General features: G+C 28.6%; 40 protein-coding genes, 1 pseudogene and 2 riboswitches. Of the genes and pseudogenes, 22 read left to right on the top strand and 19 right to left on the bottom strand.

Annotated elements, in window-relative coordinates:
* Positions 1-520: 520 nt before the first annotated feature.
* Entirely contained in the window at positions 521-1114 is a 594-nt protein-coding gene (locus tag L988_RS06620; protein WP_047382747.1) for a LysE family translocator, read from the bottom strand.
* 181 nt (positions 1115-1295) lie between these two features.
* On the opposite strand from L988_RS06620, the gene L988_RS06615 reads away from it, so the two are divergent.
* The 8 genes from L988_RS06615 to L988_RS06580 all read left to right on the top strand — a co-directional run bounded on the left by L988_RS06615 (position 1296) and on the right by L988_RS06580 (position 9241).
* Positions 1296-1832: a helix-turn-helix domain-containing protein gene (locus L988_RS06615; RefSeq protein WP_047382746.1), complete on the top strand. Its 537-nt coding sequence runs from the start codon at positions 1296-1298 to the stop codon at positions 1830-1832.
* Positions 1833-1997: 165 nt separating this feature from the next.
* On the top strand, positions 1998-3596 hold the full coding sequence (gene nikA / locus L988_RS06610; RefSeq protein WP_047382744.1) for a nickel ABC transporter substrate-binding protein: 1599 nt from the start codon (positions 1998-2000) through the stop codon (positions 3594-3596).
* Positions 3597-3610: 14 nt separating this feature from the next.
* Positions 3611-4552 carry a nickel/cobalt ABC transporter permease gene (gene opp1B, locus L988_RS06605; protein ID WP_047382742.1) on the top strand — a complete coding sequence of 314 codons (942 nt, stop codon included), beginning with the start codon at positions 3611-3613 and terminating at the stop codon, positions 4550-4552.
* The gene (gene opp1C / locus L988_RS06600; protein WP_047382741.1) at positions 4553-5371 is read left to right on the top strand and encodes a nickel/cobalt ABC transporter permease; all 819 of its coding nucleotides are present in this window, start codon (positions 4553-4555) and stop codon (positions 5369-5371) included.
* A gap of 1 nt (position 5372) precedes the next feature.
* Entirely contained in the window at positions 5373-6206 is an 834-nt protein-coding gene (locus L988_RS06595) for an ABC transporter ATP-binding protein (protein ID WP_047382739.1), read from the top strand.
* Positions 6181-6987 (top strand): ABC transporter ATP-binding protein, encoded by an 807-nt coding sequence (locus L988_RS06590; RefSeq protein WP_047382738.1) that lies wholly within the window; start codon positions 6181-6183, stop codon positions 6985-6987. Before L988_RS06595 ends, L988_RS06590 begins: the two co-directional genes overlap by 26 nt.
* Positions 6974-8275, top strand: coding sequence for an MATE family efflux transporter (locus L988_RS06585; protein WP_047382736.1), 1302 nt, complete (start codon positions 6974-6976; stop codon positions 8273-8275). The genes L988_RS06590 and L988_RS06585 overlap by 14 nt, the downstream gene beginning before the upstream one ends.
* Positions 8276-8287: 12 nt before the next feature.
* Positions 8288-9241 (top strand): M14 family metallopeptidase, encoded by a 954-nt coding sequence (locus L988_RS06580; protein WP_047382735.1) that lies wholly within the window; start codon positions 8288-8290, stop codon positions 9239-9241.
* 382 nt (positions 9242-9623) lie between these two features.
* Here L988_RS06580 and L988_RS06575 read toward each other — a convergent pair whose 3' ends face one another.
* Entirely contained in the window at positions 9624-10133 is a 510-nt protein-coding gene (locus tag L988_RS06575; protein WP_047382733.1) for a lactoylglutathione lyase family protein, read from the bottom strand.
* Positions 10134-10268: 135 nt separating this feature from the next.
* Between L988_RS06575 and L988_RS06570 the strand changes: the two genes are divergently transcribed.
* Positions 10269-10589 carry a helix-turn-helix domain-containing protein gene (locus tag L988_RS06570; RefSeq protein ID WP_047382732.1) on the top strand — a complete coding sequence of 107 codons (321 nt, stop codon included), beginning with the start codon at positions 10269-10271 and terminating at the stop codon, positions 10587-10589.
* A 14-nt stretch (positions 10590-10603) separates the two neighbouring features.
* Here L988_RS06570 and L988_RS06565 read toward each other — a convergent pair whose 3' ends face one another.
* Both L988_RS06565 and L988_RS06560 read right to left on the bottom strand, forming a co-directional pair.
* The gene (locus L988_RS06565) at positions 10604-10786 is read right to left on the bottom strand and encodes a 4Fe-4S binding protein (RefSeq protein ID WP_047382730.1); all 183 of its coding nucleotides are present in this window, start codon (positions 10784-10786) and stop codon (positions 10604-10606) included.
* 9 nt (positions 10787-10795) lie between these two features.
* Entirely contained in the window at positions 10796-11167 is a 372-nt protein-coding gene (locus L988_RS06560; RefSeq protein ID WP_047382729.1) for a pyridoxamine 5'-phosphate oxidase family protein, read from the bottom strand.
* A gap of 128 nt (positions 11168-11295) precedes the next feature.
* On the opposite strand from L988_RS06560, the gene L988_RS06555 reads away from it, so the two are divergent.
* Entirely contained in the window at positions 11296-11796 is a 501-nt protein-coding gene (locus L988_RS06555) for an Rrf2 family transcriptional regulator (protein ID WP_231549829.1), read from the top strand.
* A gap of 46 nt (positions 11797-11842) precedes the next feature.
* Here the strand turns inward: L988_RS06555 and L988_RS13645 are convergent, their stop codons facing one another.
* The 3 genes from L988_RS13645 to L988_RS06545 all read right to left on the bottom strand — a co-directional run bounded on the left by L988_RS13645 (position 11843) and on the right by L988_RS06545 (position 14078).
* Positions 11843-11935 carry a MetS family NSS transporter small subunit gene (locus L988_RS13645; protein WP_156110656.1) on the bottom strand — a complete coding sequence of 31 codons (93 nt, stop codon included), beginning with the start codon at positions 11933-11935 and terminating at the stop codon, positions 11843-11845.
* 10 nt (positions 11936-11945) lie between these two features.
* Positions 11946-13421 carry a sodium-dependent transporter gene (locus L988_RS06550; protein ID WP_047382726.1) on the bottom strand — a complete coding sequence of 492 codons (1476 nt, stop codon included), beginning with the start codon at positions 13419-13421 and terminating at the stop codon, positions 11946-11948.
* A 414-nt stretch (positions 13422-13835) separates the two neighbouring features.
* Entirely contained in the window at positions 13836-14078 is a 243-nt protein-coding gene (locus L988_RS06545) for a hypothetical protein (protein ID WP_047382724.1), read from the bottom strand.
* A gap of 213 nt (positions 14079-14291) precedes the next feature.
* Between L988_RS06545 and L988_RS06540 the strand changes: the two genes are divergently transcribed.
* From L988_RS06540 to L988_RS06515, 6 genes are read left to right on the top strand one after another with little or no spacing between them, the layout of a single operon-like run.
* Positions 14292-14951 carry a response regulator transcription factor gene (locus L988_RS06540; RefSeq protein WP_047382722.1) on the top strand — a complete coding sequence of 220 codons (660 nt, stop codon included), beginning with the start codon at positions 14292-14294 and terminating at the stop codon, positions 14949-14951.
* Complete coding sequence (locus L988_RS13265) at positions 14948-16195, top strand: sensor histidine kinase KdpD (RefSeq protein ID WP_052191734.1); 1248 nt, start codon at positions 14948-14950, stop codon at positions 16193-16195. Before L988_RS06540 ends, L988_RS13265 begins: the two co-directional genes overlap by 4 nt.
* Before the next feature lie 14 nt (positions 16196-16209).
* Positions 16210-17454 carry a TolC family protein gene (locus L988_RS06530; RefSeq protein WP_047382720.1) on the top strand — a complete coding sequence of 415 codons (1245 nt, stop codon included), beginning with the start codon at positions 16210-16212 and terminating at the stop codon, positions 17452-17454.
* Positions 17454-18557 carry an efflux RND transporter periplasmic adaptor subunit gene (locus tag L988_RS06525; RefSeq protein ID WP_081982741.1) on the top strand — a complete coding sequence of 368 codons (1104 nt, stop codon included), beginning with the start codon at positions 17454-17456 and terminating at the stop codon, positions 18555-18557. The genes L988_RS06530 and L988_RS06525 overlap by 1 nt, the downstream gene beginning before the upstream one ends.
* Positions 18554-19231, top strand: coding sequence for an ABC transporter ATP-binding protein (locus L988_RS06520; RefSeq protein ID WP_047382719.1), 678 nt, complete (start codon positions 18554-18556; stop codon positions 19229-19231). Before L988_RS06525 ends, L988_RS06520 begins: the two co-directional genes overlap by 4 nt.
* Positions 19228-20451: an ABC transporter permease gene (locus tag L988_RS06515; protein ID WP_047382717.1), complete on the top strand. Its 1224-nt coding sequence runs from the start codon at positions 19228-19230 to the stop codon at positions 20449-20451. The genes L988_RS06520 and L988_RS06515 overlap by 4 nt, the downstream gene beginning before the upstream one ends.
* Positions 20452-20514: 63 nt before the next feature.
* On the opposite strand, the pseudogene msrA reads toward L988_RS06515, so the two are convergent.
* From msrA to L988_RS06500, 3 genes and pseudogenes are all read right to left on the bottom strand, one after another.
* Positions 20515-21018, bottom strand: a pseudogene (gene msrA, locus L988_RS06510) (peptide-methionine (S)-S-oxide reductase MsrA); the annotation flags it as partial.
* A 76-nt stretch (positions 21019-21094) separates the two neighbouring features.
* A complete protein-coding gene (locus L988_RS06505) occupies positions 21095-22012 on the bottom strand; it encodes a sirohydrochlorin cobaltochelatase (RefSeq protein WP_047382715.1) in 918 nt (305 codons plus the stop codon).
* A 57-nt stretch (positions 22013-22069) separates the two neighbouring features.
* Positions 22070-22252, bottom strand: a riboswitch (cobalamin riboswitch).
* An 83-nt stretch (positions 22253-22335) separates the two neighbouring features.
* On the bottom strand, positions 22336-22593 hold the full coding sequence (locus L988_RS06500; RefSeq protein WP_047382713.1) for an ATP synthase subunit I: 258 nt from the start codon (positions 22591-22593) through the stop codon (positions 22336-22338).
* A 159-nt stretch (positions 22594-22752) separates the two neighbouring features.
* A riboswitch (cyclic di-GMP riboswitch) is annotated at positions 22753-22828 on the top strand.
* A 42-nt stretch (positions 22829-22870) separates the two neighbouring features.
* On the opposite strand from L988_RS06500, the gene L988_RS06495 reads away from it, so the two are divergent.
* Positions 22871-23356, top strand: a complete 486-nt coding sequence (locus L988_RS06495) for a DUF4402 domain-containing protein (RefSeq protein ID WP_047382711.1) — start codon at positions 22871-22873, stop codon at positions 23354-23356.
* Between the two features lie 74 nt (positions 23357-23430).
* Here L988_RS06495 and L988_RS06490 read toward each other — a convergent pair whose 3' ends face one another.
* From L988_RS06490 to L988_RS06470, 5 genes are all read right to left on the bottom strand, one after another.
* The gene (locus L988_RS06490) at positions 23431-23895 is read right to left on the bottom strand and encodes a hypothetical protein (RefSeq protein WP_047382710.1); all 465 of its coding nucleotides are present in this window, start codon (positions 23893-23895) and stop codon (positions 23431-23433) included.
* Positions 23896-23964: 69 nt separating this feature from the next.
* Positions 23965-28980, bottom strand: coding sequence for a DUF11 domain-containing protein (locus tag L988_RS06485; RefSeq protein WP_047382708.1), 5016 nt, complete (start codon positions 28978-28980; stop codon positions 23965-23967).
* 44 nt (positions 28981-29024) lie between these two features.
* Positions 29025-31745, bottom strand: coding sequence for a DUF11 domain-containing protein (locus L988_RS06480; RefSeq protein ID WP_047382706.1), 2721 nt, complete (start codon positions 31743-31745; stop codon positions 29025-29027).
* Between the two features lie 48 nt (positions 31746-31793).
* Positions 31794-32228 (bottom strand): hypothetical protein, encoded by a 435-nt coding sequence (locus L988_RS06475; RefSeq protein WP_047382704.1) that lies wholly within the window; start codon positions 32226-32228, stop codon positions 31794-31796.
* 36 nt (positions 32229-32264) lie between these two features.
* Positions 32265-32996 (bottom strand): hypothetical protein, encoded by a 732-nt coding sequence (locus L988_RS06470; RefSeq protein WP_047382702.1) that lies wholly within the window; start codon positions 32994-32996, stop codon positions 32265-32267.
* A 366-nt stretch (positions 32997-33362) separates the two neighbouring features.
* On the opposite strand from L988_RS06470, the gene L988_RS06465 reads away from it, so the two are divergent.
* A complete protein-coding gene (locus L988_RS06465; RefSeq protein WP_047382700.1) occupies positions 33363-34436 on the top strand; it encodes a phosphatidylglycerol lysyltransferase domain-containing protein in 1074 nt (357 codons plus the stop codon).
* 17 nt (positions 34437-34453) lie between these two features.
* Complete coding sequence (mgtA, locus tag L988_RS06460) at positions 34454-37078, top strand: magnesium-translocating P-type ATPase (protein WP_047382699.1); 2625 nt, start codon at positions 34454-34456, stop codon at positions 37076-37078.
* 55 nt (positions 37079-37133) lie between these two features.
* Here the strand turns inward: mgtA and L988_RS06455 are convergent, their stop codons facing one another.
* The 4 genes from L988_RS06455 to L988_RS06440 all read right to left on the bottom strand — a co-directional run bounded on the left by L988_RS06455 (position 37134) and on the right by L988_RS06440 (position 41538).
* Positions 37134-37814 (bottom strand): polysaccharide deacetylase family protein, encoded by a 681-nt coding sequence (locus tag L988_RS06455; RefSeq protein ID WP_052191732.1) that lies wholly within the window; start codon positions 37812-37814, stop codon positions 37134-37136.
* Positions 37815-37920: 106 nt separating this feature from the next.
* Positions 37921-39480: a glycosyltransferase family 39 protein gene (locus tag L988_RS06450; RefSeq protein ID WP_047382697.1), complete on the bottom strand. Its 1560-nt coding sequence runs from the start codon at positions 39478-39480 to the stop codon at positions 37921-37923.
* Positions 39481-39515: 35 nt separating this feature from the next.
* A complete protein-coding gene (locus tag L988_RS13260) occupies positions 39516-40862 on the bottom strand; it encodes a cell wall metabolism sensor histidine kinase WalK (RefSeq protein WP_052191731.1) in 1347 nt (448 codons plus the stop codon).
* Between the two features lies 1 nt (position 40863).
* On the bottom strand, positions 40864-41538 hold the full coding sequence (locus tag L988_RS06440; protein ID WP_047382696.1) for a response regulator transcription factor: 675 nt from the start codon (positions 41536-41538) through the stop codon (positions 40864-40866).
* A 188-nt stretch (positions 41539-41726) separates the two neighbouring features.
* Here L988_RS06440 and L988_RS06435 point away from each other — a divergent pair, with 188 nt between their 5' ends.
* The 3 genes from L988_RS06435 to L988_RS13640 form a co-directional block, all read left to right on the top strand.
* Complete coding sequence (locus L988_RS06435; RefSeq protein ID WP_047382694.1) at positions 41727-42428, top strand: glycosyltransferase family 2 protein; 702 nt, start codon at positions 41727-41729, stop codon at positions 42426-42428.
* 1 nt (position 42429) lies between these two features.
* On the top strand, positions 42430-42702 hold the full coding sequence (locus tag L988_RS06430; RefSeq protein ID WP_047382692.1) for a lipid-A-disaccharide synthase N-terminal domain-containing protein: 273 nt from the start codon (positions 42430-42432) through the stop codon (positions 42700-42702).
* A gap of 3 nt (positions 42703-42705) precedes the next feature.
* Positions 42706-42956: NAD-dependent epimerase/dehydratase family protein (locus tag L988_RS13640; RefSeq protein ID WP_047382691.1), on the top strand; the 251-nt coding region annotated here is incomplete at its 3' end.

Genomic DNA, 42956 nt, shown 5'->3' with positions numbered 1-42956 from the left:
ATATTACACAATATATATTTAAATAATAAGTATATAGGTCAATTAGATTAAAGGTTAGGATTTTATTGACTAAAAAGGCTAATTGGTGCAAAAGGACAAAAAAAACGACGCGAGGCCTGTATAAGTTATTTTATAAAAATAAATCTTTAATTAAGAATAACATAAACTTTATATTAAAATAATTATAAAAAACTTTAATATTATTAAAGGTCGTATTTTATGTATAATACGAGATATATATTATTGAATTTATTGATATTTAATTAATAATTATATTTATAATTAATTTTAACGAGAAAAAAAATTCTATAATACGAGATTATTTAATAAAAAATTGAAAGATTTTAAGAATTATTCATTAAAATCTTTCAATCTATAGAAAAATTATTATTAAAAAAAATTATTTTTAAAGACTTGTAATTTGTATATTTAAAGAGTTATAAATGTTTCATTCAATTTAGTACAAGTCTAAAAAATATTGTAAAATTTTAATTTTCTTTATTTATATATATAGGTCTATTTATAAATTGATAATAAGTAATAGCCCCATAGCTAAGTAAACACCTGCAGAAATATATTTCATATATTTTTTAAAAGAACCATTTGTTGTTTTCGCAAAAATAGATATAAATGTAGCTAAACAAACAAACCAAATTATTTCAACTAAAAGATATATGCTTCCGAGCATTATAAATTCAAAACCATAGTTATTTGTATTTTTTACAAATTGTGGAATAAATGTTACAAAGAATAATAAAATTTTAGGATTAGCTAAATTTGTAATAATCCCTCTTAAGTAGCAATTATTTTTTACAGAATTTATTTTGTCGGTATTTTCTTTATCTTTTGCAATTAATGCCGTTACTCCTACGTATATTAAATAAAGACCTCCAACTATTTTTATTGCACTAAGCAAATTTGGAAAAAGATATATTAATGATGATAGACCAACAGCAGCAATAACATTGTAAATCATTCCTCCAGTCATGATTCCCAAAGCAGAAATAATCCCTTCTCTTCTTCCAAAAGAAGCAGAGTTGTTTAAAACATATATCGTTGCTATACCAGGTGTAGCTGCAACTGCTAGTGATGAAAATAGAAAACTTAGTGTCATAAAAATCCTTCCTTTTTTTAATTTTGTTTGTAATATTAATATTATAGAAAGATATTATCATATTTTTTTGTTTTAATCAACAAAATAATGAATATTTTCTTCAGAATTTTGAATTTTGTACTGAAACAGATTTTATGATATAATAAGGATAAATAAACTGAAAATGATAGGAGTAAAACTAATGGAAATATCTGAAAAAATAAAGATGCTAAGAAAAGATCGTGGATTATCAATAAAAGAACTTTCTGAAAAAACAGGACTTTCTGTTGGATTTATCAGTAATTTAGAAAGAGATATAAATAGTCCTTCAATTGCAAATCTTCAACTTATATGTCAAGTTTTAGATATAAGTCTTATAGATTTATTGAAAGAAGAAAAAGAAGTGATTTCAATTTTAAGAGCTAATAATAGAGAATTACTTTTCAAATCTAATAAAGAAGGAACAAAATATTATAACTTAATACCAGAAAATCCTGATTTTAATGGAAGTTATGTGGTTATCGATCCTGAGTGTACTTCAGAAAATATAAGATGGAGTCACTCTCATGATGAGATTGGATTAGTTATAAAAGGTGAGTTAGAAATAAATCTTTCAGATAGAAAAATTTATAAATTGAAAGAAGGGGATTCTATATATATAAAAAAAAATACTCCTCATAAATATAGAAATCCCGGAAATATTCCATCTATAACTCATTGGTTTTCAATTAAAAAATAAGAATTTTAAGATGTAATTTAATTTAAATTACATCTTTTTTTATATATATCAAATTTCAAAAATTTAATCTATTTATATATTTTGTATATCAAAATATTTTATGTTGCAAACAAAATGAAAAAGTGTTATTATATCTTAAAAATACGTAACTAAAAAGGGGGCAATATGAAAAAATATTTTAAATTTATTATTGGAGGTACTATTCTACTGTCATTAATTAGATGTGGGAATGACTCTAAAAAATCAGAATCTATAAATACTAAACTCAATGAAATACCAAAAGATACTTTAACATATGTTAATTTTAGAGATATTAGAGATTTAAATCCACATCTATATGCGGGTGAGATGTATGCTCAAGAGATGCTTTTTGAAACTTTAGTAAATATCGGAAAAAATGGGTATGAACCATCTTTAGCTGAAAGCTGGAATATTTCTCCAGATGGAAGAATATATACTTTTAATATAAGAAAGGGAGTTTCTTTTTCAGATGGAACGATTTGTGATGCTAATGCTATAAAACAAAATTTTGATGCTATTTTAGATAATAAAAGTAGACATACATGGTTAGAAATGATGAAACTTTTAGATGGAATTGAGATTTTAGATGATTATACTCTTCAAATAAAATTAAAAGAAGCATATTACCCTATGCTTACAGAGTTAGCTGTAACAAGACCATTTGCTATGATTTCGCCAAAAGCGATGAAAGATGGAACTACTAAAAATGGAGTTTCTGGATATATTGGAACGGGGCCTTATATATTAAAAAATGTAGTTACAGATGAATATGCTATTTTTGAAGCTAATGAAAATTATTGGGGAGATATTCCAAAAATAAAAAAAATTATAGTCAAAGTAATTCCAGATAATCAAACGCGTATTTTGGCTTTGGAAAAAGGTGAAATTGATTTGATTTTTGGAAAAAATATGCTCGATGCAGATGCAATCAATAAATATAAAGATAGCAAAAAATTCAATGTTCTATTATCTGAACCGACGTCCACTAGACAAATTGTGATTAATACAAATAGTGAAATATTAAAAGATATAGATGTGAGATATGCACTTCAACATGCTACTAATAGAGAAGCGATTTCAAAAGGAATTTTTTATGGATTAGAAACTCCAGCAGATACTCTTTATGCTAAAACAGTGCCATATGCAAATATCGATTTGAAACCTTTTGAATTTAATACTGAAAAGTCAGAATCTATTTTAAACAAAGCCGGTTGGATAAAATCAACTTCTGGTATTCGTGAGAAAAATGGAAAGAAACTAGAAATTGGATTACTTTATAATAGTGATAGTGTTACAGAAAAGATTATCTCTGAATATCTGCAATCTGAATATAAGAAAATTGGAATAGCTATAAATATAAATGGAGAAGAGGAACAATCGTATAGAGATAAGATTAAATCTGGTAATTTTGATATGGTATTTAATATTTCATGGGGACTTCCTTACGATCCCCAATCGTCACTATCGGCAATGCGTCAGCCTGTTTATGGTGATTACGTTGCTCAATTAGGATTGCATAATAAAAAAGATATAGATGAAGCTATAACAAAAATTTTAATTTCTACAGATGAAATAGAAAGACAAAATTTATATAAGTTTGTTTTTGAGAGCCTGCATCAAGATGCTGTTTATATTCCTATCACTTATGAATGTAATAAAGCTATCTTTATAAATACTTTAAAAAATGTAACCTTTACTCAAACTCAATACGAAGTTCCTTTCCAGCAGATGTATTTTGAGTAAATACGGAGGATTAAATGAAGAATTATATTATTAAAAGAATTTTATTAGTTATTCCTCTACTTCTATGTATCTCTTTTGTATGTTTTATTTTTATAAGCTTGATTCCTTCTGATCCTGCTGAAGTAGCGTTAAGAATTAGGCAAACACCAATTATTACTGAAGAAGCTATTCTTCAAGTTAGAAAAGAATTAGGTTTAAACGATCCATTTTTGATTAGGTATGTAAAATGGTTGATAAATTGCTTGAAACTAAATTTTGGTGTTAGTTATACAAATCCATCTAGAACAGTTTTAGGTGAGATATCTAGATCTCTTCCTCCAACTCTTAAATTGGCAGGAATGTCGCTATTCTTTGTTATAACTCTGAGTATTCCTATCGGATTTTTTAGTGCTGTATTCAAAGATTCTCTATTTGATAGATTTATTAGAGGGATGGTTTTCACAACAACAGCAATGCCTCCATATTGGATTGGATTAATTTTAATGTGGACTGTTAGTATCAAATTAGACCTGCTACCTACAAGTGGTAGTGGGTCATTCAAAAATATAATTCTTCCGTCGTTTACAGTTTCTTTAACATATATATCGACATATATTAGATTGATCAGAAATAATATGCTTGATAATATGAAAGAGGATTATGTTTTATATGCGAAAGTTAGAGGATTGAGAGAAAAAAATATTTTAAGTAAGCACATATTTAAGAATTCAATTCATAGTTGTATTACAGCTATTGGAATGAGTATTCCTCAACTTATAGCAGGAACAATAGTTGTTGAAAATGTTTTTGCTTGGCCTGGAGTTGGAAGGTTGTGTATAACCTCAATTTTTAATAGAGATTATCCTGTTATTCAAACTTACGTTCTTATGATTGGAGTTTTATTTGTAATTTTTAATCTAATTTTCGATATTTTACAATATGTGACGGATCCAAGATTAAGAAAGGATGTGAGTTAGATGCTAAAAAGACTTTTAAAGAACAGATTTACTTTAATTTGTTTAATTTTTATTGGAATTATTATATTTTGTGGAATTTTTGCACCTTATATAGCGCCACATAATCCTTATGAAAATAATATCATGAATAAATTTGCAAAGTATTCACTTGAATATCCTTTAGGAACAGATCATCTAGGAAGATGTGTTCTTTCAAGAATGATTTTTGGAATTCGGCCGACATTATTTTTATCATTTTTAACAATGCTTGGTACAATTGGGCTTGGAACTATTATGGGATTATTAGCAGGTTACTTCAAAGGAATAATTAACGAAATTATAATGAGAGTTGTTGATGTAATGTTGTCGTTTCCAAGCCAGATTATGATTTTAGCAGTTGTTGCACTACTAGGTGTAGATATAGTTAATGTTATCATTGCTAACATTTTTATTAAATGGGCTTGGTATGCCAGAATGATACGTACAAATGTAGTTAAATATACAGATAAAAATTTTGTTCAATTTTCTAAATGTATAGGGTCTGGTGGACAATTTATTTTAGTAAAACATATGTTGCCTTGTATTGCATCAGAGATGTCAATTTTAGCAACATTAGATATCGGGTGGGCAATTTTGAATATTTCAACGCTTTCCTTTTTGGGCCTTGGAGTTCAACCTCCACTTCCTGAGTGGGGAGCTATGTTAAGTGAAGCTAAAAATGTTATGACAGTAAATCCTACTCAAATGTTGGCTCCTGGAATTGCCATAGTTTTGGTAGTGGCAAGTTTTAATTTTATAGGTGATTCATTAAGAGATGCCTTAGATCCAAAGGAGGTTTAATTTGAAAATTTTAGATGTCAAAAATCTTTCTATTTATACAAATAATAAAAAAATAGTAAACAACCTATCATTCTCCTTAAAAAAAGGTGAATGTTTAGGAATACTAGGTGAAAGTGGTAGTGGAAAAAGTATGACCTGTAAAGCTATCATGGGGCTACTTGACTCTCATAGATTTAAAATTGATGGAGAAGCAATATATTTAAATGAAAATTTATTAGATAAAAATAAAGAAGACATGAGACAAATAAGAGGAAAAGATATTGCTATGATTTTACAAAATCCAATGACTTGTTTTGATCCTCTTTATAATATTGGATATCAAATAGAAGAAACATTGAAAGAACATATCGGCATAAATTCTAAGATTAGAAAATCTTATGCTATAGAAATTCTTAAAAAAATGAAAATTAGAGATCCAGAAGAAGTTTTATCGAAATTTCCACACCAATTAAGCGGAGGAATGCTTCAAAGAATTATGATTGGATTATCTCTGAGTATGAATCCAAGTATTATAATAGCTGATGAACCTACTACAGCGATTGATTCAATAACTCAATTTGAAATTATGAAAGAGTTTCTTTATATCAAAGAAAAACATGATGTAGCTTTAATTTTTATTTCTCATGATATTGGTGTTATCAACAAAATCGCTGATAAAGTTATTGTTATGAATAATGGGAATAGTGAATTGTCAGGAGATTTAAATAGTCTTTTTAATCAGAAAGATGAATCATTTACTAAAAATCTTATTGATAAAAAGATGGCTGTTATGAATCGTTACAAAGAAATTTTAAAGATAGGTGAAAATAATGCTACTCGAAGTAAAAAATATTAGAATTAGTTTTAAAAAAGAAACACAAAAAAAAATATTCGGGAAAGAGCGACAAGAAATTATAAAGGGGGTTTCTTTCTTTTTAGAAGAGGGAGATTGCTTAGGAATCATAGGAGAAAGTGGCAGTGGAAAAAGTACACTCGGTAAATCTTTAGTTGGGCTTTTACCTCCCAATGAAGGTGAGATTTTTCTAGAAGGAATAAATCTTTATGGGAAAAAAACAAGGCAAGAAAAAGAACAACTTAATCATTTAAAAAGTGTTGTATTTCAAGATTATATATCTTCAGTAAATTCAAGATTTAAAGTTAAAGATATTATAAACGAGTCTTTAAAAATTTTAGAAAAAAAAGAATCACAAAAATTTGATAAAAAAAATAAAACTCTTGAGCTTTTACAATCAGTTGGTTTAAATGAAACTTTTTTAGAAAGGTATCCACATGAACTTTCAGGAGGACAGCTCCAAAGAGTGTGTATAGCCAGAGCAATAGCAACAAAGCCTAAATTTATACTTTTAGATGAGGCTGTTAGTTCTTTAGATGCTTCTATTCAAACTCAAGTTATGAATCTACTTAAAGAGTTACAAAAAAAATTTAACTTCACATATATTTTTATAACTCATGATTTGCCATCTGTAACTTATATGTGTAATAAAGTTATATTTTTTAATGAAGGTAAAATTGTTGAGCAAGTTGATTCTATATATAGATTAAGTAATGTTGAAACTGAATATGCTCAAAATCTTTTAAATTCAATTTTGGAGATTGATATTTATGAGAATCAATAAAAATTTTATAACTAATGGCATGTATATATCTCTTATGATTCCGTTTATACTTTCAACTGTTACGCAACCTCTTTTAGGTGCAATAGATTTAGCTGTAATCGGACGTTTAAATAGTGAGATTTTAATTTCTGGTGTTGCAATAGGAACTTTAATTTTCAATACGATTTATTGGATGTTTGGATTTTTAAGAGTTAGTACAACTAGTTATAGTGCTCAAAATACTCATAAAACTAAAAATGAAAATGCATTAGTTTTCTTAAGACCTTTTATTATAGCTCTTTTTATAAGTTTAATGTGTGTTCTTTTTAAAAGTAATATTTTTAATCTAGCTATGAAATTTATTAATCCCACCTTAGAAGTGGAAAATATTTCTAAAATTTATTTTTCTATATTAATATTTGGTGCTCCATTTGTACTTTTTAACTATGTCATTTTAGGTTGGCTTATGGGCAAAGGAAACGTCTTCGGTTCTCTAACTATGCAAATATCAGGGAATATTTTGAATATAATCTTAGATGTTATATTCGTAATTTTTCTGAAAAAAGGAGTTGAAGGAGTTGCATATGCAACCCTTATATCACAAATAATCTCTTTTTTAATAGGTTTATACTTTATAATCCCTTACGGATACTTTAAATCTATCAACATCTCAGCTATCATAAATAAAAAAGAGATTGTCAATATTTTAGTTATAAATAGAAATTTAATGGTTAGGACCTTCTTTCTATTACTACATAATAACTTAATTATATCAGCTAGTTCTAATTTGGGAGTAGATATCTTGGCCACTAATAGTATTCTTTTACAAATCGTTTCTATTATCTCTTATTCTTTTGATGGAATCGCAAATACTTCAAGTGTTTTCTCTGGTAGAGCCCTTGGACTCAAAGATAACTATATGATGAAACTGGTTTGGAAAAGAAACTTGCAATGGGGAATCATCTTTGTAATTCTTACTTCATTTTTCTATATCAGTCTATCGGAAAAGATTTTTTTAATATTTTCTAACTTAGAAACTATTTTGAGTTTATCAAGACAATTTTGGTTTTGGATTGCTTTATATCCTCTTATTTCGTTCTTAGGTTTGACTTTCTATGGAGTTTTTACTGGAGCGAACAAAACTTTTCCAGTAGCTTTATCCACTGGGGGAGCTTTTTTCATGTTTTTTCTTTCATATAGTTTTATGATTCCAAAACTAGGTAATAATGGGATTTGGATATCTTTTTTAATTTTTTATTTCTTTAGAGGAGCTTTTTTGCTTCCTCAATTAAAAAAAACACTAATTTAACGGAGGAACTTTATGTTCAATTTAGGTAATTTATATTGTAATCAAAATGAAAAAATAAAAGGATTTTGGGAAATTGAAAATTATTCAATTCCAGTTACTATTATATGTGGTGAAAAAACAGGAAAAGTAGTTACTGTTTGTAGTGGAATTCACAGCTGTGAATATGCTGGAATTCAAAGTGCGATTGAGCTATCACAGGATATTGAGGCAAAAGATATTAAAGGAACACTAATAATCTTACATCCTGTTAATTATTCTGGTTTTTTTAAAAGAGTAGCTGCTATTTTACCTGAAGATGGTAAAAATATAAATCGAGCTTTTCCTGGTACTATTCAAGGGTCTTTGTCAGAGAAGATTGCTTATCATTTTTCAAAATATTTGTATCCTCAGCTTGATTTCTTTTTAGATATACATGGTGGAGATGTATTTGAAGATGTAATGCCTTTTATTTATGCCCCGGGAATCGGGAGTGAGGAGATTATAAATATCTCACACAATATAGCTAATGAAATTAATATGGCCTATAGAGTGCGTTCTAAAGCTTCAACCGGAGCCTATAATTCGGCAGCTATTCAAGGAGTTCCTGCTCTTCTTTTAGAAAGAGGAGGAAAAGGTTGCTGGACAACAGACCAAGTTTCTGAATATAAAAAAGATATTTCTAAAGCTTTAGTTGCTATTGGAGTTCTTAATTCCTCTTCGCTATCTAAAGAAACTTTAGAAAAAACGATTAATCAAATCGAGATAAAAGAAGTGAGGTATATTGATTCTCATTTAAAAGGGTATTGGTATCCTGCTCTAAATCCAGAAGAAAAATTTAAAGAGGGTGATTTAATAGGTGAGATTAAAGACTGTTTCGGTGAAACTCTCCATACTTTTTATGCTGAGTTTGATGGAGTTGTTTTGTATCAAACTGTTAGTTTATCTATAAATATAAATGACTCTTTAATTGCTTATGGAAAACTTTAATAAAACACTAAAAACAGCCTAACGTAATAGGCTGTTTTTTATATATTATCCATAAAATAAACAAAATAAAGTAGTAATAAAAAATGTTAATATTAGTAAATAGTTTGTGTTAAATTCTCTTCTTTTTCTATTGAAAGAGAATCTTTTAGAGTTACTATTCTTCATAATACCACCACCTTTTTATTTTTTTATTCTATTTTTTCTATGAATTTCCTTTCTTCAAAAAAGATATTACTTGTTTTCAAATGAAATAAAAAAGAAACTTATACTGAAAAAATAAAAGAAGAATTTATTTAAGTTACACAAAATTTAATAAAATATTTGTATAAACCTTCAAGATAAAATAGTTTTAAATTATTTAACTTGAAGGTTTTTCTAATTATTAATCTTTTAATTCGTGTTGGTAAGCTCCAGCACCATAGTGCATCTCATATGAGTGAGTATAGATTTCAATTATATTTCCAAATGGATCTTCACAGTAAACCATTCTGTATGGTTTTTCTCCTGGATAGTACTCTCTGATTGGCATTCTTTGCTTTCCACCAGCAGCAACAATTTTAGCTGTTAACTCTTCAATGTTAGGATCCTTTACTGAGAAGTGGAACACTCCTGTTGGGTATGGGTTGAACTCGTTTCTTGGTTTATCATTTTGTGGAAACTCAAATAACTCGATTCCTATTCCATCTCCTGTTGACATATGAGCTATCTTAAACTCTCCCCAGTTTTCTCCAAAAACGTCAATACACATCATTCCGATTGCTGTTTCCTTCTCCTCTTTTACTAAAGTTGGTGCCATAATTACATACCAATTCATAACTTCGCTGTAAAATTTAACAGCCTCTTCTAAATTTGGTACTGATATTCCTATGTGTGAAAAATTTCTTGGGTACATATTTTTTCCTCCTAAATTATTTAAAATTTTAACTTGCGTTATTTACTGACTTAGTATATATTAATATAATAATTATGTAAAGTATGCACTTTTTAGTAATATACTATCTAAAAAGTAAGTAAAGGAGAAAAAATTATGAGAGATTTAGAAAGAAAAGAAAAATACCAATGTTCTATCGAGTATACATTAGATTTTATGGGTGGAAAGTGGAAACCAATTATCCTATGGCATTTAGGAACTGATGGAATTCACAGATATGGTGAATTGAAAAAAAGATTAAATGGAATAAATCACAAAATGTTAGCACAACAACTTAAAGAACTTGCTGAAGATGGTTTGATAAATAGAAAAGAATATCCACAAGTTCCTCCTAAAGTTGAATACTCTATTACAGAAAAAGGAATGGAATTAATTCCAATTTTAACACTTATGCATGAGTGGGGATCTAGAAATTAAAAAGCAGCCTAAATCTAGGCTGCTTTTTCTATAACTGCATTCATTGGGCAAACCAATGTGCAAGCTCCACAGTTTACACAAGCTGAAGAATCAATCTCTTTTTTTCTATTTTCTTTTGAAGATATACATCCAACAATACAGCTTACCTCACATTTTCCACAACCAACACATCTATCCTCTAATATCTCTCTTATCATTTTTTCTCCTTACAGTGTTTGCTTATATGAAGTTACAGTTATTTCTAAAACTCTTGTTAAAAATGAAAACTTCTCTTTCATCATATCAAAATGTTCTCCTGATTTTAAAAACTTTGCTGTTCCTTCAACTAAAAAACCAGTTCCCATATATCTGTATCCCATCACTTCATGACTTCCAAGTGTTAACTTAACTTTATTATTAAAATCTATATTCTTCTCTGTTTTTATCATTGCCGCTGCTGGAATCAATATTTTATTTTCTTCAACTATAGTTAAATAACTATTCCAAGTGTTTGATATATGAGCTTCCTCTGCTCCAGTTGTCACAATTGACACAACTCCCTCTTTTGCTAAAACATCTAAAAATTTCTCATTAAACATAAAATCCTCCTAAAATCATATTATAGATAAAACTTATCTCTAATTAAATTTAAATTTTTTTAACTTATCAACCAATATGTTTTTAAATCTTTTTTAATTGGCGACAAGTTTTATCTTTAATTATGAAAATGTCTGTTGGAGTGGAGTATGCTCTTCATTGCTTATTATATATTGTAAAATTAAAAGATAAAGACTATGTTGGAATAAAAGATTTAGCAGAGTTCCAAGGAGTTTCTGAATCATATTTATCAAAAGTTTTTACCAAACTTGGGAAAGCTGGAATAACTAAATCTGTTCCTGGAGTTAAAGGTGGATATGAACTTGCTCGTTCTGCTGAAGAGATATCATTTTGGGATGTTGTTGAAGCTGTTGAGGGAAAGGAACCTCTTTTCCAATGTGCTGAGATTAGACAAAAAAATATCTTACTAGATCCAAATAATCTACCCGCAACACATACAAAATGCCCTTGCTTTATAAAAGTAGTTATGCAAGAAGGTGAGGATGAGATGAAAAAATATCTTTCTAAAAAGACTTTGGCTTGGCTTTATAAAGAGGTATATGGTAGAATTTTACCTAAAGAAACTGAAGCTGAAACTATACAATGGTTTAAAGAGAGAAAAGAATTTTAAAATTTAAAACAAAATGGAGATAGCCAAATCCGACTACCTCCATTTTTTATTTTTTAAAATTTATTACAAATGTTGTTATTAATCCACCTAAAAGTGTTGTTAATCCTAAAGTCATAAATATTATCGCTTCGTTTGTCATTTTCTCTCCTTTAATTACTCTTCCATGATTTTTTACTTAAGACAATAGCTCCTAAAATCCCAATTAAAATAATAACCCATCCATAAACTGTCAAAGCCAATCCTGAATAACCTCCATATGGTGCTTTAAACTCATTAAATATACTTTGAACCAATATTAAAAATAAGAATAAAGGAGTTATATATTTTATTATAATATTCCACCAAGAACCTATTCTGATATAAGAGATGCTATTCGTGTGATTTCTAATAACATCTGCATTTAGATACCATCCAATTACAAAACTTTCTAACAGTCCTACACTAACAATTCCATAGTTATTTATAAAATTATCCATAATATCTAAAATATATAGACCACTATTTGTTGCAAATACAATACTCAAGAAAAATCCGCAGATAGATATTCTTGTAACAACAATCTTACGTTCAATATTGAATTTATCTATTATCGCTGCTGATATAGCTTCAACTAATGAAACGGCAGAGGTTATTCCTGCAAATGTCAAACACATAAAGAATAGAACTCCAAGTATATTTCCCCAGATTCCCATAAGAGAAAAAACTTTAGGGAATGCTATAAAAGCTAATCCAATACCACTGCTAACAACCTCATTTACTGGAACTCCTGAAGTAAAAGCCATAACTCCTAATATTGCAAATACTCCAATAGCACATATAAACTCAAAACTACAATTAGCAAAAGCTGTCATAAATGCACTGTTGTTTATATCAGTTTTTTTAGGTAGATAACTTGAATATGTCATCATTATTCCTGTTCCAACACTTAGAGAGAAAAATACTTGTCCGTAAGCTGCAATCCAAACCTTTGGATTCTTAAGTTTACTCCAATCAGGAGTAAATAACGTATTTAATCCTAGAGTTGCTCCTTCTAGGGTAACACCCCTCAAAACGATTATTAATACAATTATTAATAAGCAAGGTAATAAAATCTTATTATATCTTTCTATTCCAGATTTGATTCCCTTGTAGCATATAAACCAATTTATTAACCATATAACTGTAATTCCAATTAATATATGTAAAACAATTCCATTAAAATCAAAAGGTGAACTTGAAATATTTAAAAAATCATTATAAAAATAACTATTTGAATCGTTACCCCAGCCTTTTGTAAAACTAAGAGTTAAATATTTCATAGCCATACTAAGCACTAATGAATAATAGCAAAGTATAAATCCAGAACTTATAATCGGCCACCAACCCATCCACTCAAATTTTTTATTTATTCTAAATAGTGAAAGAGGTGTTGAACCTCTATATTTATGACCAACTCCATATTCTAATATTAATAATGGAATTCCTGCTGTAAATATTGCTACAAAATATGGAATTAAAAATGCACCTCCACCATTTGAATAAACTACATAAGGAAACCTCCATATATTTCCAAGACCAACTGCTGATCCTATCGCTGCTATGATAAAGCCCATCTTTGAGCTCCACTGCTCTCTATTCTCTTCCACAAAATCCTCCTAAATCAATTTTATTTTAAATTAATAATTTTAATTTTATAAAAATAAAAACCCCATAAATTAATATGAGGTTTAGACCTAGGATTAAAAAAACCTCATATTTTTATTATGAGGTCTCCATTTATTTATCAATAAACTACTGGCCCTCACAGATGAACAACGTAAAACGCAATTGCATCTATGATTCCATGTAGTTTTTCTACATTATTTTCATAAACACAATTGCTACAATAAATCTGCCAGTAGTAGGAGTACATTATTAAATTTTAATTTTTTAACTATTATATTTTTCATTTTGTCCTCCTTCTTAATTTTTAAATAATTATGTCATATTTTTTCACAATTGTCAAATTTAAATTAAAAAATAAAAAAAGTAACCATAATTTACAGGTTACTTTTTTATTTTTAATCTTTTGTAATTATCTCTGCAAGTTCCCAGTTTTCTTCATTTTTTTTAAAAAATCTGATAACCGAATCACCCTCTAATCTATCCTTTATGCTCAATGCATATTTTAATGCATCTTCAGAAGTTGGAAAAAATTTTCTTGAATCAATAATATCATACGATTCATTGTCAATTATTTGAACACCCTTAAATATTTCTACTTTAAACTGTTTTTTTAGTTCCTGTTTTTTTACATAACTCATAAATGCTCCCATAAAAATTTATTGCAAACCCTGTAAAACCTATAAAACCATAAAACATTCAATACTTTATTGTATCTTAAATAAACGAAAAAGTACAGCTTTATATTTTTTTACTTATACACAAAAAATACACAAATTTGAAATAGTATAGATTATATTTATAAATTAAGTTAAAATGTATTGATATGATAACTTTAATATAGGAGATTATTTATGGAAAAAATTTTAATTATAGAAGATGAAGATTTTTTAAGAGATATATTAAGAAGATATCTTGAAAAGGATGGTTATGAAGTTATTGAAGCTTCAACTGGGGAGATTGGGCTAGAAAAATTTTATAGCAGTAACTATGCTTTAGTTTTATTAGATGTAATGTTACCTGGTATTCAAGGGTGGGAAGTGTGTAGAGAGATAAAAAAAATATCTAATACTCCTATTATAATGCTCACTGCTCGAACTGAAGAAGAGGATGAAATTAAAGGTCTTGAACTTGGTGTTGAAGATTACATTGGAAAACCTTTTAAACCAAAAATTTTAATGGCTCGTATCAATTCACTTATCAAAAGAAATCGATTGACAACTCTTGAAAAAATTGGAGAGTTAGAAATCGACAAAGAAAATTACAAAGTTATTAAAAATGGAGAGGAGCTTAATCTTGGAAATAAAGGATTTGCTCTTTTGATGTATTTTATTTTGAATAAAGATCTAGTTCTAACAAGAGAAAAAATATTGAATAATATTTGGCCTATGGATTTTGAAGTAGATGAAAGAGTTGTTGATACACAGATAAAAATTTTAAGAAAAAAAATTGGTGAAGGATATATCAAAACCATTCGTGGGATTGGATATAAGTTTCAGGAGGTTGAGGAATGAGAAGAATATCTTTAAAAATATTTCTATTTCTTAATGCACTTACGTATGGATTCATAGCTATTTATGTTCTTATAAACTATCTTTTTCTTGAAAACTATCAAATCAGATTAAAAAAACGAGAGCTTACAACTCTTAGTGAACAATATACTCGTAAAAATTTTGAGGAACTTTCAGAGCTTTCAGAACAAAATGGTATATTCATAAGAGAGATTTCGTTCACAAAAGATAAAAAAAATTCAAAAATTCATTCTATGAAATTTATAGAAAACTATCTATGGGAAGATTTAAAATCAGGAAAAACTGTTATTGATGTTCAAACTGGTCGAGATAATATTCGAAGAATTGTTTTAGCTAAAAAACTTGATGAGGAGTATATGCTAGTTGTAGCAACCTCTGTTGCTCCAATAAGTGACGTTATAAAATCAACTTTAAAGTTTTTTATCTATATAATACTTTTAAGTATTCCAATCAACTTGTATATAGCCTATATTTTCTCTATAAAAATGGGACAACCTATAGAATCTGAACTTTTAGAATTAAATGCACAATTGAAAGAGGAGTTAGAAAAACAAAAAAAATCTGAACTTTTTAGAAAAAACTTTATATCTAATGTCACTCATGAATTAAAAACACCTGTTGCTATAATAGATGGTTATAGCGGAGCTATTTTAGATGGGATTATCGAAGATGAAGAGATTCCAGATATATGTAAAAATATAAATCAAGAAGCTTCTAATATGAATGCTCTTATTCAAGAGTTACTTTTCTATTGTAAAATGGAATCAGGATATATTCCAATAAAAAAAGAAAATATTAACTTAAAAGAAACTTTAGAAAATATTTTAAAACGTTACTCTATGGATTTTAAACTTAATAATATCAATCTAGAATTAAATTTAGAAGAGATAACTATAGAAAGTGATAAAAAACTTTTAGATAGATGTTTAAATAATCTAATTATAAACTCTTTAGCATATGTAAATGAGAAAAAAAATATCAATATAATTTTAGATAATGAAGCCATAACTATAAAAAATAGTAGTCATCCATTGAATAATGAGAATATAGAAGAGTATTTCAAACCATTTTCTAAAAAAAATGATAAAAAAGTTAGAAAATATGGAGGAACTGGACTAGGTTTGTCCGTTGTTTCAGAGATATTAAAAAGTCTTTCTTTAAACTATAAACTTTATTACGATGAAACTGATGAAGTAGTTATTTTCAAAGTATTTCTAAACGAATAACGAAAGGAGAATAAATGAAAAAATATATACTAATAACCCTACTTTTAAGTAAACTTCTTTACTCAAAAGAGGTAACTTTAGATAATCTATTGAGTGAAATCAATATAACATCTTATCAAAATCAATTATACAATCTAAAAAATAGTCAAAATGACTTCAAAGAGGATTTTTATAAAACTGGAAGATATAATGGAGTTGCTGTTGATGGTAGTACAGAGTATAAGGATGAAGAAAAAAGGTACACTTTCCAAAGTACAGTTACATATGGAGATTTTTATGTTCAAGGTGAAAAGCAAAAAGATGAGGACAACAAGGTTACATATGGAGTTCAAAGAAGCCTTAAAGATTTGATTCTTTCTAAAAATGATAGTGAGCTAAATAAACTTAAAATAACAAGAGATCTTACAACTCTGGAGCTAAAACAAGGGCTAGAAACTCAAAAATTAAACCTTATATCTCTTTATAAAGAGTATAAAGATAATCAATTTGAATTAAAGCTTAAACAAAACGCTCTTTTAACTTTAGAAAAAGAGAAAACTATTCTTGAGAAATCTTATCAGTTAGGAGCTATTCCAAAAATTGATTTAGATAGTCTTTTAGTTAGTTATAATAATATCAAGTTAGAAATTCAAAAGATTGAAAGTATTCTTGATAAAATCCTAGAAAGATTTTACTATGATTATAACCTTAAACTTGCGGGTGTATCTCTTCTTGATATATCTCCATCTGTAAGTGATTTGAATAGATATATTATAAATGTTGGAGAAAAAGATATTCAAAAATTACAACTAGAAAAAAATATTACAAAAGAGAATATAAAATATATGAAATATGATAATAAGATGCCTGAAGTTTCTGTTGGTATTGAAAGAAATAATGAAAATGATGAGAATCGAGTTTTCTTAAAGTTTTCAAAAGATATCTTCTACAAAGATATTAATTTATACAATGAAGAAAGCTCTCTGATGCAACAAGAAGTTACTTACAACCAAAAAGTTAATGAAGCTATGGCTGAAAGATATAAAGTTCAAGATAGCTATTTCACTTTACAAAAGGATTATCTTGTTTTAGAAAATCGTGCTAATTTAGAAAAAAGTAAATATGATATAAAAAAATTGGAAAATTCGCTTGGAAAAGTTAGTTACACAGAAGTTATGGAAGCTTTTGATACCTATCTTGAGCTCCAAGTTTCAAAAGAGAAAGCTAAAAACTCTTTAAATGCATATATATATCAAATTATAGTAAGGAGTGAGATTTAATGAAAAAACAATATTTAATACCGATAATTTTAACGATGACTTTAGGTCTTACTGCATGTGGAACTAAAACTCAAAACACTTCATCTGAAATCACATACAATGCTCAAAGAGCTGTTCTTAGTAAAGGAAGTGGCTTTATTGATGTCGATGGAAGTGTTGAGGCAAACGATACTAAAAAAGTTTTCGTAGATAAAAAATTAAAAGTTAAAAATGTTCTTATACAAGAGGGAGACTTTGTTGAAAAAGGGCAACTTTTAATGACGTTTGATGAAACAGAAAGAAACAATATAAAAAGAAACTTGGAAAAAGAGGAGATAAATCTTTCTAAATTAAAAAGAAACTATTCTGTTGAAAAAGAGTTAAATAAAATAGGCGGGAGCTCTAACAACTCTGTTAAAGAACTTGCTGAGCAGATAAGAACATCTGAAATCAGTATAGATTACTACAAAGAGGATTTAGAAAAAACTGCTGAAAAAATAGAAAGTCCTGTTAGTGGAACTGTTACAACACTTTATGCTCAAGAGAACTACTCTGTTAATACAGATGAGCCTCTTTTAGAACTTGCAGACCTTTCAGATATTAAAATAATTTTAGAGGTTCCTGAATACGAAGTTAAAGAGATTAAGTTAGATCAAAAATTAGTTATAAAACCAGAAGTTTTCGAAAAGAAAATATCATATCCAGGAGTTATCACAAAAATTTCAAGAGTTTCTCAAGTTTCTAAAACAACTTCTGAAAATGTTTTACAAGTAGAGGTTAGACCAACAGAGGAGATTCCACATATTGTGCCTGGTTTCAAAGTTTCAGCTAGAATTTTCTTAGGTGAGGATGAACCTGGAATAATAATTCCTTCAACTTCTTTACTTTTTGATAACAACCAATATTATATCTATACTTCTGATGAAGCTGGAAAAATTCAAAAAAGAGTTGTTGAGTTTAAAGATTTGAAAGGAGATAATGTTATCATCACTAAGGGATTAAGTACAGGTGAGATATTCTTAACAAATCCAAGAGAATCTTTAACTTCTGATGAAAAAGTAACTATAAAAATCTCTGAGATTTCAAGTGAATCTCCAAGAGGGAAAGGTAAGAAACCTCAATGATAAAAATTAAAAACTTAGATAAATACTATATAAACGGTGAGATGAAACTTCATGCTCTAAAAGATATAACATTCTCTATCGAAAAAGGTGAGTTTGTTGCTATTATGGGAAGTAGTGGAAGTGGAAAATCAACTATGATGAATATTTTAGGATGTCTTGATCACACTTTCGAGGGCGAATATATTCTAGATGCAATTGAAGTTTCAAAGCTAAAAGATGAAGAGCTTTCTAAAATTAGAAATAAAAAAATTGGCTTTGTATTCCAATCATTCAATCTACTTTCAAAGTTATCAGCTTTAGAAAATGTTGAGCTTCCATTGGTATATTCTGGTGTTCATCACAAAGAAAGAGCTCAAAAAGCCAAGGCTGTACTCGAAAAAGTAGGATTAGGGGATAGATTAGATCACAAACCTAATGAACTTTCGGGAGGACAAAGGCAAAGAGTAGCCATAGCTCGTGCTCTTGTAAATGAGCCTTCTATAATCTTAGCTGACGAGCCCACTGGAAACCTAGATAGTACATCTGAGAAAGAGATTATGCAACTTTTTAAAGAGTTGAACGAACAGGGGAAAACTATAATTATAGTTACACATGAACCTGAGGTAGGTAAAGCTTGTAAAAGAGTTATCAGATTCAAAGATGGTCAGGTTATCGAGGATGTGAGAAATGTATGAATTTTTTAGAAAGTTTAAAAGGTGCTATACAGAATTTAAGAGGCAATAAAGTCAGATCATTTTTAACTATGCTCGGAATTATAATCGGAATCTCTTCTGTTATAACAATGTCTGCTATTGGAAAAGGTGGACAACAAAATATAACTGGAGATTTAAAAGAGGGCGGATATGGAAAATTTACAATCTCAGTTGATAAAGATGATGAAGAGTTTAGATGGAAATATCTTTTAGAACCAGAGATAATAGAAAGTTTAAAATCAACTAATCTTTTTAAAAATGTAAGTGCAAATATAAGTACTAGAGTTTTTATTGAAGTGGGGCGTAGACGTGAGATGATACAGCTCACTGCAACTACTCCAGACTATGAGAAAATTGACAAAGCTGAATATCTTTACGGTAGAGCTTTTCTTCCATTTGAATATGAAAAAGGTGAGAAAATCTTAGTGATAGATAATCTTACCGCTAAAAGTCTTTTTGGTAGTTCAGAAAATGCTGTTGGAAATGAGATGTCTTTTGCTATTGGAAGAAAAAATAGCCCTATCACTTATAAAATTGTTGGAGTTTTTAAAAATCCATTAGAAGAACTTGTGAAAGTTATGGGTGGACAAAGAATCCCTAGATTTATGAGAACCCCACTTAACACATATGATAAAGTTTATAATCTATCTACAGGAGGATACAACTCTATAATTGTAGAATCTAAAAACCCTGAAGAGTTAGCTACTGATATGAGTGCTGCTAATAAAGTTTTAGAGGATATTAGCGGAGTTAAAGGACTATATCAAGTTGAAACTATGAGTAATGCTGCTGCTTCATTTGATAAAATTCTAAGTACTTTAAATCTATTTATAACTTTTGTTGCTGGTATCTCACTTTTTGTTGGTGGAATCGGAGTTATGAATATAATGTTAGTTAGTGTTATTGAAAGAACAAAGGAGATCGGAATAAGAAAAGCAATTGGTGCTACAAACAAAGATATACTAATTCAATTTTTAATGGAGTCTGTTATTTTAACAGGAATCGGTGGAGTTGTAGGTGTAGTTATTGGAGTTTCGTTAGCTCTTATAATTGGATACTTTGTAAATATCCCTCCAGTATTTTCGATATTTTCAATATCATTAGCACTCGGAGTTTCAACATTCATCGGAGTTATCTTCGGAGTCACACCAGCTAAAAAGGCTTCGCAACTTAATCCTATAGATGCTTTAAGAGCTGAATAACTTAAAAAAATAAACCCCGTATAGTTAAAAACTAAAACGGGGTTTTATCTTTTTATTTTTTTATTTTTTATCAACTAAAATAGATTCAAAATTTTCTAAATCAATATGACAATAACCATTTGGATTTTTCTTTAAATAATTTTGATGATATTCTTCTGCCAAATAAAAATTTTCCAAAACTTTTATCTCAATTTGAATTTTTTCAGAATAACTTTGCTGTAGAATTAATATCTCCTTATCAATTATTGATTTATCATTTAAATCAGTATAATAAATCCCTGTTCGATACTGTGTTCCTCTATCATTACCCTGTTTGTTTAAACTAGTTGGATCAATAATTCTAAAATAATATTTCAAAAGTAGAGGTAAATCTATAATATTTCTATCATAAATCACTTTTACTGTTTCGGCATGACCTGTATGTCTGTATATAACATCTTCATAGCTTGGATTTTCTGTAGAACCATTAGCATAACCTGAAACAACATCTATCACTCCAGATATTTTTTTCATATAAGCCTCTACTCCCCAAAAACATCCTCCGGCTAAATAAATCTCATGAATATTTAAGTTTGAATCGATATTTTTAATTTTCATAAAATCACCTCATCTACATTATATACAAAATTTGTTAATTTTAATACTAAATATCTTTACTTTTTGCATATCCAGCTTTTTTTTCTATAATATCAATACTTCTATGCTTTTCTAAAAATTTTGCATTCCCTACAAACATATCTTGAATTTCAGGAATCTCTCCTAAAGGAGTTAATTTTACTTTTACTTTGAATCCCTCTTTCTCTAAGTTTTCTTTCCAATCTCCAGCTATATCATTTTTTGCATGATCTCCAGCTACAAACATCATAGGCATTAAGACAACTTCTTTCTTTCCAGCTTTTTTCAATTGTCTCACAACAGTTTCAAAAGTTGGATATCCTTCAACTGTTCCCACATAAATTGGTTCATTCATATCTTTTGCCATATAGTCAAACATTGCATAAGCTGAAGTAGCAGAATTATATGTTCCATGTCCTACTAAAACTACTCCTTCTCTTTTCCCTAGAGGTGCTGCTATTTTCATTATCGCCTTTATTGCGTCTTCATAATGATGTGGATCTGTTAGAAGTGCATCCCCTATTCTCAAATTATTAAAATCTTTTGAATGAAGTAAAACCTCTCTTTTTATTGACTCCATTTCCACACCATCTATTATATTTGTTGGTTGTATAATAACATTTTTATACCCTTGTTTTTTTAATGAAGTCAAAACTTCACTCGGATTATACTTCTTTATTCCCTCGTTAGCCTCTACTCTTTTAGCAACAATTCTCGAAGTATAAGCCTCAAAAACATCAGCTTTTCCTTCAAAAGCCTTAATTGCTTTTTGATTGATTCTATCGATTGTTTTAGCTCTCGTGTCTTTATGTGTAGTTCCAAAATGTGTCATAATTATAGCACTTTTTCCCCCTGTATAAAAATTTGAGTCCTCAAAAGCTTCTTCACCATGAGCTAGAATTAATGCTGATGACAAACAAAATAGTGATAATAATAATTTTTTCATAAAAATAACCTCCCAAATATAATTTTAAATTTGAGAGAAGAGCTTAAACTCTTCTCCGTCCTCGCAGATTATAATGGCAGGTCTCCTGACTCAGATTCACTTTACTCATATTCCTTCCCAAATTTTAAAATAAAAATTCAGTGGATTAACCTATTTTCATCCTCTTTACAGTGGCGGGACCGTTTAAGCTTTTCACTCAATTCCCTTTTAATCTTTCGAACCATTACAGAGGTATATTATCATTACATTGTATTTTTTTCAATCATTCTATAAAAAAAGAATACTCCGTGAGCTATATATATATTATGTTGATATTTAAATATCTATTTTCTTTTATTCTTATAAAAATATACAATATATATTCTAGACACTAAAGCTCCGATTAATGCTGCAAAAAAGTTATAACCATTATTTTGTGCCAAGAAATAAAAACCCCCTAAAAGAATAATAATTCTCACTAGAGATGTGATAAATATAAATAATGACGGATTTTTAAATCTTTTACTTTCATTTACTCCAAAATCTAGACTATAAAAAAATAAAAACCCTAAAACAATCCCACCTACAAATGCAATAACCATCCTACTCATCTCCTTATATTTAAAGAATTTACACCATTAATTCCATATTTTTATTTACTGTAAAATAAACAACTTTCCTTGCAATTAATCTACATTTTAAAATATACAATAAAAGTATTTGACTTTTTTTATTTTTTGTTATATTATTTTAATACAGTCTTTATATTTTGGCAAAATAAGGGAAACCTTATGACGCAAAGCTACAGGGTCTTTTAAATGACAACCAGCTACACTTTATAGTGTAGCTGGTTTTTTTGTTTTTATTAGGAGGGAATTAATGAGAAAAATTTTAATGTTAAGCACTTTATTTGGGGTGGTGTCTCTAAATCTTTTATCAAATGAAGGACAGTCTAATCAAGCAATAATGCAGATTAATGCTAAGGTTTTAAAACCGCTAACAGTAAAAGCTGATAAAGATCTAGAGTTCGGCGATATTTTACCTGGAACTTTCAATCAAGCTTTTTCTAGTTTCTCGCTTCAAGGAGAATCTAATTCGAAAGTTAGAATAACTTTTGAAGGTGTAAAATCTGAAGGAGATAGTTTTAGAGTTCCTTTAAAAAATGGGAATAATAGTTTCACAATTTTATTTAATTGTACTCAAATAAATAAACCTGGTGAATGGATTACTCCTGGAAATGATGTTATTGAATTATCTGATTCAGGAAAACAGATTCTGAATATTGCTGCTTCGACTGATGTAAGTCGTGACCAAGCTCCGGGAATATATTCAGGGAATTTCACTTTAAAAGCTCGTTATAATTAATTGTCATAATCAAATTCACAATAAAAGACATCCTTCATAACAGTATAATTACTATTACAAAGGATGTCTTATTTTTATCTTTCAGCTCTTATTTCGCTTACAACTTCTAATAAAAACTTCTTACATTGATCATTTTTTATTGTATAATAAACCTCGTGTAACTCGTGTGATGGAAACTCTGCTAATAAAATATTCATAGCCATTCTATCTCTATAAATATCACTTCTATTTAAGCTTCTCTCTATTCTTCTTAGACTCTCTTCATCTTCTTCTAAAAGATTATCTACAATTGTATTTGCATTTTTTATCATAATATCTAGATTTGTTAATCTATCTCTACGATTTCTGACTTTGTTCTTCTCATAAAACTTCTTTCCTTTGTTTAACTCTTCTAAAAGACCAAAAAGATTTAATTCAGGATTTTTCTCTAATATATTTAATATCTTTCCGTATATTATATTACTCTCTTTATCCTCAGGACTTTGTTTTTCTAAAGCCATCATATATTTTTTTGAAATTTTTACTAATATCTCATTCATTGGAAATTCCTCCATAACATTTTCTCAGATTAATAGTATATCACATTTTCATAAAATAAATAACCTTTATTATTTTTCTTTAGGTAAATTATACACATCTACTATCTCTACTTTCTCTGGAGGTTCTTTCTTTCCATTTTCTTTAAATCTATCAAACATATCTCCTATATTCATTCTAAATCTTAGAAACAATCCTTGAGCTAATTCTCCATTTGGATCAAAATCTTTATCCCTAAAACCAACAAAATTATATCCTAAAGATAACCATAAATTACTTTTAAATATATAACCTAGTTCGAATCCTAAACCATAATCTATATTTTTTTCACTATCAAATAAAGTTGCCAAATTAATTCCAGCTGTCCAGTTGTCAAAAAGATCATAACTTATTCCTCCTGCAAGTAAATAGCTTCTATAACTACTTTCTGTTCCATCATATTTTATATTACTGCTTTTCGCAGCTAGCGTTATATTTTTTTCACTGTTTATTTTACTTTGAAAGTTATGAGCACTTCTTATTATATGTGTATATTTTTTATAATTTTCATCTACAATATTTTTCGAATAGTTAAACTCATACTTATTAAGAGAATGGTATGAATTATCTTTTGCATCTCTATAAGCTAATCCAATTAAAAATCTATTCTCTTCTTCATCTCCTTCAATATAATATCTATTTTTAGCTATAAAATATGTACTTTTACTGAATTGTTTTCCATAACTAAGCTTATTCAAAAATGAAGATTTATCTTCTATTTCAAATTCAAACTCTCCTCTCATTCTTCCGAAATTTATATCCTCATAATCATAACCAACAGTTAGATTTGTTTCACTATTTTCCTCACTACTTAGAGCACTAACTCTTTCAAAAGTTCCAAATATCTCTAAATTTTCCATCAGATTAAATTTTCTCTTAAGTCCGTATGCAAACTCAGGAATCACGGATTCATCATCATTCTCCTCTCGATACTCTGAATATATCTCTGTCTCTAAATAGTTTGTTTTTACTCCGAATACTGTTCTATTTCCCTCTTCCTCTCCCTCTAAGTAATAGAAATCACTAAGCTCTGAAACTAATTCATGCCTCATATACACAGATGTTTTATCAAATAATTTGTAATCTGCTCCAATTGCTATTCTTTTCTGATCAGGATTTTCAATGCCTTGTTCATATTCTAAAAACAATTTCAGTTTATCATCTTCCATTCCCTTCCAAGTTATTCTTCCACCAAGACTATAGGTAGTTTCTAACTCTGTTATATTTTCTTTAATATATTGACGCAATCCTGCTTCATATTTAAAGTTTTTCATCCATTCACTTTCATATCCTAAATATGTATCAATTTTTCTTTCTTTACTTCCACTTTCCAATTCTCTTTCTTCTAAAGATGATTCAATCTTCATTTTTCCTTTTTCTTCAAATCCATATTCTATATTTATTTTTGCTCTATTAATACCATCCTCGACATTCGCATCTTCGTTATTATACTCAGGGTCTGCTCTTTCATATATTGCCTCAGCTTTTAAATTTTCTTTTTCATACTGTGCAAATATAGATGTAGCATTTCCTCTTTCACCTAACTCATCTGTTGTAAATGACTGTTCAACAACAACCAAGGTATCTTCAGTTTCATAAATTGCGTGTAGATTCATAATCTCTTGTTTCTCGGTCTCTCTTTCATCTTTAAAAACAGAAGTTCCAACTATCATTTTGTCATTTAGTTTATAATTAACTTCTCCACCATAAACTAAACTTTTCTTTCCATTATCATCTTCAACTTCATATGAAACTTTAATGTATATTGGATTGAAACTCAAATCCATACTAGGTATTGGTTCTGAAAAATACAGTCTTCCAAAATCATATTCAAGAGTATAATCGTCGCCTAGAACTAAATTCTCTTCCTCTAAAATCAGCCCACTTATTTTATCTCTAACAATAAGCACAACTTTTTCACTTCCCTCTACAATATCTCTTCTAGTAAGTTTATATGGTCCTGAAACTCCTTCACCACGAAACTCCTCTTGATACTTTATATTAGAGGTCTCAGCTATAAAACCTGTTGCTAAAATATTTTCATCTTCATATTTAACTACAGCTCCTGTCAAAGTTCTATCGTATCTTCCTAGTCGCAATCTTTGATTTAATATCTCTCCAGTTTTATAATCTCCATATAGTAAATAAGACTGATCTCTTTCCATTTTTAAAAATAGATTATCTTTAGATTTTCCGACATATCCTTTGGTTGAGTTATCACCAAAGATTGGATAATATTCTTCTGGGTCTCGATATGAGAAAAACTTATCCTCACTATCTTTATTCGTATCATAAGTTAGGGTTAAATATCCTATATCTTCTATCTGACCTTCTGCATAAACAGCTCCTCTATAGAAAAACTTATCCCTATATGAATCAATCTCTTTTTCAAAAAAGAAATTCATATCCCTGTTTTTACTAAAATTATATCGCCCTTCAATAACTCCATTTAAAAAGAAGTCTTGTTCATCTCCTTCTATATCTAGAGATATCTCTTTCTCTTTTCCTTCAGCATTTATTTTAAAAGTTACCCTATTTTTTCCTGGATTTGGTCTATATCCAATCTCACCATATCCATCTAAATTTGTTACAAAGGTTACACTACTTTCTGTTACTCCATCATAACTTATAAATCTTCCTTTATTTGCATCAATAGTTACAGTTAAACTTTGGTCTATCCCATATCCATACTGATCTATACCTGTTATTTTTATTTTTTTTAAGGTACTGTCTTCAGAGCTATCAACTATCTCAACTTTTACATCATCATATTGCCCTTTTACAAAAACCTCTTTCTCTATTCTACCTCTTTCTACTCCAAACATATCATGATATGAAAGTCTAAGAACTGTTTTTCCAGGATCTAACTTTACAGAACTATATTCTAAAAAGAATACATTTGTTTCAGCAACTTTTGCTGTCAAAGTTACATTTGCTGGTGAAACTTCTACATCATTTGTGAAAAGTTTTAATGTTCCTTCTCCTGGTCCTTTTACTTGAAAGCTCATGAATGCTGGAACCAATCTTTTATCCTCAACATTTATGATATCTAAATCATTATTGAAAGTATAAAGAGCTGCTTCTAATCTATGATCTGGAATCAAATTCCACTCTTCAACCAAAGTTTTCTTTTCTTCTGCTTCTTTTTCTTCTACTGTAAGATTTTCATATAAGACCATACTTCGAATACTTTCTATATCTAATTCTTGTGCACTATCTATAACTCCACGCTCACCTGATAATTCATTTCTGCTTCCTAATTTTTTTTGTTCTAAAAATTTTCTTTCAATTGCTCGATCTAACTCATAATTTTTTTGAGCTAAAACTTCATATCTTTTTTCTAATATTTTCTTTACAAATTCTAAATCTCTACTTCCATCTAAAGTTAGTGCAAAGTCAGCTTTTCCTAACTCAGCTTTTTTTAAATCTACAAATCGAGATTCTCCATTTTCACTGTGAAGATTTGATATTTTCTTTGTTTTTGTGCCTAAAGGTAATGTATTTCGATAAACTTTAGCTACATGTGTTAACGCTTCAACTCCATATATACTATATTTTCCAAATCTATCACTTATTGCAAAATCTCCATTTTCTAAAAATATCTTTACACCTGAAACCGGAATATCTTTCTCTTCATCAAATAAACCATCATCATCTAAATCTAAATATACCTTTCCTATTACAATACCTTTATCATAAAAATTATCTTTATCTATTTTTACTTCAGCAGTTGCAATATTTGATGTAAATACTTGTTCTAAGTTTGTTTTTCCAACCATTGTAACTCTATTAACATTCTTTCCATCTTTGGCATTCACATTTACACGAGCCATATATACTAATTTTTCACTTTCCACAGATTTAGTTTTATTTTTAACTTTCAATTTTATATGAATTTCATTACCACTTCTTTTTTCTACTTTTTCTAAAACAAAATTTTCTGGAACTTTTACACTATTCTCAATAAAATCCATTCCTTTTGGTAGAATATCTATAAACTCAATTTCATAGAATTGTTCATCTAAATCATTTTTTATTATAACTTCATACTTCACCAAATCTCCAATAGATGCTGATGCTGTTTTAGAAATTTTTTCAATTAATATATTTTGATCTTTTTTATAAATTACACTATTTCTAATTTCATCATACTTTTTTCCATTGTAATTTACTTCTAAAGCGATGCTTCCTTTTTCGATAGCTCCAATATGCTTTGCACCTCTTATATAAAGCTCTACTTTTTTTTCTCCATCATAGTTCAAATCCTCTGTTTTATATTTTTTTAAAACTTCATCATAGATTAGTTTAATTTTTTCTCCATCAATATACAATTCAACTGTTGAAAAATCTACATTTTTATCCAAATCAACTGTAAAATATATATCTTCTTTCAATAAGTTATCCAATTTTAAAGTTCCAAGGACACTCAAATCTTCATTTTTATCAAACTCTTGTTCACTATCATTTTCTGGAGCTACTTTTAACTTTAAATCATTTTTTATTAAAAGCTTATTTGTAACCGAACCTAAAACTGCATTATCCTCTTTCTTTACTAACTGTAAAGAGAATAATGCACTTTCTAAATTTATTGTATTTTTTATATCTTCAGCTTCTAAAAAAATCATATATTTTCTGTTACCTTTAAATAAAAAAGAAGAACTCTCAAAATGATTTGATTCATTATTTCCGAGTTCTACAACCTCTCCTGTAGAAAGGTCTATTACAGTAAATTTAATTTTGTTGGCATACATTGAATTTGAAAATGTGCTTCTAAAGTAAAAATTTCTATCCGTTGTGCCCCATACCATCAAATCAGCCTTCAAAAATATCTTATTTGCTGCTGTTAGAGTTTGGTTTTTTATATTTTCTGAATTCTCTGTAAAATCAATATCCTGATATTTAACTGCTGTTATAACTTCATTACTTGAAATACCATTTCCATCTCGAATAGTGTAACGAGCTATATTTATAACTTCAAAATCACTTGATGCAAATAACGCTAAGCATATAAATAGAGAGGATACTATAACTACTACTAATTTTTTCATTATAATATCCCCTCCCTTTTATTTTTTTATTTTAAAACTGTTGCTTATGGACCTACTGGTGGTGTAACTACTGGTGTAGAACCGTTAATTTTTACTGTAAAGTACATATTTACATAATTTCCTGCTTCTAAAGTTGGTAAGTCTACAACTAACTCTCCTCTAGTTCCTTCTGTTGGTTTTGTTAATATAGGACCTGATGTTTGTAAAACACCTGCTGCGTTAAATACCTCGTATTTAGGAATATCTCCTACATCACTATAAGTTATTGTTGTATAGAATGGTACCGTATCTTTTAATTGAATTGAATTTGCATTGTCACTTCCTGTATTTCTAACTTGAATTTTATAATATATTTTATCTCCAGGATTTGCATTTTGAAGATTATATGTCCAAGCATCTGTTGTTTTTAATCTTTGCTGCTTACTTATAGATAACTTTTCAGCTAGAACTTTTGTACTATCTGTTGCTGATGTAACTGTTGGCACTGTTGAATATGTACCTTGAGTTACATTTGGTGTTATTGTTGTTACATTTGTAGTTCCTGCAACTGCTCCAATTGGTGCATAAACTTTAGAGAAGATTGTAACTTGCTCTCCTGCTTTTAATCCACCAATAGTTGCAAAATCAACAAACGGTATATCTGTCCCAACTTCATAGATTCCATTTTTATTAACGTCTAAAAATAATTCTGTTCTCCATTGAGCTATACTCTCTGTTGTTCTCAATGTCACAGAACTCGCAATCCCATCTCCTTCTAAAACATTTCCATTATTTCTAACTTGGTGAGTATATACAATATTTCCACCAGCATAAGTTTCACCAGTTAAGTTAGGTATAATTTGTACACTTCTTATAGCGTTTATACTTAAAGAGTCGTACTTAATATCTCTAGCACCTGTAGTTAAAGATGTAACTCTGAAGTATAAAGGTACAACTGCTGCTACCGCTGTAGAAGCTACAGTAACTTCAGCATCTATTCTTTGACTTCCATTTGGTAAAATTATACCTGTTCTTGTTACCTCTGCTCCTCCACCTTGCTTGAATTTAACTACTACTCCTGCAGGTAAAGTCATATCAGAGAAATCAGCTTTTGTACTTACTTCTAAAGTATATTGATCTTGAACATATGAACTCGTGTTATTTACATGAAGTACAAATGCTCCTGTTGCTCCTGGATTTAAATTGATTTGAGTTACTGGATTTCTCTCAGGTCCTAAACCAAGTCCTGGTGCTGTTGTTGGTTCCTCAGATAACGAGACGTTATTTGTTAAGTCAACTGTTGTAACAGAAACTGTTCCTACAGTATCGTTTGCTTTAACAACATAAGTTGGTGTATAAGTACTTGTTGCGTTTTTAACTATTTTATAGTTTGATCCTGGAGCCGACATGTTTGTAGGTAAAGTTGCATATAGAATTACATTTACAGAGTTAGCTTCTCCTGGTAAAACTAATCCTGTATCTATTTTACCATCTCCATTTGTATCTAAAATAGGTCTTTCAACTAAGTTCTGACCCTCTTTAGCTTCCATAGCTAATCTAAATGTAGTTCCTGTAGGGAAGAATTCATCTGATAATGTTATAGAATATCTTTCAGAAGCATTTGCCTCATTTGTAAATTTATTAACGAATCTTAAAGTTTCTCCAGCTTGACCTGTTGGAATATGATGCCCATCAAATTTAGCTTGAACATACTTTAAAACTTCATAGTTAACAGTATTTGATGATCTACTAATTGCATCCGCCCCACCTGTTGGTGTAAATCTATAAGTAGCCGTATTTGGAATTAGCTTTACTGACGTCTTAGCGGGAACAACAACCTTAAACTCTAAATACCCATTTGGTGTATTTAATTGTTTATTACCAGGGATACCACCTGGTAGTTCGAAGTCAATTGTATTAGTTGCTGCAGTATACTTATATTTAATAGGTTGTGCATTTTGAGAATCGAACTCATTATCATCAGCATCTGTTAAAACTGTATCTATCCCATCAAAGTTTTTCCACTTTGCACTTCCTGATACATATTTAAAATCAGCGTCTAATTTATCCGATAAACTAAACAGTGTTGCTACATTTGCTAGTAACGGATCATCATTTGCTATTTTTAAACTTATTGTTATCTCATTATCATTTTCAGATGTTCCACTTGATTTATTTAAAGCTTTATATACAATAGCATTTCCACCTGTTTGGAAGTGAATTGTTTCAGAAACTTGAACCTCTGGTAAATTAACATTTCCTTTCGATTTAGCATAGATATAGCTCGAAACTCCACCCATATCATCAGTTAATTTTGTAGGAACTACAACTAAAATACTAACTCTACTACCTGATGCAAGATTATTTACTGGATATTTCCCGTTCACAGCTACTAACTCTGTTTCACCAGCATCTATTATACCATTACTGTTCAGATCTAAGTAGAATTTAACTCCTCTATCTGCTTCATATCCGTGTCTTAAATCATACGAATCTACTATATTACCTGTATTTGTTAAAGTATGGTTAAATACAGCTATATTTCCTCTAGTAATTGTTGTTTCTCTATCCGGTGTTAATACTAAGTTATAAGCTGAATTAACTCTAGTTATAACAATATTCGATTGTAAATATTTTTGTACATTCGCTTCTGTAAAGTACGATACGTACGCCTGGTTTCCTATGTCTGTATTAGCTGGTGGTGTTTCAGTTGTTACACCATAGGCTTTTGCTCCAGCAGCAAGAGAAAGCAGTAACGCTAATTTTAAACCAATTTTTTTACTCATATAATCTCTCCCTCTTAAATTTTTTTATGTTACCAAAATCTTTACTAATTAGTTAACACCTCCATTCACTTTGACTTGAATCTCTAAATTCAGAGATTCTCCGGGCTCTAACTTTTCAATATTCCAACTTACTAATCTATATTGAGAATCGTCAACTGGAACACCATCTTGCATTATTGGATAAGGTGAAAAATCTCTTTCATTTATAGACACAAGATAATTTTTTGGATCCCCTTCGTCTGGTATAAAAGTCGTTCCTGCAGGTACTGGAATTGTTGGACTTATTCTTTCCAACGCCTCTTCCGTTCCGTTTGAAATAAAGAAATTATATCCTATTATATCTCCAGGAGTTGCTTCAGTTGCTTCAACTTTACTTTTCACACCATCCTTATCCACTAATACTTTGTAACTTGTTAACTCTGTTTTTACCTCTGCAAAAATCGTAGTTACCAAAACTAGAAATAAAACCAATATTCTTTTCATAAAATACCCTCCTACGTTTATTTTGTTTTATAATTTTTATTTTAAAATTGTTTTTAACTCTGAATACTGATTGGTTACCCTTTCAATTTCTTTTTCAATACTTGGATAGTTTTCTGCTATCGCTCCTTGAATATATAAAGTTGATAAACCATTTGCTAAATGTAATATGTGATCTTTTTTCAAAGATATATTAACTAGTGTTTCATCTTTTGGATCCCCAATCTCTTTTAAAAGAATCTCTCTTCCTCTTATTCCGTCAGAGAAAATCATAACACCTTGAAATGCACGTGGCTCTTTGCTCTGTGGAAAATCTATAAGTATTTTTTGAACTAAGGGAATCTCTAAAGGGTCCTCTGCTTTAAATCCTGCACTTTTAGCAATCCATTCATTAGCAGTATCAATTACTTTTTTAAATTCTACATAATCAATTCGTAGTCCATCTAATATAACCATCTCTGTTTTTTTCTCTAAATCCATAATAACTCCAAGACTCAGATAATCTGCATCCTCTAATTTTGTTGGAATTATTGGAATAACTAAGTTTTTACCAGTTACATAAGAAACAACATCATTTGACATACTTCCACTAAACTTATATTGAACTCCTTTCACCTCTTTATAAAGATTTAAAATCTGTGTTTCAATTTTTTCAACATCCTGCGAAACTCCAATAAAAGTATTTTTACTTTTAACTTCAGTTGAAGGTTTCTCTGATGTATTACACCCTAAAAATTGAATCAAACATACAAATAAAAAAAATTTCTTCATAAGCTCCCCTCCATGTTCTTTTTTATTCCTATTTTCTTGCTCAATTTTACGGAATAAAAATGTCCGTTCCTTGTCATTCTATCTTCATTTTTTATTTTTATATATTTAAAATTACATTTATTAAATTTATTTTTATCTATCAAAATAATATATATAAGGAATTTTTATAAAAAATAAAATTACTAAAACTTTTTTTCAAAAAAATTGAATTTTTTTATCAAATATTTTTTAATGTTTTTTTATGTACTTTTATTTATTTTTATTTTTCATATTTTTTGTTATATTAATAACAATTTTAAAAAGAATTTTCATTTTTTTTGGTATATAATTTCTAAATGATTAATTAATATTAAAGGGGGAATTCTTATGAAATGGTTAAACAAACTACTATATTTTTCAAATAAAAATCTGAATTCAACAAATCAAAAAATAACCGAAAATGACATTCAAAAAATTCAATATTGTCTATCTGTATCTAAAAATGAAAATGGCTTTCTAGCTCTTTTGAATGATAAAAAGTTCTTCTTTTATCCTGAAAACTCTGAAAATTGTTGTTTTATTATGTATGGTGAAAAAGGTAGCTCCTACATTGCTATGGGAGATCCTATAGGTTATGAGGAATTCTTTGAAAAAGCTATTAAAGAATTTAAAGAATTTTGTAAAAAAAGAGAGAAAAAATGTATTTTTTACGAAGTTGATCATTCTTATATTGGAAATTATTTAAAGAATAATATGATTATCTCAAAAATAGGTGAACGCGGGAAAATAATTCTTAAAAATTTTAGTCTTGAAGGCTCTGATATGAGAAAACTTAGATATTCATATAATCACTTAGCTAAAGATAACTATATCTTCAAAGTTATAACAAAACATAATAATTCTCATGTTTTAGAAACTCTTTCAAACATCTCAAAAGAATGGTTAAAAAGGAAAAATGCATCTGAAAAAAAATTTTCTATTGGACATTTTAATGAAGAGTATATCAAAAATTTTGATATAGCTATCGTTGAAAAAAATGGTGAAATTATTGCTTTTACCACTCTTTTTGGAACACCTAATAAGGAGTGTTTAACTCTTGATCTTATGAGACATAGAGGAAATCTTGAAAACGGAGTTATGGAATTCTTTTTTGTTTCTCTCATTCTTTATGCTAAAGAAAATAACTATGCGGCTTTTAGTTTAGGAATTGTTCCTCTTTCAGGAATAGATAAACATATTTTAACTCCATATAAAAGTGTAGAGCATTTTATTTTTAATCATGAAAAACACTTTTATAATTTTAAAGGTTTAAAACTATTTAAAGATAAATTTAAACCAGAATGGGAACCTGTCTACATAGCTTATGCTGGACATCTAATATTTCCTCTTGTATTAAAAGATATTGTTTCTTTAACTAGCGGTGGAATAGTTCAAGCAATTCATAAAACTGATGAATCATAATTTAAGGATGTGATTTTATGAAATATATCAGCTCTGAAAATAATAAACATGATAATAGTTCTATTTTGAAATTGTTCTCTCAAGCCAATATTGAAACTATTTTCTCAACTTTGAATACCTCATTAAGTGGCTTATCTAAAACCCAAAGTGAAACTTTATTAAAAGATATCGGAATAAATGAGATTGTAAAAGAAAAAGTAAAGCCTTGGTATATTCAACTTTTCTTAGCTTTTATAAATCCATTTAATTTAATTTTATCAATATTAGCTGGAGTTTCATTTTTTACAGATATAATCTTTGCTCAAAAACATGACCGCTCTTGGTTCTCTATAGTTCTTATTTTTTCAATGATTCTAGTCAGTAGTCTTATAAAATTTGTTCAAGAGTATAAATCTTCAAAAACTGCTGAAGCTCTAAAAAACCTTATTACAACAACTGTAAGTGTTATAAGAGATAATACTTCAGAAGAGATAAATATGAAACTTCTCGTTCCTGGTGACATTGTTAAACTTGCTGCTGGAGATATTATTCCCGCAGACATAAGAGTTATATCAAGCAAAGATCTTTTTCTTAGTCAATCTGCTCTTACAGGAGAATCCGCACCGATAGAAAAAAATTCAATTTTGCATTCTAGTGACGCTTCAATTGCCGATTTAACAAATATTTTACTTATGGGAACAAATGTCTTAAGTGGCAGTGCTACTGGTGTAGTGTTAGCAACTGGTAAAAATAGTTATCTAAATGCCATTGGTGAATCTTTGAAGAATAGTTCAACTACAAATAGCTTTGAAAAAGGAATTGATGATATCTCTAAGCTTCTTATTAGATTTATGATTATTATGGTACCTATTGTTTTCTTTATCAATGGTTATTTAAAAGGTTCTTGGTTTGAAGCTTTCCTTTTCAGCATCTCTGTTGCTATAGGATTGACACCTGAGATGTTACCTATGATTGTAACTGGTAATCTTACAAAAGGTGCCATTGAACTTTCAAAAAAGAAAACAATTGTAAAAAAACTTGATGCTATACATAATTTTGGTGCTATGAATATTCTTTGTACAGACAAAACTGGAACTTTAACTCAAGATAAAGTTGCTGTTGTAAAGTATATAAATTTCAATGGTGATGAGGATGATTATGTTTTATATCTAGCTTATCTTAATAGTTATTTCCAAACTGGACTTAAAAATCTTATGGATAGAGCCATTTTAGAGTTTGAAGAGGAACACTACGGAGTAAAACATGAGTTTAAAAAAGTTGATGAGTTACCTTTTGATTTCGAACGTAGACGAATGTCTGTTATTCTAGAGGATAATAACAGTAATCGATTTATGATTACCAAAGGGGCTATTGAAGAGATGCTACATGTTTCAAATTTTATTGAGATAAATAATATAACTCAGCCGATGAATCAAAAAATCAAAGAAAAAATTATAAATATTGTTTCTAAACTAAACGAAGATGGCATGAGAGTAATTGGAATTACTAAAAAATCTCTTTCTCAAAATAGAGAACTTAATTTTACAATTAAAGATGAATCTGAAATGAGTTTTATAGGAATGTTAGGTTTTTTAGATCCAGCAAAAGATGGTGTCAGTGATGTTTTAAAAAATCTAAATGAATATGGTGTGGATATAAAAATATTGACAGGTGATAATGAGCTTGTCACTCGAAAAATTTGTAAAGATATCGATTTGAAAATAACTGGTTGCTTAAATGGAAACACACTCGAAGTTTTAAATGATACTCAATTGAAAGATTTATTGAAAACTACTAATATTTTTTGTAAACTTTCTCCGATAGATAAAAGTAGAATTGTAAAACTTCTAAAAGAGATGGGAAATACAGTTGGATATATGGGAGATGGAATCAATGATGCCCCAGCTTTAAAACAGTGTGATGTGGGTATCTCTGTAGATACAGCTATGGATATTGCTAAGGAATCTGCTCAAATAATTCTTTTAGAAAAGGATTTGTCTGTTCTTTTAGAAGGAGTTATTGTAGGTCGAAAAATATATACTAATATGATTAAATATTTAAAAATGACAGCTTCATCTAATTTTGGAAATGTTTTCAGTGTTGTTTTGGCAAGTGCATTTTTACCATTTTTACCAATGCTTCCAATACAGATACTTTTCCAAAACTTATTATATGATATATCTCAAATTTCTATTCCTTGGGACAATGTTGATAAAGAGGAAATTATTACTCCTAAAAATTGGAATGCTAAAAATGTTGCAAAGTTTATGATTTATATTGGCCCTCTTAGCTCTGTGTTTGATATATTAACATTCTTATTAATGTTTTGCATTTTTAAAGCCAATACTGCTGCTACTCAAGATCTTTTTCACACCGGTTGGTTTATTGAAAGTATTATCTCTCAAACTCTTATAATTCATCTTATAAGAACTAGAAAAATTCCGTTTATACAGTCTAATGCAAACGTAAAAGTTATTCTTTTAACAACTACAATTATGATGTTTGCTATATTTGTTCCTTATAGTAAACTAAGTACCACATTAGGGTTTGTACCTCTTGCAAGCAGCTACTATTTCTGGTTATTCTTAATAATCCTAGGGTATTTCTTAATAGTTCTAGTAATGAAAAAATATTTTATAAAAAAATTTAATGACTGGTTATAAATACTTAAAAATAAAAAGGAGGTATCTTTTAAATCTTTAGATATCTCCTTTTTATTTATTTTTTATATGCATTGACTCTTAAAAGTTCATCTAACCGAACAAACTCATAATTCTGTTCTCTATAATATGGAATAAGAACTTTTAATGCTTCATATGATGTATATTTATCTGGCTGAGTATGCATAAGTATTATACTTCCATTCTTCGTTTGTTTTTTTTGTATCTCTACAATTTCTTTTACAGTTTTTTTAGAGTTCCAATCCTCCCCATCTACATTCCAAAGAATAATATCCATCCCTATTTGTTTTACGGCTAATTTTACATTTGCTGTATTTATTCCATAGGGTGGACGATATAATGTCGGGGTTAAGCCTATTATATCACTTATATATAAATTAGTTTTCTCTATTTCTTTAACTATCTCTTCCTTTGATGCCTTCTGAAAATTTAAATGACTATAACTATGATTTAATACTAAATGTCCATCATCAAATGTTTTTTTTACTTGATCTTTTTTAGCTTTTATATTTCTTCCTATAAAAAAGAAAGAAGCTTTTATCTCTTCCTCTTTCAATAAGTTTAAAATTTTAGATAAAGATGTATCATTCGGACCATCATCAAATGTTAAAGCTATCTTTTTTTCTGCACTGCCACCACAAAAATATATATTTCCAGCACCCCATGCTTTAGTAACACTTAAAATTAGTATCAATAAAATCGATAGTTTTTTTCTCATAACTTTCCCCCTATGTATCTATTCTTTGCTTTACTCCTCCCTTAAATACTTGTCATGTTATTTTTACCATCTTTATTATATATATCCTTGTTTGACTTTTATAATTCTATTTATTTATTATTTTATAAAGATAGATTAAATCATTACTATCACTAAATCTAGCATATGATTCTGTATACTCAATATTGTATTTATCTTTATTTTCAAAAGATGAATCTTTAGATAATATATAAAACTCTTCAGGTAACTCTGTCTTTTCCGTTAGTGGATAGATATTTTGCCCAACACTCCAAACATCATCAATAGAGAAATCAGAGGAATATATTTCAAAACTTTTTTTATTTTTTTGTAAAGTTTCTAAAGATTGTATAGATACACTTTTTTTGCTTCTAATATCTTTTTCTATTATCCATGTTAAACTAGAATTTACCAATATCAATGACAATCCAGTCAAATAGATAACTCGCTGTTTTAATATATTTTTATTTTTCGAATACGACTTAATCAGCACAAATAGTAAGACCAAAAATGGAATTGCTAAATAAAACATATTAAATCGTTTCCAAAATACAAGTCCAATTCCACCGATAGCTACAACAAATAACAACCAGCTTTGAACTCTAAATAATAATTTATCAAATTTCTCCAAGATATTCCAGTCTGTATTCAAATAATAGTTTAAAACCACCCCTATAGGAATTGAAGACACAATATAAATTGGGAACCCATATCTTTCCTTCTTCATTTTTACAACTGAAAGAAACAGAAACGTTAGAACTGTCCAAATAAATCCAAATTTAAAGATTTTATTTTTATTTTCGTTTTTAAAAGACCACTTTCTTAAAAATGTAGCTACTGAAAAGAATATCCAGCCACCCATAAATAGGAAATAGTTTAAGTAGAAAAAGAATCCTCTCACATGCTTGCTTGACCATGTATCCTTTTCTTTCATCATAACAGATAGAAACAAATCTTTATTCTCTATCAGCATAGCTATTGGCCAAATAGAAGCTAATGCAATTCCTATAGCTAAATACCCAGCTATTCTCCACTTATTAATTTTCAATGTTTTAAAACCAAAAATTACTCCATATGAAATTAAAAATGGAATAAACATTCCATACAAAGCAACGGGTCCTTTACTCAACAGTGATGAGCCTAAAAAAACTCCTGCTAAAAATAGATAAGTTTTTTTTTCGCTTCTCAGATTTTTAATTAAATAAGTTATCGAACCAAACATAAATATATATGGATATGCATCCCAAGCGTTTTCAGATCCAACTTTCGTCAACATAAATGTTGTACTTGCTATGAAAGCAGATATAAAGGCTAGATTATCATCTTTTGATAACTCTTGAACCATACGGTAAATAAAAAATATCAATAAAATAGAACAAAGTGCAACTGGAATTCTTAAAATCCATTCATCTGAAAAATTCCCACTCATTTTCATTACAATTGCAGTTAACCATGTTGGTAGAGGTGGCTTTTCGAAACGGTACTGGCCATTTAGAGTTGTCACAAGCCATTCATTATTAAGAACAATCTCTCTTGCTGTTATAAAGTTTCTAGATTCCATAAGGTCAGCTTTTCTAACCCAAATTGTTGAAAAAAATGAGATAAAACTCAACCCCAAAAGTGATAAAAGTTTTTTATCCTTAAACATAAACTCCTCCTAATTTTAAATAATTATGTAATCTTTTATAAGTCAAATAATAATTTTATTGTTGTCCCAATATTTGGAGTACTCGATATTCTTATATCTAATTTTAAAATATTAACTATCCTCTTAACTATAGACATTCCAAGTCCATGTCCTGCAATCTCCTTACTTCTAGATTTGTTAGCTCTAAAAAATCTATCATATATATGGTGTAACTCTTCTGGTGTCATTCCTATTCCTTGATCTTCTATTGTTAATTCTGCTCTGTTTTCCTCTTCATTATTTGAAAGAGATATTACAATAGGATTATCTTTTCCGTATTTAATCGCATTTTCTAAAAGATTTTTTACCAATAACTTTATTAATGCTTCATCAGATTTTATGATTGTGTATTCTGGGTTAAATATTATATCTGCTTTAGGATATTGATGCTTCAACCCAGATATACACCCTAAAATAATCTCTGAAAATTCAATCTCTTTTCTTTCGCTACGAATATCGGATTCTTTAGCTATAAAAAGAAGTTTTTCAATTAAAAGATTCATATTTTTAGTTTCGTCCTCTATTGAAATTAATGCTTCATTGAAAACTTCAGTATCTTTTTTTCCCCAACGTTTTATCATATCAATATAACCACTTATTATAAATAACGGCGTTTTTAATTCATGAGATGAGTTGTGAACAAATTCTATCTGTTTTTTATTTTGCTCATCAAGTCTAAGTAACATCTCCTCATAAGAATCTATAATTGTGTCAAACTCTTTAAAATAATTTGTTGGCTTTATAACTTCTAAATTTTCTAAAGTTATATTTGAATTTAATTTTTCTAATAATGAAAGCTGTTTATCAACTTTTTTCAAGAGGCGATTAAAAGCAAAACTCGAAATTGCAACAGTTACTATAAGCCCGGCCAGAAAAATATATATCATATCAAAGAAAAACTTTTTTTCGTCTCCTAAATTTTTTACAAGTATAACTGTAAACGTTTCTCCATCTTTATTTTTCAGTTCATTTTTTAAAACTAGATAATCATACATGTGAATATTTGTAACCTTATCTTCAATCGCAAAATTTAGAATCTTTTTATCTTGAGTTTCTGAATAGATATGATCTTTATATTTTATAGTTATCTTTAAATCTTCAAGAGATGGATTCTCAACTCTAAAAAGACTATTTACAAGGTCTCCTTCAAATATCTCCATAGATTTTGAACTTACCTCTTCTAAGATTTCATATTTCAAAAAAGCCATAGCATTTCTCATTGTATGCTTTGATGAGTTTATAAGATACTTCCCTGTTATTGAAAGGGATATTGTTAATACTGCTGCAAATAAACAGATTGTTTGAATCGAACTTCTTCTAAGAGTTCCAGAAAGTGTTTTCAAATTAATCCTCCTTTTTTAATGAATATCCAAAACCACGAATTGTTTTTATATATCTATTTTCAGGATCTAATTTCTTTCGAAGTGATTTTATATACATATCAATAATTTTTCCATCTCCAAAATAATCATACCCCCATACATTTTCTAAAATATTTTCTCTAGTTAAAACGAGATTTTTATTTACCATTAAATAGTGAAGTAAATTGTATTCAGTCTTAGTTAAAACAATTGCAACTCCACTTACCTCTACCTCTTTTGTTGTAAGATCTAACGATATCTCTCCAAACTTTAAAATTTTCTTATCCACTACTGATTGTTTATTTCTAAATATCACTCTCATTCTAGCTAAAAGCTCACCTATAATAAACGGCTTAGTTATATAATCATCCGCTCCTAAATCTAAAAGAGCAATCTTACTAAAAATTTCATCTTTTGCTGTCAAAACTATGATTGGAATGTTTGACTCTTTTCGAATCGTTTTACAAACCTCTTCTCCATCCATAAGAGGTAACATTAAATCTAAAAGAATCAACGAATAACTTTTCTCTCTAAATAATTCCAATCCCACTTTACCATTTTCCGCTAAATGTACATTATATCCTTCATGTATCAATTCTAACTCTAAATATCTTCTAATTTTTGGGTCATCTTCTATTATCAATATCTCTTTTTTCATTTAACATCATCCTCCATGTTGAATCATTTTTTATATTATAAAATAAAAAAGTAAAAAATTGGTAAAATTTATTTTTTTAGTCTCAAAAAGGATATTTTAATTTTTTTTGAAGAAATATAGGATATTTTTAAAAATTTACTAAAAATTTACTTTTTGAACTTATAATGGAAAAAAAACAGGAGGCAAGGATGGAAATATCAGCAGTAATACCCGTATACAACGAGAAGGATAATATTTTACCTATGGTTGAGAGAATCGAGACAGCATTTCAAAAAGGTTTTAAAAAATATGAGATTATATTTGTAAATGACGGTAGTAATGATGGAAGTTATGAAATTTTAAATAAGTTAAAAATAGAAAACTCTAACGTAAAGGTTTTTCATTTTGTTAAAAATAGTGGACAAAGTGCTGCTATTGATGCAGGTTTTCAAAGAGCTGAAGGAGATTTAGTTCTGATGATGGATGGAGATTTACAAACAGATCCTGAGGATGTATATAAGCTTTTAGAATATATTCCTGAATATGATGTTGTCAATGGAAGAAGAGCCACAAGAGAGGATGGTTTCAAAAGAAAATTAGCTTCTAAAATTGGAAATGGTTTTAGAAACTTTGTAACTGGCGATAATATTCAAGATACTGGTTGCCCTTTAAAACTATTCAAAAAAGAGGTTGTTAAATCATATAAGATGTTTAATGGAATGCATAGATTCCTACCTACTTTAGCAAAATACATGGGATATAAAGTAACAGAAGTTCCTGTAAGACACTACGATAGATTACACGGCGAATCTAAATATAAAGTTTTTGGAAGAGGATTCAAAGCTTTCAAAGATGTATTTGCAGTAAGATGGATGAAAAATAGAATACTTACATGGAAAATAGAGGAGTAATATGAATATAAACAATTGGAATATATTTTTAATAATTGGATTCATTGGACAAGGCCTTTTCTCAATGAGGTTTATTATTCAATGGATAGCGAGTGAGAAAGCAAAGAAAAGTGTAATTCCTTTTTCTTTCTGGATTTTTAGTTTACTTGGAAGTATTTTACTATTAATTTATGCTTTATATAAAAAAGACCCTGTTTTCATACTTGGTCAAGCACCAAATGTTTTGATTTATTCTAGAAATATATACTTAATAAAAAAAAGAGGAGTTGAATAATAGATGAAAATTCTTATAACAGGTACTGCTGGGTTTATAGGTTCACATCTTGTAGAAAAACTATTGAGTTTAGGACACGCAGTTATTGGAGTAGATAACTTCCATGAGTTCTATTCTTTAGATATAAAGATTAAAAATGTTTTAGAAAGTACAAATAAAATTGAATATCTTGATGAGATTTTATCAGAGGACAGTAAAGAGAAGAAAATAAACTCACTACTTCAAAAAGTAAACTCAAATGAATATTTTTTAGA

It is taken from the genome of Cetobacterium sp. ZWU0022 (genome assembly GCF_000800875.1).
In the GTDB taxonomy this organism is placed as follows: Bacteria; Fusobacteriota; Fusobacteriia; order Fusobacteriales; family Fusobacteriaceae; genus Cetobacterium_A.
This window is presented reverse-complemented; position numbering and strand designations above follow the sequence as displayed.

Bases quoted from the DNA above. Each gene is read 5' to 3' on its own strand.
- L988_RS06620 (WP_047382747.1), bottom strand. From the start codon at position 1,114: ATGACACTAAGTTTTCTATTTTCATCACTAGCAGTTGCAGCTACACCT.
- L988_RS06615 (WP_047382746.1), top strand. From the start codon at position 1,296: ATGGAAATATCTGAAAAAATAAAGATGCTAAGAAAAGATCGTGGATTA.
- nikA (WP_047382744.1), top strand. From the start codon at position 1,998: ATGAAAAAATATTTTAAATTTATTATTGGAGGTACTATTCTACTGTCA.
- opp1B (WP_047382742.1), top strand. From the start codon at position 3,611: ATGAAGAATTATATTATTAAAAGAATTTTATTAGTTATTCCTCTACTT.
- opp1C (WP_047382741.1), top strand. From the start codon at position 4,553: ATGCTAAAAAGACTTTTAAAGAACAGATTTACTTTAATTTGTTTAATT.
- L988_RS06590 (WP_047382738.1), top strand. From the start codon at position 6,181: ATGCTACTCGAAGTAAAAAATATTAGAATTAGTTTTAAAAAAGAAACA.
- L988_RS06585 (WP_047382736.1), top strand. From the start codon at position 6,974: ATGAGAATCAATAAAAATTTTATAACTAATGGCATGTATATATCTCTT.
- L988_RS06580 (WP_047382735.1), top strand. From the start codon at position 8,288: ATGTTCAATTTAGGTAATTTATATTGTAATCAAAATGAAAAAATAAAA.
- L988_RS06575 (WP_047382733.1), bottom strand. From the start codon at position 10,133: ATGTACCCAAGAAATTTTTCACACATAGGAATATCAGTACCAAATTTA.
- L988_RS06570 (WP_047382732.1), top strand. From the start codon at position 10,269: ATGAGAGATTTAGAAAGAAAAGAAAAATACCAATGTTCTATCGAGTAT.
- L988_RS06565 (WP_047382730.1), bottom strand. From the start codon at position 10,786: ATGATAAGAGAGATATTAGAGGATAGATGTGTTGGTTGTGGAAAATGT.
- L988_RS06560 (WP_047382729.1), bottom strand. From the start codon at position 11,167: ATGTTTAATGAGAAATTTTTAGATGTTTTAGCAAAAGAGGGAGTTGTG.
- L988_RS06555 (WP_231549829.1), top strand. From the start codon at position 11,296: ATGTCTGTTGGAGTGGAGTATGCTCTTCATTGCTTATTATATATTGTA.
- L988_RS13645 (WP_156110656.1), bottom strand. From the start codon at position 11,935: ATGACAAACGAAGCGATAATATTTATGACTTTAGGATTAACAACACTT.
- L988_RS06545 (WP_047382724.1), bottom strand. From the start codon at position 14,078: ATGAGTTATGTAAAAAAACAGGAACTAAAAAAACAGTTTAAAGTAGAA.
- L988_RS06540 (WP_047382722.1), top strand. From the start codon at position 14,292: ATGGAAAAAATTTTAATTATAGAAGATGAAGATTTTTTAAGAGATATA.
- L988_RS13265 (WP_052191734.1), top strand. From the start codon at position 14,948: ATGAGAAGAATATCTTTAAAAATATTTCTATTTCTTAATGCACTTACG.
- L988_RS06530 (WP_047382720.1), top strand. From the start codon at position 16,210: ATGAAAAAATATATACTAATAACCCTACTTTTAAGTAAACTTCTTTAC.
- L988_RS06525 (WP_081982741.1), top strand. From the start codon at position 17,454: ATGAAAAAACAATATTTAATACCGATAATTTTAACGATGACTTTAGGT.
- L988_RS06520 (WP_047382719.1), top strand. From the start codon at position 18,554: ATGATAAAAATTAAAAACTTAGATAAATACTATATAAACGGTGAGATG.
- L988_RS06515 (WP_047382717.1), top strand. From the start codon at position 19,228: ATGAATTTTTTAGAAAGTTTAAAAGGTGCTATACAGAATTTAAGAGGC.
- L988_RS06505 (WP_047382715.1), bottom strand. From the start codon at position 22,012: ATGAAAAAATTATTATTATCACTATTTTGTTTGTCATCAGCATTAATT.
- L988_RS06500 (WP_047382713.1), bottom strand. From the start codon at position 22,593: ATGGTTATTGCATTTGTAGGTGGGATTGTTTTAGGGTTTTTATTTTTT.
- L988_RS06495 (WP_047382711.1), top strand. From the start codon at position 22,871: ATGAGAAAAATTTTAATGTTAAGCACTTTATTTGGGGTGGTGTCTCTA.
- L988_RS06490 (WP_047382710.1), bottom strand. From the start codon at position 23,895: ATGAATGAGATATTAGTAAAAATTTCAAAAAAATATATGATGGCTTTA.
- L988_RS06485 (WP_047382708.1), bottom strand. From the start codon at position 28,980: ATGAAAAAATTAGTAGTAGTTATAGTATCCTCTCTATTTATATGCTTA.
- L988_RS06480 (WP_047382706.1), bottom strand. From the start codon at position 31,745: ATGAGTAAAAAAATTGGTTTAAAATTAGCGTTACTGCTTTCTCTTGCT.
- L988_RS06475 (WP_047382704.1), bottom strand. From the start codon at position 32,228: ATGAAAAGAATATTGGTTTTATTTCTAGTTTTGGTAACTACGATTTTT.
- L988_RS06470 (WP_047382702.1), bottom strand. From the start codon at position 32,996: ATGAAGAAATTTTTTTTATTTGTATGTTTGATTCAATTTTTAGGGTGT.
- L988_RS06465 (WP_047382700.1), top strand. From the start codon at position 33,363: ATGAAATGGTTAAACAAACTACTATATTTTTCAAATAAAAATCTGAAT.
- mgtA (WP_047382699.1), top strand. From the start codon at position 34,454: ATGAAATATATCAGCTCTGAAAATAATAAACATGATAATAGTTCTATT.
- L988_RS06455 (WP_052191732.1), bottom strand. From the start codon at position 37,814: ATGAGAAAAAAACTATCGATTTTATTGATACTAATTTTAAGTGTTACT.
- L988_RS06450 (WP_047382697.1), bottom strand. From the start codon at position 39,480: ATGTTTAAGGATAAAAAACTTTTATCACTTTTGGGGTTGAGTTTTATC.
- L988_RS06440 (WP_047382696.1), bottom strand. From the start codon at position 41,538: ATGAAAAAAGAGATATTGATAATAGAAGATGACCCAAAAATTAGAAGA.
- L988_RS06435 (WP_047382694.1), top strand. From the start codon at position 41,727: ATGGAAATATCAGCAGTAATACCCGTATACAACGAGAAGGATAATATT.
- L988_RS06430 (WP_047382692.1), top strand. From the start codon at position 42,430: ATGAATATAAACAATTGGAATATATTTTTAATAATTGGATTCATTGGA.